Annotated in this window: 43 protein-coding genes, 3 tRNA genes and 2 pseudogenes (1 of these 48 running past the window's edge); 23 read left to right on the forward strand and 25 right to left on the reverse strand. The window is 63.2% G+C overall.

Annotated features, from left to right (window positions below; genetic code table 11):
• Positions 1 to 412, forward strand: the 3' portion of a protein-coding gene (locus AB0Y14_RS11675) for a pyridoxamine 5'-phosphate oxidase family protein (protein ID WP_436589435.1). The gene continues 71 nt to the left of window position 1, outside the view; only the last 412 of its 483 coding nucleotides appear in the window; its start codon lies off the left edge, out of view; it ends in the stop codon at positions 410 to 412.
• Positions 413 to 561: 149 nt separating this feature from the next.
• On the opposite strand, the gene AB0Y14_RS11680 is transcribed toward AB0Y14_RS11675, so the two are convergent.
• The 3 genes from AB0Y14_RS11680 to AB0Y14_RS11690 all read right to left on the reverse strand — a co-directional run bounded on the left by AB0Y14_RS11680 (position 562) and on the right by AB0Y14_RS11690 (position 2,655).
• Positions 562 to 1,407, reverse strand: coding sequence for an SDR family oxidoreductase (locus tag AB0Y14_RS11680; RefSeq protein WP_436589436.1), 846 nt, complete (start codon positions 1,405 to 1,407; stop codon positions 562 to 564).
• Between the two features lie 115 nt (positions 1,408 to 1,522).
• Positions 1,523 to 2,239, reverse strand: coding sequence for an NUDIX hydrolase (locus AB0Y14_RS11685; RefSeq protein WP_436589477.1), 717 nt, complete (start codon positions 2,237 to 2,239; stop codon positions 1,523 to 1,525).
• A 92-nt stretch (positions 2,240 to 2,331) separates the two neighbouring features.
• A complete protein-coding gene (locus tag AB0Y14_RS11690) occupies positions 2,332 to 2,655 on the reverse strand; it encodes a putative quinol monooxygenase (protein ID WP_436589437.1) in 324 nt (107 codons plus the stop codon).
• Positions 2,656 to 2,729: 74 nt separating this feature from the next.
• Here AB0Y14_RS11690 and AB0Y14_RS11695 point away from each other — a divergent pair, with 74 nt between their 5' ends.
• Both AB0Y14_RS11695 and AB0Y14_RS11700 read left to right on the forward strand, forming a co-directional pair.
• Positions 2,730 to 3,239 (forward strand): SRPBCC family protein, encoded by a 510-nt coding sequence (locus AB0Y14_RS11695; RefSeq protein ID WP_436589438.1) that lies wholly within the window; start codon positions 2,730 to 2,732, stop codon positions 3,237 to 3,239.
• A 53-nt stretch (positions 3,240 to 3,292) separates the two neighbouring features.
• A complete protein-coding gene (locus AB0Y14_RS11700) occupies positions 3,293 to 4,243 on the forward strand; it encodes a phosphoglycerate dehydrogenase (protein WP_436589440.1) in 951 nt (316 codons plus the stop codon).
• Between the two features lie 397 nt (positions 4,244 to 4,640).
• Here the strand turns inward: AB0Y14_RS11700 and AB0Y14_RS11705 are convergent, their stop codons facing one another.
• The gene (locus AB0Y14_RS11705) at positions 4,641 to 5,882 is read right to left on the reverse strand and encodes an MFS transporter (RefSeq protein WP_436589441.1); all 1,242 of its coding nucleotides are present in this window, start codon (positions 5,880 to 5,882) and stop codon (positions 4,641 to 4,643) included.
• 51 nt (positions 5,883 to 5,933) lie between these two features.
• A complete protein-coding gene (locus AB0Y14_RS11710) occupies positions 5,934 to 6,626 on the reverse strand; it encodes a GntR family transcriptional regulator (RefSeq protein ID WP_436589442.1) in 693 nt (230 codons plus the stop codon).
• 431 nt (positions 6,627 to 7,057) lie between these two features.
• On the opposite strand from AB0Y14_RS11710, the gene AB0Y14_RS11715 reads away from it, so the two are divergent.
• The 3 genes from AB0Y14_RS11715 to crcB are packed head-to-tail and all read left to right on the forward strand — an operon-like array spanning position 7,058 to position 8,060.
• The gene (locus AB0Y14_RS11715; protein ID WP_436589443.1) at positions 7,058 to 7,216 is read left to right on the forward strand and encodes a hypothetical protein; all 159 of its coding nucleotides are present in this window, start codon (positions 7,058 to 7,060) and stop codon (positions 7,214 to 7,216) included.
• Positions 7,213 to 7,683, forward strand: coding sequence for a fluoride efflux transporter FluC (locus AB0Y14_RS11720; protein ID WP_436589444.1), 471 nt, complete (start codon positions 7,213 to 7,215; stop codon positions 7,681 to 7,683). Before AB0Y14_RS11715 ends, AB0Y14_RS11720 begins: the two co-directional genes overlap by 4 nt.
• Positions 7,680 to 8,060: a fluoride efflux transporter CrcB gene (gene crcB / locus AB0Y14_RS11725; protein ID WP_436589445.1), complete on the forward strand. Its 381-nt coding sequence runs from the start codon at positions 7,680 to 7,682 to the stop codon at positions 8,058 to 8,060. The genes AB0Y14_RS11720 and crcB overlap by 4 nt, the downstream gene beginning before the upstream one ends.
• A 464-nt stretch (positions 8,061 to 8,524) precedes the next feature.
• On the opposite strand, the gene AB0Y14_RS11730 is transcribed toward crcB, so the two are convergent.
• The 4 genes from AB0Y14_RS11730 to AB0Y14_RS11745 form a co-directional block, all read right to left on the reverse strand.
• Positions 8,525 to 9,445, reverse strand: a complete 921-nt coding sequence (locus AB0Y14_RS11730; RefSeq protein ID WP_436589447.1) for an AEC family transporter — start codon at positions 9,443 to 9,445, stop codon at positions 8,525 to 8,527.
• A 91-nt stretch (positions 9,446 to 9,536) separates the two neighbouring features.
• Positions 9,537 to 10,124 (reverse strand): hypothetical protein, encoded by a 588-nt coding sequence (locus tag AB0Y14_RS11735; protein WP_436589448.1) that lies wholly within the window; start codon positions 10,122 to 10,124, stop codon positions 9,537 to 9,539.
• A gap of 140 nt (positions 10,125 to 10,264) precedes the next feature.
• Complete coding sequence (locus AB0Y14_RS11740; protein ID WP_436589449.1) at positions 10,265 to 11,920, reverse strand: thiamine pyrophosphate-binding protein; 1,656 nt, start codon at positions 11,918 to 11,920, stop codon at positions 10,265 to 10,267.
• Positions 11,921 to 12,122: 202 nt separating this feature from the next.
• Entirely contained in the window at positions 12,123 to 13,586 is a 1,464-nt protein-coding gene (locus AB0Y14_RS11745) for a sodium:solute symporter (RefSeq protein WP_436589450.1), read from the reverse strand.
• 81 nt (positions 13,587 to 13,667) lie between these two features.
• Here AB0Y14_RS11745 and AB0Y14_RS11750 point away from each other — a divergent pair, with 81 nt between their 5' ends.
• Positions 13,668 to 14,231, forward strand: a complete 564-nt coding sequence (locus AB0Y14_RS11750) for a helix-turn-helix domain-containing protein (RefSeq protein WP_436589451.1) — start codon at positions 13,668 to 13,670, stop codon at positions 14,229 to 14,231.
• 118 nt (positions 14,232 to 14,349) lie between these two features.
• Here AB0Y14_RS11750 and AB0Y14_RS11755 read toward each other — a convergent pair whose 3' ends face one another.
• Together AB0Y14_RS11755 and AB0Y14_RS11760 are read right to left on the reverse strand one after the other, a co-directional pair.
• Positions 14,350 to 15,096: a S1 family peptidase gene (locus AB0Y14_RS11755; RefSeq protein WP_436589452.1), complete on the reverse strand. Its 747-nt coding sequence runs from the start codon at positions 15,094 to 15,096 to the stop codon at positions 14,350 to 14,352.
• Positions 15,097 to 15,250: 154 nt separating this feature from the next.
• The gene (locus AB0Y14_RS11760; protein WP_436589453.1) at positions 15,251 to 16,117 is read right to left on the reverse strand and encodes a glycerophosphodiester phosphodiesterase family protein; all 867 of its coding nucleotides are present in this window, start codon (positions 16,115 to 16,117) and stop codon (positions 15,251 to 15,253) included.
• A gap of 140 nt (positions 16,118 to 16,257) precedes the next feature.
• Between AB0Y14_RS11760 and AB0Y14_RS11765 the strand changes: the two genes are divergently transcribed.
• The 3 genes from AB0Y14_RS11765 (at position 16,258) to AB0Y14_RS11775 (ending at position 19,548) form a co-directional block, all read left to right on the forward strand.
• Positions 16,258 to 16,956: a fructosamine kinase family protein gene (locus tag AB0Y14_RS11765; RefSeq protein WP_436589454.1), complete on the forward strand. Its 699-nt coding sequence runs from the start codon at positions 16,258 to 16,260 to the stop codon at positions 16,954 to 16,956.
• A 240-nt stretch (positions 16,957 to 17,196) separates the two neighbouring features.
• Positions 17,197 to 18,213, forward strand: coding sequence for an agmatinase (speB, locus tag AB0Y14_RS11770; protein WP_436589478.1), 1,017 nt, complete (start codon positions 17,197 to 17,199; stop codon positions 18,211 to 18,213).
• A gap of 63 nt (positions 18,214 to 18,276) precedes the next feature.
• Entirely contained in the window at positions 18,277 to 19,548 is a 1,272-nt protein-coding gene (locus AB0Y14_RS11775; RefSeq protein ID WP_436589455.1) for a PLP-dependent aminotransferase family protein, read from the forward strand.
• Between the two features lie 100 nt (positions 19,549 to 19,648).
• Here AB0Y14_RS11775 and AB0Y14_RS11780 read toward each other — a convergent pair whose 3' ends face one another.
• The 3 genes from AB0Y14_RS11780 to AB0Y14_RS11790 form a co-directional block, all read right to left on the reverse strand.
• The gene (locus tag AB0Y14_RS11780) at positions 19,649 to 20,578 is read right to left on the reverse strand and encodes a sulfurtransferase (RefSeq protein WP_436589456.1); all 930 of its coding nucleotides are present in this window, start codon (positions 20,576 to 20,578) and stop codon (positions 19,649 to 19,651) included.
• 91 nt (positions 20,579 to 20,669) lie between these two features.
• The gene (locus AB0Y14_RS11785) at positions 20,670 to 21,302 is read right to left on the reverse strand and encodes a transglycosylase SLT domain-containing protein (RefSeq protein ID WP_436589457.1); all 633 of its coding nucleotides are present in this window, start codon (positions 21,300 to 21,302) and stop codon (positions 20,670 to 20,672) included.
• A gap of 69 nt (positions 21,303 to 21,371) precedes the next feature.
• Positions 21,372 to 22,967 carry a succinic semialdehyde dehydrogenase gene (locus tag AB0Y14_RS11790; protein WP_436589458.1) on the reverse strand — a complete coding sequence of 532 codons (1,596 nt, stop codon included), beginning with the start codon at positions 22,965 to 22,967 and terminating at the stop codon, positions 21,372 to 21,374.
• 66 nt (positions 22,968 to 23,033) lie between these two features.
• On the opposite strand from AB0Y14_RS11790, the gene AB0Y14_RS11795 reads away from it, so the two are divergent.
• From AB0Y14_RS11795 to AB0Y14_RS11810, 4 genes are all read left to right on the forward strand, one after another.
• Positions 23,034 to 24,245 carry an alanine racemase gene (locus AB0Y14_RS11795; protein ID WP_436589459.1) on the forward strand — a complete coding sequence of 404 codons (1,212 nt, stop codon included), beginning with the start codon at positions 23,034 to 23,036 and terminating at the stop codon, positions 24,243 to 24,245.
• Positions 24,245 to 25,573 carry a D-arabinono-1,4-lactone oxidase gene (locus tag AB0Y14_RS11800; RefSeq protein WP_436589460.1) on the forward strand — a complete coding sequence of 443 codons (1,329 nt, stop codon included), beginning with the start codon at positions 24,245 to 24,247 and terminating at the stop codon, positions 25,571 to 25,573. The genes AB0Y14_RS11795 and AB0Y14_RS11800 overlap by 1 nt, the downstream gene beginning before the upstream one ends.
• Before the next feature lie 334 nt (positions 25,574 to 25,907).
• Entirely contained in the window at positions 25,908 to 26,453 is a 546-nt protein-coding gene (locus AB0Y14_RS11805; RefSeq protein ID WP_436589461.1) for a hypothetical protein, read from the forward strand.
• Positions 26,454 to 26,512: 59 nt separating this feature from the next.
• Positions 26,513 to 27,802 carry a glycosyltransferase 87 family protein gene (locus AB0Y14_RS11810; RefSeq protein ID WP_436589462.1) on the forward strand — a complete coding sequence of 430 codons (1,290 nt, stop codon included), beginning with the start codon at positions 26,513 to 26,515 and terminating at the stop codon, positions 27,800 to 27,802.
• 125 nt (positions 27,803 to 27,927) lie between these two features.
• On the opposite strand, the gene AB0Y14_RS11815 is transcribed toward AB0Y14_RS11810, so the two are convergent.
• Genes AB0Y14_RS11815 through AB0Y14_RS11825 form a run of 3 tightly spaced genes read right to left on the reverse strand, consistent with a single transcriptional unit; the run spans position 27,928 to position 31,669 of the window.
• Entirely contained in the window at positions 27,928 to 28,683 is a 756-nt protein-coding gene (locus AB0Y14_RS11815) for a LamB/YcsF family protein (protein WP_436589463.1), read from the reverse strand.
• A complete protein-coding gene (locus AB0Y14_RS11820; RefSeq protein WP_436589464.1) occupies positions 28,680 to 29,762 on the reverse strand; it encodes a ribokinase in 1,083 nt (360 codons plus the stop codon). Before AB0Y14_RS11820 ends, AB0Y14_RS11815 begins: the two co-directional genes overlap by 4 nt.
• Complete coding sequence (locus tag AB0Y14_RS11825; protein ID WP_436589479.1) at positions 29,726 to 31,669, reverse strand: M13 family metallopeptidase; 1,944 nt, start codon at positions 31,667 to 31,669, stop codon at positions 29,726 to 29,728. The genes AB0Y14_RS11820 and AB0Y14_RS11825 overlap by 37 nt, the downstream gene beginning before the upstream one ends.
• A gap of 1,036 nt (positions 31,670 to 32,705) precedes the next feature.
• Here AB0Y14_RS11825 and AB0Y14_RS11830 point away from each other — a divergent pair.
• The 5 genes from AB0Y14_RS11830 (at position 32,706) to AB0Y14_RS11850 (ending at position 35,851) form a co-directional block, all read left to right on the forward strand.
• Entirely contained in the window at positions 32,706 to 34,127 is a 1,422-nt protein-coding gene (locus AB0Y14_RS11830) for an FAD-dependent oxidoreductase (RefSeq protein WP_436589465.1), read from the forward strand.
• A 182-nt stretch (positions 34,128 to 34,309) separates the two neighbouring features.
• On the forward strand, positions 34,310 to 35,335 hold the full coding sequence (locus AB0Y14_RS11835; RefSeq protein ID WP_436589466.1) for a universal stress protein: 1,026 nt from the start codon (positions 34,310 to 34,312) through the stop codon (positions 35,333 to 35,335).
• A gap of 156 nt (positions 35,336 to 35,491) precedes the next feature.
• Positions 35,492 to 35,564: transfer RNA gene (locus AB0Y14_RS11840), tRNA-Glu, on the forward strand.
• 69 nt (positions 35,565 to 35,633) lie between these two features.
• Positions 35,634 to 35,707, forward strand: a tRNA-Asp gene (locus AB0Y14_RS11845).
• Between the two features lie 71 nt (positions 35,708 to 35,778).
• Positions 35,779 to 35,851 (forward strand) — tRNA-Phe (locus tag AB0Y14_RS11850).
• A gap of 79 nt (positions 35,852 to 35,930) precedes the next feature.
• Here the strand turns inward: AB0Y14_RS11850 and AB0Y14_RS11855 are convergent.
• A pseudogene (locus AB0Y14_RS11855) lies at positions 35,931 to 36,158 on the reverse strand (tyrosine-type recombinase/integrase); the annotation flags it as partial.
• 675 nt (positions 36,159 to 36,833) lie between these two features.
• Here AB0Y14_RS11855 and AB0Y14_RS11860 point away from each other — a divergent pair.
• The 3 genes and pseudogenes from AB0Y14_RS11860 (at position 36,834) to AB0Y14_RS11870 (ending at position 39,054) form a co-directional block, all read left to right on the forward strand.
• Positions 36,834 to 37,118: a hypothetical protein gene (locus tag AB0Y14_RS11860; RefSeq protein WP_436589467.1), complete on the forward strand. Its 285-nt coding sequence runs from the start codon at positions 36,834 to 36,836 to the stop codon at positions 37,116 to 37,118.
• A 94-nt stretch (positions 37,119 to 37,212) separates the two neighbouring features.
• A pseudogene (locus tag AB0Y14_RS11865) lies at positions 37,213 to 38,568 on the forward strand (zinc-ribbon domain-containing protein); the annotation flags it as partial.
• 156 nt (positions 38,569 to 38,724) lie between these two features.
• Positions 38,725 to 39,054 carry a hypothetical protein gene (locus AB0Y14_RS11870; RefSeq protein WP_436589480.1) on the forward strand — a complete coding sequence of 110 codons (330 nt, stop codon included), beginning with the start codon at positions 38,725 to 38,727 and terminating at the stop codon, positions 39,052 to 39,054.
• Positions 39,055 to 39,252: 198 nt separating this feature from the next.
• Here the strand turns inward: AB0Y14_RS11870 and AB0Y14_RS11875 are convergent, their stop codons facing one another.
• From AB0Y14_RS11875 to AB0Y14_RS11905, 7 genes are all read right to left on the reverse strand, one after another.
• Positions 39,253 to 41,016 (reverse strand): ABC transporter ATP-binding protein, encoded by a 1,764-nt coding sequence (locus AB0Y14_RS11875; protein WP_436589468.1) that lies wholly within the window; start codon positions 41,014 to 41,016, stop codon positions 39,253 to 39,255.
• A gap of 1 nt (position 41,017) precedes the next feature.
• A complete protein-coding gene (locus AB0Y14_RS11880) occupies positions 41,018 to 41,491 on the reverse strand; it encodes a hypothetical protein (protein WP_436589469.1) in 474 nt (157 codons plus the stop codon).
• Between the two features lie 9 nt (positions 41,492 to 41,500).
• Positions 41,501 to 42,289, reverse strand: a complete 789-nt coding sequence (locus AB0Y14_RS11885) for a class I SAM-dependent methyltransferase (RefSeq protein WP_436589470.1) — start codon at positions 42,287 to 42,289, stop codon at positions 41,501 to 41,503.
• On the reverse strand, positions 42,286 to 42,597 hold the full coding sequence (locus AB0Y14_RS11890; RefSeq protein WP_436589471.1) for a hypothetical protein: 312 nt from the start codon (positions 42,595 to 42,597) through the stop codon (positions 42,286 to 42,288). The genes AB0Y14_RS11885 and AB0Y14_RS11890 overlap by 4 nt, the downstream gene beginning before the upstream one ends.
• A gap of 220 nt (positions 42,598 to 42,817) precedes the next feature.
• Entirely contained in the window at positions 42,818 to 44,335 is a 1,518-nt protein-coding gene (locus tag AB0Y14_RS11895; RefSeq protein WP_436589472.1) for an alpha/beta fold hydrolase, read from the reverse strand.
• Between the two features lie 376 nt (positions 44,336 to 44,711).
• Positions 44,712 to 44,984, reverse strand: coding sequence for a hypothetical protein (locus AB0Y14_RS11900; RefSeq protein WP_436589473.1), 273 nt, complete (start codon positions 44,982 to 44,984; stop codon positions 44,712 to 44,714).
• Between the two features lie 275 nt (positions 44,985 to 45,259).
• Positions 45,260 to 45,481, reverse strand: coding sequence for a hypothetical protein (locus tag AB0Y14_RS11905; RefSeq protein ID WP_436589474.1), 222 nt, complete (start codon positions 45,479 to 45,481; stop codon positions 45,260 to 45,262).
• A gap of 91 nt (positions 45,482 to 45,572) precedes the next feature.
• On the opposite strand from AB0Y14_RS11905, the gene AB0Y14_RS11910 reads away from it, so the two are divergent.
• Positions 45,573 to 46,997: a phytoene desaturase family protein gene (locus tag AB0Y14_RS11910; RefSeq protein WP_436589475.1), complete on the forward strand. Its 1,425-nt coding sequence runs from the start codon at positions 45,573 to 45,575 to the stop codon at positions 46,995 to 46,997.
• Positions 46,998 to 47,161 lie beyond the last annotated feature (164 nt).

Consider the following 47,161-nt stretch of genomic DNA (forward strand, 5'->3'; position numbering starts at 1 on the left):
CTCCAAGAACGACGGAAGGCTACACTCGCACCCCATGACCCCGCAGAAGGTCACGGACGACGCCGAGGCCTGGTTCTTCATCGGTCTCCAGGGCGAACTCGCCGAGGACCTGATGGAGACATCCGAGGTGAATCTGGCCTTTGCCGAGGTTGGATCCTGGTTGTCGGTGTCGGGGCATGTCGAGTTCGAGAATGCGAACCGGGAGAAGATCGACGAATTGTGGAACGACGGCGTCGCCGCCTGGTTCGAGGGAGGCAAGGAGGACCCGAATCTGGGTCTGATGCGTTTCGTCGGGGAGTCGGCCCAGTTCTGGGGGCAGCCCGGCGGCAAGGTCGCTTCCCTGGCCCAGATCGTCAAGTCAAAGTTCACGGGAGACCGGCCTTCGGGCTCCAGCGACACCGTGGACCTCTGAATGATGGTTTCCGGACCGAGCTGATCGCCTGGGACGGGTGACGGGCCACGGTCCGGTCTTCCCACGTCGCGACGACGGCCCCGATCGACACTGGTCGGTCGGGGCCGTCCTCCGAGATTCTCAGAACGTGCCGCAGATAGTTCGTGTCCTCAACTGAATTGGATGCCCCCGTCCACGAGCATCGTCTGCCCGGTGATGTAGTCGGAGTCCTCTCCGGCCAAGTATGAGACGAGGCGGGCGATGTCGTCCGGAACGGACACGCGGCCCAACTGGATCGATTGCGCGTTCTCGGCCAGGGCCTCACCCCGCTGCTGACCGTGCTTGGCCGCGAGCTTTTCGTCGATCAGGTCCCACATGTTCGTGCCGACGATGCCGGGCCCGTACGCGTTGACCGTGATTCCGTATTCGGACCATTCCATCGCTGCGGCCTGGGTGAGTCCGCGGACTGCCCATTTGGTCAGCGAATACGGTCCAAGGAACGCGAAGGGCCGGAAGGCGACGATCGAGGCCGCACCGATGATCTTGCCCCCGTGTCCCTGGTCGACCATTTGGCGCGCGGCCAGGCGGTATGAATTGAAGACACCCTTGATGTTGACGTCAACGATCTTCTGGAAGTCATCGGAATCGTAGTCGAGCAACTCCTGCACCTGGGCGATCCCGGCGTTCGCGACGAAGACATCCAAATGCCCTCCCGCTTTGACCGCCGTGGACACGAGGGCCGCGACCGAGTCCTCGTCCGAGACATCGACGGTCGTGCCCGTCGCGGTGCCGCCCGCCGAAGTGATCGCCTCTACCGTTGAGTCGATGCCCTCCTGCATGGAGGGCAGGTCGGCCACGATGACGTGCAGGCCGTCCCGGCCCAACCTCTGCGCGATACCTTCGCCGATTCCTCGCGCGGATCCCGTGACCACGGCGACGCGTTGTCCCTCGGGCGCTTTGCGGCGGGCGGCTTCGACGGTAGAGAGATCCACTGACGTGGTGTCCTGAGTGCTCATGACTACTCCTCATTGAATATCGATAACGCGATCCATGACCTAGATCACATTCGCAGTCAATCAGGGCGCGTCCTCGGCACGGAATACGCCTTATCGCAGAGTGAAAATTGAATTCTTACGGATTCTCATCGTGACGCATGGCCGCGTCGTGCGCGGCCGCGCGGTACATGCCCAGGGGACCTTGGTCCGCGAAAGCCTGCGTGTGGTCGTAGCGGAACAGGCGCGGGGGCCGGTGCCTGGTTCCTTCCACGCGCTTGCCGGTGTCGATGATGGATTTCGACGCCGCGATCTGGCGCCGGAAATTCGCGGGATCCAGCGGCCGCTGAAGGATTGCTTCGTAGACCTCGCGCAATTCGGCCAGGGTGAATTCCTCTCCGAGGAAGGAATGCGCGATGCGTGAGTACTCGACCTTGTTCTTCAGGCGGTACAGGGCATAGTCGACGATCTCATTGTGGTCGAAGGCCAAACGCGGCAGGTCATCGGCTCGCATCCACCGGATATTCTCATGGACACGGGTGTTCGCGACGTCGGTCGCCGGAATCGACGCCCAGTAGACCACCGAGACCACCCGCTCGCTGGGCGGGGCGACCTCGTCGTACTCGTCCTCGGGTCCGGGGAGCCGGTGGACACGACCGAACGCGTACAACTGCTCGAGGTACCCGGGAACGAGGCCCGTTGCCCGTTCGAGAGTCGATGCGGCGGACATCTCGAGGGACAGCTCGGGGGAGAGCGGTCCGCCCGGGAGGGCGAACATCCCCTTGAAGGGTTCCCGGAGGCGCCTGACGAGGGGCAACCACAGAGAATGCGGTTCGTCCTTCTCTTCGCGCCTCATCGCAAGGATCACGGTCGACACGGCAAGTTGCACCGCGGCGTGGGCATGACTGGAGTCTTCGGGGACCGCGCCTGCAGGGGGCAGGGGGTCGCTCACTGGTCGATCTGGAGTTCGCCCATGCGATCCCAGTCGTCTCCCTCGACCTGGCGGGAGAGGATCTTCGGGGTCTCGACCAGGTGCGGGCGCATGCTTTCCAGACCGTTGGCGAAGTGCTCGCTGTTCACGTGGTCCGCGGCGGCGTCGTCGTCGAACGCTTCGAGGAGCACGTACTCATTCGGGTTCTCAACGCTTCGCGACCACTCGAACCACTTGTTGCCGGGTTCGGCGCGTGTGGCCTTCGTGAATTCGCGGGTGACCTCGGGGAACGAATCGGCCGACTCCGGCTTGACCTTGAACTTGACGATGATCGAAATCAACAGGAAACCTCCATGACGATGGATTGCTTGCACTCCCCATGGTGACACACGCGGCGGCTGCAAGAATGGGGTTCATGTGCATTCCTTTTGTTCGGTTCCTGGAAGTGCCCCGGAACGTCATCTCGGCCGAGACTGTTCTCGAGGCCTCCGACCCGCAGTCCGTGTACGACCTGGTCTCGGACGTGAGCCGTCATTCTCGCTTGGATGGTTCGGGCACGGTGCAACGCCGGGTTGCGGGGCCGGAACGGGCCGACGTCGGGGACAGGGTTACCCAGTCCATGAGGCTGTACGGGATCCCGTACCGCATCTCCTTCACCGTGACCCGCGCCGAGCCCGGGCGCGCCTTCGCCTGGCGCATGCCCACGGGCCACACCTGGACGTGGGAGGTCGAACCGACCGAGGGCGGCGGCGTCCTGGTTCGCGAAACCTTCGATGCGAGACCGGCTCGGCTCCTGGGGCTTCCCCTGGCCGGCATCTTCCGTCTCAATGGGTCCTTCGTGCGCAATCGGAAAGGTATTGCGACGTCGCTCGCTCGCCTGCACCGAACCGTGCCGCGGGGCCGTGGGTTAAGCCACGGGAGTTAATAGTCGGTGCATCCTCGTAGGCTAGGAACCAGGCCCGGACCAAGGAGGAACCATTGAAGATTCTGTTGCCGTCCTCGATCGAGATCGATCAGGGCAAACTGCGGCTGCACGACGGCGACACCGCGGTCGTCTACGACCCCACGTCTCCCGTCCCGGAAGAGCACGTGGACGCCGAGGTGCTGGTGGTCTGGGCGAATACGCCTGAACAGCTTGCCGACAGTGCCCGCCGTCTGACCGGTCTGCGCCTCATCCAGGCATTGCTCGCGGGGCCTGACCCGATTGTGAAGGCGGGGTTCTCGGAGGACATCGTGGTGTGTTCCGGAATCGGGCTGCATGACAAGCCGGTGGCCGAACATGCTCTCGCGCTGACGCTGGCGCTGGTGCGTTCGCTTCCCGAGCTCGGCACGGCGCACCGCGAGCATCGGTGGGCCTCCGAGCTGGGTGGCCCGCAGAAGCTGCACCCGGAGGGGCGTGTCGCCACACTGCTCGATGCTCAGGTCACGATCTGGGGATTCGGGTCGATCGCGTCGACGCTGGCGCCCCTGTACTCGGCTCTCGGAGCGCATGTCTCCGGCATCGCGCGGTCGACGGGCGTGAGGGACGGATACAACGTCGTCGCGACGGAGGAGAAGGACGAGCTGCTGGCCAGGACCGATGTCCTGGTCATGATCCTGCCCAGTGTGGAGGCCACGGAGAAGGCCCTCGATGCGGAGGTGCTGAGAACCCTTCCCGAGCGCGCCTACGTGGTCAACGTGGGTCGTGGTTCGACGGTGGACGAGGACGCCCTCATCCAGGCCCTCGAGGACCACGAGATCGCGGGCGCGGCGATCGACGTCGCCTCCCAAGAACCGCTGGGCTCGGACAGCCCCTTGTGGGACGCGCCCAACCTCATCATCACCCCGCACTCTGCGGGCGGCCGACCGGTCGACTCGGAGGACTTGATCGAACACAATCTGCGGGCCCTCCGCGGCGAGGGCGAGTACCGCAACGCGATGAACGCTTAGGCGGGGGCGCTCCCGCTCGTTCTCCTTCCCCGCCGGCGCCGAGGTGGCAGCCACGTGCGCCTCCCCGTCGCGAGGTGGCAGCCACGTGCGTTTTTGAGGAGTAAATCCGCACAAATGTGCCGCCTCGTCGCGGGATCCCGGCCTCTGGCTCCTGCGCATGGCGCCTGCACTGGCCCTTTGCGCGGGGTTTACCGGAATGCGAGGCGTTTACCCTCGTTAGGTGGCGGCGCAACCCCCACCTAACAGGGGTAAACGGCGCTGAATCGGGTAACCGCCACCCAACCCGCGCTGCCTGGACCGAGAGTCATGCTTTCCGACCAGCCCCGACGCCGCGCCCGCGCCCGCGCCCGCGCCCTACCCGACGCCGCGCCCGACTCCGCCGCCCCAGCCCCGGATGTCAGGCCCGTGCGGCCTCGGCACCGTTCGTCGGATCGGCGCCCGGAAGGTGCTTGCGGTAGAAGCTCGCGACCAGGGCGAGGCAGAGCAGGGCCACCGCGCCGCCCCCGACGAACATGACCTGGTAGGTGATCCAGGAGTTGAGCACTGCGAGGGCCGCGGGTATGAAGAAGCCCAAGTAGGTCAGGGAGTAATAGACGGCGGTCAGGCCGGCCAGGTCCTTGGGACCGGCGATGCGCTGAACTTCCTGCAACCCGGAGACCAGCAGCAGCCCGTACGAACTGCCGAGCATGGCCGCGGCCAGGGTCGCGAGCCAGGGATTCAGGGTGTACGAGGCCCATGCGGCGCAGACCATTGCGGGGACGGTGCAGGCCAGGGCGACGACGACGGCGCGCGCCGAGCGGACGTCGTCGAACCTCTTGCCGAGTTGCTGCAATATGAAACCGCACCCCAGCCCGACCAGGCACAACAATCCGGAGAATCCGATGTCGAGCCCTTGGGTCCGGGCGCTCACCACGGCGGGAAGAACCGCGTAGGCGCTGCCCGCGCACCCGAAGACCCAGGGGGCCATGGGGACCACGACCCAGAGGAATCTGCGGTGTTTCGCGGTGGGAATCCGGAGGTCGTCGACCAACCGGGCCGGCTCGGCCTGGCGACCATGCGTCTCAGGAGCCATCAGCGCGGCCGCGAGGCCGACAAGGGCCACGATCATGTGCACCACATACGGCGTCGCCGCTTGCCAGGGACCGAACTGCGCGAGCCCGGCGGCCACCGCGGCACCGAGGGCGAATCCTGCGGTCAAGGACATCGAGGCACGCCGGGCCCCGGCGGCGTCGTCGGCGGAGGGATCATAGGGCGCCATGGAGAGCTCTTTGATCCAGGAGCCGCCGACCACCATGCCCAGCCCCAAGCCAAGGCCCGAGAAGATCCTGCCGATGAACAGGACCGTGGGCGAGGCCGCACCGACGGCCAAGAGAACCGAGGCGATCAGAGCGAACGCGGGCCCCGGAATCATGAGCGGTCTTCTCCCCCAACGGTCGGAGAGCGGCCCGCCGACCAGAAGCGCCGGAACGATGCCCAGCACGTACGCGCCGAGGAGGACGTCCACCGCGCCGGTGCTCAGGTCGTCGAGATCCTTGTACATCACGAGAAGCGGGGTGAACTGGTTGCCGCCCCATGCGACGGAGAAGAGGGACGTGGCGGCGAGAAGCCACAGGGGGAGGCGGCGCTTCTGAGGAAGCAAGAGGGGGTCCTTTCGGGGGATTTGTGACTGGGGGTCGAGTGGCGACCGGTCTCAGGGGAGGAGGCGGTGGTGCACTTCGTTGAGGTGGGTGCCGAGTCGTTGCTTGAACCCGGCGGCGTCGCCCGCGGCAATGAGGTCGGCGAGTTCGCGGTGGTGGGCCAGAACGGCCTCGGCTTTTTCGTTGGATTTCCAGACGGCGCGCGCCGACATCCGGCGTTGCCGGTCCTTGAGGTTGTCGAAGAAGTCGATGAACAGCCCGTTTCCTGCGCGCAGGACGATGTGCTGGTGGAAATCTGCGTCGATCTTGGCGAAGTCGTCGTCGTTGCCTGCGTCGAGTGCCTCCGACTGGGTGCGGATCAGCTCGTTCAGCTCGTCCGCGACCTCCTGGCCGTGGCCCGACGTCGTGATGGCCTCGACCGCGTGGGACTCGACGACGATCCGCGCCTCGACCACGTCCCGCGCTTCGTTGGGACCGGCCTGCCGGATCAGGGCACCGCGCTTGGGGTACAGCGTCATCCAGCCCTCGGCCTGCAACCTCACGAACCCCTCGCGTACCGGCGTCCGACTGACCTGGAGCTCGGCGGCGATGTCTCCCTCGCTGATCAGGGCGCCTCCTTCGAGCCTGTGGTCGAGGATGCGGGCCTTGACCTCTCGGTACACGAGGTCGCCCGCGGGGGCGGGCTGGCGCTCCTGGGTGGCGGCGGAATCGGCTTCGGGGCGAGGCCTGGCGGATTTCTGGGGCACGGTCCGTTCCTTCGAGAATTCGCGTTCCTGGGGTTGAACGCAACATAGATACAAGTTGTACATTAGGACTCTCGGCTACTGACCGCAAGGGGTGGTGGCCGAAATGGGCGGCTTCCGGAAGCCGCGGTGTCCGCCATGTCGGGCGGTGGACACGTTGACTTCTCGGGGCACCCGCAATACGTTGAACTCATTGGACGGACATGCTCCGTCTTGGACGGGCACGCTCCGTCGCGGCGGTGGGGCTCGCCGTAACCCAACCTCGTTGTCCGCGGAACACTCCATGCGGAGTCTGGTGGAAAACGACAACAGTCCCTGCCTGTGCCATGTGGCGCGCCGTGAAACGGTGCGTCCGCGTCGGAAGGTAGGAGACCCATGAAACCCCGTACGCCGCGTACCCGCGCACTGACCCGCGCCCCGGGTGGTGAGGCGCGATGAACTCACACGGCGGAGTTGTCGCCGTCGGCATCGACCCACGGCAGCTCGAACCCATTCTCTCGACGGCCGGCTGGTTCGCTATCTCGACCGGCTCTCGCCCCGCGTGCTGTCTGGGCGACGTCGAAAAGCCGCACGGAACGAGCGGGGCGGAATGATGCGGAATCACGACCAGCCGCCCGCCCCGACCCCCCGTCCCGTGCACCTCCGTCCGGCCTATCTCGGTCTCGCATTTCTCGGCGGGACCCTCGGTACCGGAATCCGGTACGCGCTGACCCTCGTCTTCCCCGGGTCCGGTCATGCCATGGGCGCGATCCTCGCGATCAACCTGGTGGGGGCGTTGTGCCTCGGTTACCTTCTGGAGTCTGTCGGCCGCCGCGGGGACGACGTCGGTACCCGCCGGACGGTCCGCGTGCTCGTGGGGACCGGCGTCCTGGGCGGGTTCACGACCTACAGCACGCTCGCGACGAACATCGTCGAACTCCTGGGGTCCGGCCGAATCTGGACGGGGATCGGCTACGCCCTTCTGACCGTGGTTGCCGGAGTCATTGCCTCCGGCGCGGGGATCCTGGTGGCCGTGCGAACGACGACGTCGGTCCGCAACGACGAACGGAGCGCCACATGATCGATTGGCTCTTTCTCGGCGTCGCGCTCGCGGGTGGCGCTGGCGCGGCGGTGCGCATGCTTCTGGACGGTGTTATCAAACAGGCCCTGGGCAACTCGATGCCATGGGCGACCAATATCATCAACATCTCCGGCTCGTTCCTGCTCGGAGGCCTGACCGGCCTGCTCACCGCGCACGCCGTGGCGCCGGAGCTCCAGACGGTCCTGGGCGTCGGATTCATGGGAGGCTATACGACGTTCTCGACCGCAAGCGTGGAAACGTTCCGGCTGATGCAGGAGCGACGCTGGAACGCCTCGTGGGTCAACGCCCTCGGACTGCTCGTGTTCTCGACCGCGGCGGCCGCGGTGGGCCTGGGGCTCGGCAGCCTTCTCGGCTAGGGGCCCGGGGCGGTCTTCGGGTCGGTTTTCGGGTCTGCCTGTGGGTCGGTTTTCCGGTCTGGCTCGCGAGGTGGCAATTTTGTGCGGGTCGATCCCGCGAGGTTGCAGTTTTGTGCTGCTTTCGGGCCCGAAACCGCTCAAGACTGCCACCTCGGGACGTGGGACGCACACGACTGCCGCCTCGAGGGGGTTCCCGACGACGCCGGCCGCCCGGACTGGCCTCGCCCGCGTGGCGGTTGCCCGAATGAGAGCCGTTTGCCCTCGTTAGGTGATGCTCTAACCGCCACCTAACGAAGGTGAACGGCACCGAATCAGGTAACCGCCACTCAATGCGGCCACCCCCCGGCCCTCGGCCACCCCCGACCTGGGGCCGACCCCCGACCTGCGGCCGACCTCGGCCCGGAGCGGCTAACCTCCGACCCAAAACAAGCCTCACCCCACCTCGCCCGCGACACCACCAGCGGCTAGGCCATGATCGCTGCGATCACGAAGAGCGCCGGTATCGCGGCGATTGTCGAGAGGAGGACGATGTCCCTGGCCAGCGAGACATTCTGGTTGTAGCGCGAGGAGAAACTGAAGAGGTTCTGCGCCGTCGGCAGTCCCGCCAGGGCCGTGGCCGCGAAGAGGTCGTGCGGGGCCAGTCCGAAGACGTAGTTGCCCAGAAGGAACGCGGCTACCGGCATAGCCACGACCTTCAGGCCCACCGAGAGGAGGGTTTCGACCTTTTGGCCCTCGACCGTGAGCGGACGGTTTCCTCGCAGTGACATACCGAAGGCCACCAGGATCAGCGGGATCCCTGCCCCACCGATCAGGGTCAATGGCTGGTCGATGACTTCCGGGACCGGGACCCCTAGGGCGTTGACCAGTACACCGAGCACCGAACCGATGATGATCGGGTTGCGGAAGGGCTGGCTGATCACGTCCCGAGCAGACAACCTGCCTTTGGCGACGACGTCGAAGATCGCCAGGCAGACGGGAGTGGCCAGAACCAGCTGGAACAGCAGGATCGGGGCCACCTGGGAGGGGTCACCGAAAATATAGGTGGCCACCGGCAGGCCCATGTTGTTCGAGTTCAGCAGGGCCGCCCCGACGGCCCCGACCGTCACCCGGCCGACTCCGCGCTTGAGGAAAACCCCGGCGATCAGCGTGTACAGGGCGGCCATGGCCACGAAGCTCAGCGCGGCGACCGGTAGCCGTGCGGAGAAGATGACTTGGAGGTCCGACGTCGCCAGGGTCGTGAACATCAGCGCCGGCAGGGCGACGAAGAATGCGAATCGATTGAGGGTCCAGCCGGCGTTCTTGCCGAGCACACCCATGCGCTCGACCACGTACCCGATACCGACAACGATCCCAATGATGGCGAAGCCCTCGAGTACCCCGAGCATGCCGATCCTTCCGCTCGTGCTGATGTGGCGGTTTCAGCTTCTCCCGACGACGCCGCAGGCGCAAACGACGTTCATGATGAGAAACAGCCAGTCAGAGCGAGGAGACGATCCACAGGTGGCCCGCGCCGAGCAGCACACCGATCAACGACCCGACCACGATCTCGGGGACGGTGTGCTTCTTCAGGTACCAGCGCGACCAGCACACCGAAGCATGGACCACCAGCGAGAGGAGGATCCACCACGGGCCGAAGAGACCCGGAATCACCATGCCGAAGATCGCACTCATTCCGGCGTGGGCGCTGGCCTTGAGCCGGAAATTGACGAGAGCGATGATCAGAATGGCCACTAGCATCACGATGATGATGCTCTTCGTGGCCGCGGCGGCGGGCGCAATGAGCAGGACCGCGGTTCCCACGGCGATCGAGATCAGGGAGATGCCGTAGAAGACGTACCGCTGTTTCCGGTGGTAGATGAAGCGATCGCTGACCCGCCCGGTGTGTGCCATGTAGAGGGACAGGCCCCACGGGATCACGACGACGGCCACCACGCCCACCACGGCCTGCCACACCCAACCGGGGCCCGTGCTCGCGGGCACCCCAATGAGCAAAGCGGTCGCGAGAATGAACGGGGAGAAGATTTCTGTGCCGGTGAATGCGGCGGCTCGTCGAAGACTGTGCACGGATCCACTCTAGGCAGAAACCGGCGGTCTCCTGGGACATGCGGCCGCCGGGCACGGCGCCGTGTGGCCAGACGGGGGCAGGCTATGTTTGTGACACACGGCGTCGTCCGAAGCCCGGAGGGCCGAACCTCAACGCGGTATTACAGGTCCCGGCCGATGGTGAGGTGGATGAGGGACGGGCCCTTGGTCTTCATCGCTTCTTGGACCTTCTGGGCCAAAGTGTCCATGGTGGCCGAGAATCCCGTGGCGCCGAAGCCTTCAGCAAGCGTGACCCAGTCGGGCTGCTTGAGATCCACCGCGATGGGCGCAATGTTCCGGCCCTCTTCGTTGGCACGGATTTCGCCGTAACCCCCGTTGTCCACGCAGACAATCGGCAAGTCCAGTTCTTGCTCGACCGCGGTCATGACTTCCTGGATGGCGAACATGAGCGCGCCGTCGCCGAGGAGGCAGATCACCGGACGGTCCGGGGCCGCTATCTTGGCCCCGATGGATGCGGGCAGGCCGTAACCGAGGGTCGCGTAGGTCCCCATGTACAACAGCGAGTTGGGTTTGGGGGCGCGGTAGAACGTCGTCGTGCCCATGTAGGTGACCTGCGAAGAGTCGCCACCGACGATCGCGTCCTCTGGCAACACGCTCATGATGATCTCGTTGATCTTGGCGAGCTCCGGTGCGATCGACCGGCCTTCCTCGTCGAGTTTTTCGAAGACCTCGGTCAGGTCGCGCGCCGGACGCGAGCCAGGTTCCACGCCTTCTGCCTTGAGAGCGGACAAGAGCTGGGGAACAACGGCCACCGAATTGCCCGGGAGCTCGAGATCCGGGGTGATGTTGGTCAGCATCTGTTGGCGCTCGATGTCCACGCGGATGATCGGGCCGTCCGGGCGGATGTCGCCGCCCCACAGTTCGGCCTCACCGATCTTGGAACCGATGATCAGCATCGCGTCGGCGTCCCGGCAGAACTCGTGGGCGGTGCTCAGGCGCAGGTCCGCGCCGAGGGAAAGCCGGTGCCGCTCCGGGATCGCTCCCTTCCCGTTGGTCGAGGTGATCACCGGTGCCTCGAGCAACTCGGCGAGTTCGAGCACCGCTTCGTGGGCGGCGACCGAACCGCCACCGGCCACGATGACGGGCTTCTTGGAGGCGGCCAGCATGTTCGCGGCGCGGGCGACGTCGTGCGGTTGGGCGGGCTGGAAGGAACCGAGCGGTCGGGCGCGGAGCTCATCCTCGGTGAACCCTCCGGTCTCTTCGAGCACGTCGAGAGGGACCTCGATGTGAATCGGGCGCGGGCGGTCGTGCTTGAAGGAGACGAACGCGTTGTGGATCATCTCGACCGCTTCGGAGGCCGAGCTGACTCGACGAGAAAGGCCGATGATCGAGTCCACGGCTCCGGTTGGGTTCTTGGTCTCGTGCAGGGAGCCGATGTCGCGGAACTCGGTGCCGCGGGGGCGGCCTGGGGAGAGGAGGATCATGGGTCGGGACTCCGCGTACGCCGTTGCGGCTCCCGAGAGCGAATTGAGCAGGCCCGGGCCGGAGGTCGTGATGACCACGCCCGGAAGGCCCTTCGTCAGGGACCAGCCGTCCGCGCCGTAGGAGGCGCCTTGCTCGTGGCGCGTGGTCACCGGTTTGATGTCGAGTTCGTCGAGATGGCGGTAGAACTCGAGGTTGTGGGTCCCCGGGATGCCGAACACGGTGTCGATGCCATAGTTCCTCAGGGTGGCCAGGATCGCATACCCCGCGTTGTGGCGTTGTTCGGTGTGCACGGGGGCGGTCTCCGCGGTATTTTCTGCGGTCTGGTCGCTCATGATGCTTCTCCTTCTCGCCGCGGCCCTGCGGCGAACGGGGTGGTGACAAGGCGGTCTCGCCGAGACTCCGCAATGTGTCCTGTTGTGCAACCAGAATATACATATACGAAACTCTTGGGGAGAGCGCGCCGTCCTGCGGCGGCCGATGCCGACGGACGACAGCGTGACGCGGCCTTGCGAGTCACAGACTTCGGTCGCTCCGCTACCGCCTTGACCCCTCGACGCGGTCCTGCCAAGCGGTCAGCGTCGCGCCGTCCGTTCGGGGCGTCAGCAGCGAGACAGCCAGGTAGACGATGAGGGACAGGACCAGACCCACGTAAATCGGTTCGTTCGCGTCCACGCCGAAGAAGACCATGGAAACCAGCACCCCCAGCGCCCCGACCAGCATCGAGCTGGCCGCCCCGGCGCCCGTCCCGCGTTTCCAGAAGAGACCGCCGAGGATCGCGACCAGAAGCCCGCCGACCAGGATGTCGTAAGCGATGGTCAGCGCCGTGACCACACTCGGGACGATCATCGCGATGACCGTGACGATCACACCGATGCCCAACACGTACAGCCGGTCCAGTCTCATGCTCGAGTCAGATTCCGTGGATTCCTGGCTCCCGTCCGCATGGTCGGCGGCGTCGCCCGCCCGACGGCCCACGAGGCGCGCGATCAGGGGCACGACGTCGACCCTTGCGACCGTCGCGGAGGCGATCAGTGCGCCCGAGGCCGTGGACATCATGGCCGCGACACCCGCCGCGAGTACGACGCCGCCCAGTCCCTGAGGGAGGTAGTCCTGCGCGAGTGCGGCGAAGGCGTCGTCGGGGACCTCGAGGTTCGGCATGACGGCGGCCGCGCCCATGCCGATCACGGCACCGACGATTCCGTAGAGGAGGGTGTAGACCCCGGCCGCGAAACCTCCCCACCGAGCAACGCGCGGGGTCTTCGAGGTGAACACCCGTTGCCAGATGTCCTGCCCGACCAGCAGGCCCAGCGTGTAGACCACGAACATCGTGATGATGGACTGTGCACCCATGGCACCGGGGTCGAAGAATTCGGTGTCCAGCCGCTCGTGGAGGCCGGACCATCCTCCCGCCGCGTGCAGCGAGAATGGCAACAGGAGAAGGAACATGCCGATCGTCATGATGAGGAACTGCATGAGGTCAGTCAGCGTGATCGACCACATCCCTCCGAGGATCGAGTACGCGATGACCACCGCGGAACCGATGACAATGCCCCACGGGCGGTCGAGGTCGAACAAGACCTTGAAGATGGAGGCATACGCCGACGTCGACGTCACCACGAGCATTGCCGTGTATCCGAGCATGACCACCGAAGACGCATTGACCGCTTGCCCGCCGTAGCGCAACTGGAGCATCTGGGAGACCGTGTAGACGCCCAGTCGCTGGAGCCTGCCGGCGAAAGCGAGGGACAGGACCATGACGCCGATGGCGATGGCCGTGACCATCCACATCCCCGAAATTCCGTAGGTGTACCCGAGGCCGACGCCGCCGATCGTTGCGGCCCCTCCCAGGACGACGGCGGACATGGTGCCCGTAAAAAAGAGGTAACCCAGGCGTCGTCCCGCGACCCGGTAGTCCTCCGTGCTGTTGGCCCGGCGCTTGCCGTACCAGCCGAGGAGCACCATCGCGGCGAGGTAGAGAATAATAATAAGAAGGTTCACAGGGCGGACCAATCCTGACGCGGAGCAGAAATCATGACCTCTATCGATACCATGCATAGAGGCCAAGGAAAGGATCCAGCCATGAAGGCGTTGCCCGTACAGCAGTCGGAGAGGTCGCCCGAGCTCGGATCGCGCCTTCGCAACCATCGGTTGCGCCAGCACATGACGATCGAACAGCTGGCCACGGCAACGGATCTGACCAAAGGTTTTATCAGCCGCGTCGAGCGCGAGCAGACCTCTCCATCCGTCGCGTCACTCGTGAAGCTGTGCCGGGCCCTGCGCGTGGATATCGGCGACCTGTTCGAGGAGCCGGATACGCACGTCATTCGCCTCGACGAGGCCCCTGAGGTGGACCTCGGCGGCGCGGGCATTCACGAGCGCCTCGTCTCCGGGGCGGATCTGGAAAAGGTCCAGGTTATTCGGGCCAGTATCGAGCCCGGGGGCAGGGGCGAGGAGAGCCTGTACACCGTCGAGTGCGAGACCGAGGTTCTGCATGTCATCTCCGGGGAGTTCGTTCTTCGCACGAGCGCCGGGGAATTCGAATTGTCCCCCGGGGACTCCGTGACCCTGAGCGGCCACGAGCCGCACTCATGGCGCAGTACCGGCGGTCCGGCCGAAGTCCTCTGGGTTCTGGTCAACAAGTAGGGGTCGCTCGGTCCGTTAACGCATTTCGCGCGGCGTCGACACCCCGCCGAAGCGGTGGTCGACGCCGCGCGAATCACCTCTCGGGAACGCGGTTGATGATCCGCGGTCACCGGTCGGTTCACACGCCGGTCTGTTGCGAGATCCAGTCGAGGTGGTCGTTGAGGTTGGCGTAGTTGCTTCCGGCCTGGGTATCGGAGCCCGGGTCTGCGGAATCGCCGGTCGAGCACACTCCGACGATCTTGCCGTTGATGACCAACGGTCCGCCGGAATCGCCGTGATTCGAGGCGCCGTCGTCGCCGCGGATATGGATCGCCTCGCCCTCGTAAGCATCCGTGGAGGTCCCGAGCACGTTCACCCCGGCCGTGTACAGCCAGTCGGGCTGACCCTGGTTGGCGCGCAGGCCGTAGCCGAAGATGTCTCCGTGGTCACCGGGGCTGGGCGTGTATCCGTCGCCCACCTGGGCGTAGGAGCTGACCTCGTGCGGAGTCTCGAGGTGGACCAGACCGACGTCACCGTTCGGTGAGTTGACCACACGATCGGAGGCCTCGGCCGGACCGGGGTTCGAGGTGTCGTTCGAGTAGTAGGCCTTCATGTCCTGCGAACCGTCGGTGCAGTGGCGAGCGGTCAGAATCCACTCGCTGTTGATGGCCTCACCGGTGCAGCCGAAAGTTCCCGATTCTCCCTCGGTCTGGAAGGAAAGCTGGACAATATTGGGGCTGTTGGTGGGTTGGCCGCCCACAATGTAGTTGACCGGGTCACCGTCCGTGGCGGCCAGGGCGGGGGTCCCCGAAACCCCCAGTGCTATCGACGCGCCGATGATTCCCAGCGCTGAAGCTGCTCTCTTAAGGTGCTGAGGCTTTTTCATTGACTGAACTCCATAGAGCCACGGCCCAAACTGTTTTCGAGCCTGGTCGACCCAATGTAAGTCACGTCTCATAATTCGGTCAATGAATATTCAAAAATGAATACCCGTGACGGATACTGAGATTCCCGCAGAGTATTTTGGTGAAAATTTTATTCTAATTGGAAAGTTTTGCCGTCCGGGTTGAACTTCCGGGGTCGTCGTCCGTCGTTGCGCTGTCGGGAGTGTGCCGCAGCGGCGCCGACCCATCCGACCGCAACGACAATGGCGCATCCTGGGGAGTCATGCCCTTGGGGCCGTCGGTGCATATTCCACCCACACCCCAGCGGGCGAGCCTGGCGGCGCGGCGCGGACTGTTGACCGTCCATGTGTTGACGCCGAATCCTTCTGCTCTGATCAATTTCACGATTTTTCGGGTGAGTTCACGGTGGTGCGGGTGGATGAATTCGGCGCCGGTCGCCCATGCGGCATTGCGCCATACGCTGTGGCGTTTCAAGGGGGCGAATCGGCTGCGTTCGAACAAGCACCCCAATCGCAGTTGGGGCGCGGCCAGGTGCAACGCGGCGAGAATCCGATGATTGAAGGAGGAAATGATCACCCGATTTTTCAGTGAATCTGGGTCGAGGCGATTCAATCCGCGGATCAGGGTGTCGATGTAATCGTCAATTCGCTCCGGCGTGGGATCGGAGAGTTTGAGTTCGACATTTGCGCTCAGTCCGGTCTGGTTCATCAGGTCGACGAGGTTGGCGAGCATGGGAACCCGGCTGTTCGCGTAGCGCGCGGAGAACCAGCGACCGACGTCGATTCCTGGAAGGTCTTCGGACTTGGACGTGCTCACGCGCGCCGACGTCCGACCGGTCCGACGGAAGGAGGCATCGTGCACCAGGACGACGGTGCCGTCTTCGAGCATGTCCGCGTCCGTCTCGATCCATGTGAATCCCGCATCCACGGCCGACTCGAAGGCCGCCATGGTGTTTTCGGGTGCTTTCGAGGAGTGGCCGCGATGGGCGATCAAGAAGCTCACCACTTCATCCTGGCAGAGATGTGTGGCGCGCCGGTAAACAATGGTCCTCTTTCGGGTGAGCTCACGGTGGGACATCATGAAGTATGGAGTTTTTCGCGAAGCACACGACGGGTCGGCCTGCTGATTGGGAAAAAGCCGGATTGGACTGGCTCACCGACGCCGAGGAGAGCGGCGGGGTCAGGATCTGCCGGGTGCTCGGCGTCGAGGAGGACGGACTTCGGCTCGAGATGATCCGTGAGTCGTCGCCGTCGAAAGCCTCGGCCCGGGCCTTCGGGCAGGGGCTGGCCATGATGCACGATGCCGGCGCTCCCGCCTGGGGCGCGGGCCCTCCCGGGTGGGAGGGGGACGGCTACCAGGGTCCGGCGGCTCAGCAGCTGCCGCTTCCTCTCGGAGAATTCGACGGGTGGGGAGAGATGTTCGCCAGGTTGCGGGTCGAGCCGCTGGTCCGGGAGACCGCGGGGTTCTCCGGTGAGGACCGCAAGCTCTTCGGTCGTCTGTGCGAGAGGCTCGCTGGCGGCGTGTTTGACGACGACGACTCGCCGTGTCGCCTGCACGGCGACCTGTGGGCCGGGAATGTCTTGTGGTCAGGAGACGAGGCGGTCCTGATCGATCCCACACCCTATGGCGGGCATCGGGAGGATGACCTGGCTGCGCTGGACATGTTCGGTGCCCCGCATCTGGGCGAGATCATCAAGGGTTACGACGAGGCCCGCCCGCTCGAGGCGGGATGGCAGGAGCGCGTGGATCTGCATCAGCTCCACCTGATCCTGTTGCACGCCGCACTGTTCGGTGGAGGATACGGGCGCCGAGCCGTCGAAGCCGCGCGTCGCTACGTGTAACCCCGCGTGATTCACTGCGGTTCTCTGCCCGAGGTGGCAATGGCGTGCAGAAAATGACGTGAAAACCGCATGGCGTTGCCACTTCGCGGTGGCCCGTGGTCACTTGGCGGGTGAGCCGTGCGTCGATACAACTTTTGTTGCACAATGGGAAACAAGCCCGACTGTTCCTCCGGAAGGATGCACGTGACCAGCGAAAACAAGCCCCAGGCCAAGCCCAGTTTCTCGGCTGACCCCGAACGCATTGTCGAGACCGATGCGAACGGTCGTTCGTTCGTGGGTCCCGTCAACGCCGCCCAGGTTCCGCGCTGGGCCGGTAACGGCACGTTTGCTCGGTTGCCGCGTCTGGACGAAGTGGGGGAGGCCGACGTCGTCGTCGCGGGCATGCCCTGGGACACGGGAGTCTCCTACCGGCCCGGGGCCCGGTTCGGCCCGAATCACGTGCGCGAATCATCGCGTCTGCTCCGTCCGTTCAATCCCGCGCAGAACGTGTCGCCCTTCAAGAACACGCAGGTGGCCGACGCGGGCGACATCATCGGAAACCCCTTCGACATCGAGGACGCGCTCGGAGCCATGGAGGCCGGGGCATGTGAGCTGACCCAGCACGGAACCAAGCTCATCACGATCGGTGGCGACCACACCGTTGCCTTGCCCAATCTGAGGAACATGCACCGGCAACACGGACCGGTCGCACTGTTGCACTTCGATGCCCACCTGGATACCTGGGACACCTATTTTGGGGCCGAGTACACCCATGGGACGCCGTTCCGCCGGGCTTTCGAGGAAAATCTGATCGACACGGATGCGCTGTGCCACGTCGGCACCCGCGGTCCGCTCTACGGGACGCAGGATCTGGACGACGACGCCCGGTTCGGATTCGGCATTGTGTCCTCCGCGGACATCTACCGCCTCGGCGTGGACAAGGTGGTCGACCTCCTGCGCCAGCGAGTGGGCGACCGTCCCCTGTACATTTCCCTCGACATCGATGTTCTGGACCCGGCCCACGCGCCCGGGACCGGAACCCCCGAGGCCGGCGGGGCGACGAGTCGGGAGATCCTCGAGATCATTCGCGGGTTGCGGGGGCTCGACGTCGTCGGCGGTGAGGTCGTCGAGGTCGCACCCGCCTACGACCACGCGGAACTCACGGGAATCGCGGCGGCACACATCGTCTACGAATTCATCAGCCTCATGGCCCTGGGCAAGAACGCTCCGGCCGATGGCCCCGCGTACGGCGAGGCCAAGAACACGTACGGCAAGTAGGTCGCCCGCGGGCGCTCCGTCCGCGCACCCAGGTCACCCCCACTCGATTCGAAGGAGATTTAAGTGGTCAGCATTCAGGAACTCATGTCCGGAGCAACCGGCGCGGATGCGCGCCTGATGCAAGGATTCGCGACCAGGGCAGCGGGCTTTCGTCCCTCGCCCGTGCGCGACGTCTTCGAGGTCTCGATGCGGCCCGGCATCATCTCCTTGGCCGGCGGCAATCCCGACCTGGAGCTTCTGCCGCTGGACCGGTTGGGCCAGATGGCGTCGGAGATCATCGCCAAGGAAGGGCTTGAGGTCCTGCAGTACGGCTCCGGCGCAGGGCTGGAAGAGCTGGCCGAGCTGGTGTGCGGGTTCATGGAATCGGAGGGGTCCCGTCCGAAACTGGACGAGATCCAGATGACCGCCGGCTCCCAGATGGGCCTGGACCTGGTGACCAAGCTGTTCACCGATCCGGGCGACGTCGTTCTCGCCGAAGGCCCCACGTACACGGGTGCCCTCGGCGTGTTCGAGGGCTACGAGGTCGAAGTCCAGCAGGTCGAGATGGACGAGCAGGGCCTCGTGCCGGACCAGGTGGAGGAGCGAATCAAGCAGCTTGCCGCCGAGGGCAAGAAGGTCAAGTTCCTCTATACGATCCCGAACTTCCAGAATCCGACCGGCGTGACCCTCGCCGATGAGCGACGTGCCGAGATCGTGCGGGTCTGCAGGGAGAACGACGTCCTGGTCGTCGAGGACAACCCCTACGGCCAGCTGGGCTTCGACGGCGAACGTCACCGTTCATTGCACTCCTACGATCCCGACGCCGTCATCTACCTCGGCAGCTTCTCGAAAGTTTTCTCTCCGGGGGTTCGCGTGGGGTGGATGGTCGCGCCGCCGCGCGTCCGGAAGTTCCTGCAGATCGCGGGCGAGGCCGTGACGATCTGCCCGTCAGTGCTCTCCCAGCGACTGGTGCTCGGTTTCATGAGCGAAGGCATGTGGGAGCCTCACACGCGCAAAACCTCGACCCTCTACCAGGAGCGGTGCGAAGCCGTACTGAGTGCGTGCGAGCAATACATGCCTGAAGGCACACAGTGGACCGTGCCCGAGGGCGGATTCTTCACGTGGCTGACGCTGCCGGAAGGCGGCGCGGCCAACGCGGAGCAGGCCCTGCCGCGCGCCATCGATGCCGGTGTGGTCTTCGTCCCCGGCACGGCGTTCTACGACGATGCCGCCGCACACCGCGCCGGCAATCCACCCGCCGTTCCCTCGGGCGCACGCAACCTGCGTCTCGCCTTTTCCTCGGTGTCTCCCGAACGGCTCTCCGAGGGCGTCGAGAGGCTCGCGAAGGTTCTGTAGCGCTTTGGCCCGCCCGGATGGGTGCACCGCCCTCGTCGGGTGCCGGACCTCGGTCACCACCGAATCCGTCGATCCGAAGAACCGTTGCCCGGTCGCTCCGCTACACGGTGTCCGGCCCCGACTCGTTGGCGGCGGATCCGGAGGTCGCGGACTCGGCGTCAGGAGCCGGGTGTAGGGCCGAATACTGGGACCATGACCCTGCGTACAGGCGTCCATGGAGCCCCGCCGCTTCCATGGCCACCAGGTTGTGGCATGCGGTGACGCCGGACCCGCAGTACACGATGGGTGAGGCGGTCCCGGTGTCGTCGGTAGATCCCATGACGCCTGCGTCCTCGAAGCGTTTCCGCAGCTGCGACGCCGAAAGGAACCGGCCGTCCGCGCCAATGTTCTTGGCGTGGAACACGTTCTCGGCGCCGGGAATGTGGCCGGCCCAGGCGTCCATGGGCTCGGTCTCGCCCCGATAGCGTTCGGGTGCTCTGGAATCGATGAGCGGCCGACCGCTCGTGCCCGCCGTTTCGGCCTCCTCCATCGATGCGGTCCATTCCGGATTCACGGGGGTTCGGGTGAAACTCCCCGGGTCGGCCGGGACCACATCTGCCGACCCCACGACCAGCGACTCCTGGCCGAATGCCTCGACCCAGGCCTGGATTCCGCCGTCGAGAACCATCGCCGCATGGCCAGTGGCGCGAAGCAGCCACACGAGGCGCGAGGCCGAGGCTCCGGAGGCATCGTCGTACGCGATGACGACGCTATCGTCGTCGATGCCGGCCGCTTCCATCCCTACCGCGAAGGTTTCAGCGTCGGGGAGTGGGTGGCGGCCGGTTTCTGCGGTGCCGGGCGCGGCGAGCACGGTGTCGAGGTCGACGAACGCCGCGCCCGGAACATGCCCCGAGCGGTATTCATCCAGTCCGGGGTGCCCGTTCAGGTACCAGCGGACGTCGGCGACCCGAACGGAGACATCCGGCCTCTCGATCAGCTCGGCGGCCTGGTCGACGGCGATGATCCACGGAAATTCTGAAGTTGATGCCATGGCACCAATCTAGTCCGACATCTCTCGTCCGATGTCGTCTCGCGTGCCGAGGCGGCATTTTCCTGCGAGAGCGGCCGGTTGTCCGGGCCGGCTAACAGGAGCTCTGGGCGTACTTGTCGTCGGAGAGCTTCATGATCTTGTCCACATACAGTTTGGTTTCCTGGATATCGGGGACGCCTTCCGCCTTCTTCATGGCGTTGGGTCCGGCGTTGTAGCCGGCCAGGGCGTACCGATTGACCTGGTCCTCGTTGTCGGCGTAGCCGCGGGCCTGTTCACGAAGAAATTTCATGTACCGCCCCTGAGCCGCGATCGCGTCCTTCTCGTTCATGGGGTCGCCCTCGCCCCAGGTTTCCCAGGTGTCATCCGTAAATTGGGCGATCCCCTTGGCGCCCGCTTTGGAATGGGCATCCGGGTTCCACGCGGATTCGGCCTCGATCTGGGCGGCCAGGACATTGGCCGGAAGGCCCGACTCGTCAGAGGCCTTGTCGACCTCGCCGGAGAGGTGATCGGGGATGGCGGACGAACCGTGGTTGGGGATTGTCGGGGTATCGATCAGCGCGCACTCGGTCTTGCCGTAGTCGCTCAGGAACAGACCCACGACCCCGGCAAGGAGCAGGGTCAGCGCCGTCACGACCTGCCAATCGCGCGCGAGGAATCCCGCAACGCCCTTGCCGTGCTCGGTGCGTGCGGTTCTTCCGCGGGAGTTCCTGTGCGAATGAGTCATCGGGTCAAGCCTACAGAGTGGATTGCTCGAGGTCGGCCCCTAGTTGTCCCAGATCACTCCCGCAACGGACTATTTCAGGCCGAGTGTCTTCATCGCACCGAGCGCCGAGGTCATGACCCTCTGGAACGTTGGTGGATCCAGGGGACCGGATGGTGCGATGGGCGTGAGGCTCTGGCGGGCGATCGTCCGTGACCTGGTGAATTCCAGGATTCCTTCCGGGCCGTGCCGGTGGCCGAGGCCGGAGGCCTTCCACCCGCCCGACGGCGCCGCTATGGACCCCCACGCGGCCGCGAAGGCCTCGTTGATGTTGACCATCCCCGAGTGCAGGCGGGAAGCGACCTCCAGGCCGTGGCTCCTGGATCCCGAATACACGCTCGCGTTGAGTCCGTAGGCGGTCCCGTTCGCGCGGGCGATCGCCTCGTCGTCCGACTCGACGCGCCACACGGCCACAACCGGTCCGAAAGTCTCCTCGGTCGCGATGGGGGCCTCGTGAGGCACGTCGGTCAGGACCGTCGGTTCGAAAAAGCACGGCCCCAGGTCGGGCCGCGTCGACCCGCCGGCGAGCACACGGACCCCAGATCGAGTCGCGTTCGCCACGGCGTCCCGGACCCGCTCGAGATGCGCCTCGGAGATCAGGCTGCCGACATCGTGGCGATGGTCGAACGAGAACCCCAGCCGGAGCGCGGCGGTGGCCTCCGCCAAGCGCTCGCAGAACTTCTCGTACAGGTCCCCGACCACGTAGATCCGTTCGAGGGACAGGCACAATTGCCCGGTCGAGGAAAAGGAGCCACGGACGGCGCCGTCCACGGCGGCTTCCAGTGATGCGTCGGAACAGACGATCATGGGGTTCTTGCCGCCGAGTTCGAGGGTGGTCGGCGTTAGTATGTGCCCGGTCTTTGACGCTATGCCGCGGCCGGCGGCGGTGGACCCCGTGAAGGACACGGCGTCGGCCGTCTCGATGAGGGTGTCGCCGACGTCGTCGACTGCTCCCGGAAACAGTTGCCACACGTCAGAGGGCAACCCGGCGGCGACCGCGAGGCGACGCATCAGGATTGCCGAGAGGATCGTCGCGGAGTCGGGCTTGTGCATGACGGCGTTGCCGGCGGCGACGGCGGAGAGGAGATCGGTTCCGCCCAGGGACACCGGGTAGTTCCATGGGGTGATGAAGCCAACGGTGCCGACCGGTGAGTGCTGGACGATCGTGCGCGTCAGGCCTGGGATGGCGCCCCGGCGCCGTTCCTCGCGAAGGACTCGGGGAGCCGCCCGGCCGACAAAACGGCACACGTTGTACGCGTCCATGATCTCGTCGTAAGCGTGGATGCGGGATTTGCCCGTCTCGGCCTGGATGGTGTCCAGGAGGAGGGCCTCATGCCGCCGGATCTCACCGTGAAGCCGGAGCAGCACGGCCGCGCGTGCCGCCGCGGGACGCTCCGACCAGGCGACTCGGGCCGCGCGGGTTCTCTCCGCGGCGCGACGGACGTCCTCCGCGGTCGCTCCGGGCACCGAGGCGATCGTTCGACCGAGCGCGGGTGGCGCGACATGGATCGGGGAGCCCGTGCCCACGACGTCGTCCTCCAGGTTCTCGGCCAGAAACCCGGCCAGGCGGCGCGGGGCCTGTGTCTCTGCCGCGTCCTCGGTGAGCGTGTCGCAACGTGATGTACTCATGAGTCCATGATGACAGAGACTGACGTAGGGTGTGATGCAAAGCACCACGTCAGCGAAGGGTTCTCCATGGTCTCTCTCTCCGTCCGCAAGGCTCTCCAGGGAATGGACGGTCCGATTGGGGTCATCGACAGGGATGCGTTGGATGCGAATATTGAGGCGCTGAGGGAGAGGGCGGGCGGACTGCCCATTCGTGTGGCCTCCAAATCACTGCGAATCCCGGGGGTCATGTCCTACGTCCTTGCCAGACCGGGGTTTCGGGGCATCATGGCTTTCTCCTTGGAAGAGGCCTTGGCCCTGGTGGAGAAAGGGTGCGACGACGTCCTCGTTGCTTACCCGACGACCAACCGTCCCGGGCTCCGGAGGCTTGCGGCAAACCGACGGGCGAGGGAGAGAATCACCCTCACGGTCGATTCCTCGGAGCATCTCGATTTCGTCGAGAAATACATACGCGAAGGAGAATCCGAGGGGTCGGCGTCGGCCTTGCCGCCCGTGAGGCTCTGTCTTGAGGTGGACGCATCGTTGCGGATCTGGGAAAAGGTCCTGGCGGACCGGGTCCACTTGGGGGCGCGACGATCGCCGGTGCGGACACCGGAGCAGGCACTCGACATCGTCCGCCAGATCTCTCGCCGACCCCACATAGCTCTGGTGGGGATTCTTTCTTACGAAGGGCAGATCGCAGGGCAGGCGAATGCGGGCAAAGGGCTCAAAGCCATGGTGACTCGCCGCATGCAGGGCATGTCCGTCGACGAGCTCACGGATCGCAGGACCCGGGTGATCGCCGCTGTTCGGGAGGAGCAGGACATCGAATTCGTCAACGGTGGCGGCACCGGATCCCTCGAGACGAGCACCAGCGAGGGCACACTCACCGAGTTGGGCGCCGGATCCGGTTTGCTCTCCCCGGGGCTCTTCGACGGCTACCAGCAGTTCCACCACCGGCCCGCAGCTTTCATCGCAACCCCCGTGGTGCGCCGCCCGGCGCCCGGCTGGGTCACGGTCTTCGAAGGCGGCTGGATCGCCTCCGGACCGCCCGGGGCGGACCGGGCCCCAACCATCGCCTGGCCGGAAGGTCTCAAATACTCTCCGACGGAAGGGCCGGGCGAGGTCCAGACTCCGTTGCGCGGCCCGGGCGCTGAAACGTTGGGCCTCGGGGACCTGGTGTACTTCCGCCACGCCAAGGCCGGTGAACTCGCGGAGCACCTGACCGAGTACCAGGTCGTGTCCGGCGGCCGGATTCTCGAGACATGGAAGACCTACCGAGGCGAAGGATGGGCGTTCTGATGCACACTGTCAGCAATTGGTCGGGAATCGAATCGGCCCGACCCCAGCACATGTGGAAGCCTCGTTCTGAGGCGCAAGCGGCCGACGTCGTGCGGCAGGCCGCGACCCGAGGCGAACGCGTCAGGGTCATTGGGGCCGGTCATTCCTTCACCCCTGTCGCAATGGGGGAAGACCACCTGGTGAGCCTGGACGAGATGAGCGGTCTGGTCGGCGTGGACGCAGAACGACGTCGCGCCCGGTTCCGTGCCGGAACGCGCCTCCGCGACATTCCGGCCATCCTGGAACCGTACGGCCTGGCGCTGACGAATCAGGGCGACGTCAACCCGCAGTCGATCGCCGGGGCGATCTCGACGGGAACCCACGGGACCGGACTGGGGTTCACCGGCTTCGGTGGGACCGTGACGGGGCTGAAATTGTTGACGGCCGACGGGTCGGTGCTGAACCTCTCCGAGACCGAGCATCCAGAGATCTTCTCGCTGGCCCGGATCTCGGTCGGTGTGCTCGGGTTGCTCCTGGAGGTCGAGCTGCAGTGCGTGGAGGCCTTCGACTTGATCGCCCAGGAGACCGGGGAGAACCTCGACGACCTCTTGGATGGTCTGGAACAACGGGCCCGAACCCACGACCATCTCGAGTTTTTCTGGTTCCCCCATACCGATCGCGCGGTGGCCAAGACCAATACTCGGGTTCGTAGGGGAGAACAGGCCCCCGGTGATCTCGTGGACGTGCGGCCGAGGAAGAAGTGGGCACAGGTTCTGAGTGAGGAAGTCGTGGACAACGGCGGATTGCGCGCGATGTGCGAGGTCGGATCCCGGTTTCCGGCCGCAATTCCGACCCTCTGCCGCGTCGCGGCCTGGGCGACGTCCAACCGCGCCTACAGGGCGTCCGCCGACGAGGTTTTCGTATCGCCGAGACGAGTGCGATTCAACGAGACCGAATGGGCCGTTCCGCTGGAGGAAGGCCCCGCCGCGGTCCGCGAGGTCCGTGACCTCATCGACCGCAAGAACTTGAAGATCTCCTTTCCCATCGAGGGCCGCGTGGCTGCCGCGGACGACGTCCCCCTGTCCACCGCGTACGGTCGAGAGACGATGTACATCGCGGCCCACCGGTTCTTCCGGGAGGACCCGACCGATTACCTCACCGGCGTCGAACGGGTCATGCGCGCTCACGGCGGCCGCCCTCACTGGGGCAAACGGCACACATTGGGGTGCGAGGAACTGGCGGGACTGTATCCGCGGTTCGAGGACTTCCGCGCGCTGCGGTCGCTCGTGGACGCCGACGCCGTGTTCGGCAACTCCCACACGGACCGCCTGTTCGGCGTCGATCGGTAGGGCGCTCGGATCGGGGGTCTGGCTGGGGCGGATGGCTTGGGTCGCTCGGCTGGGTGGCTCGGCTGGACTGGGTGGCCGAGTCGGGTGGTTGGGCTGTGCGCCTGAAGCAACTGGCCGAGTTGGGTGGCGGTTGCCCGATGTGGCGGCGTTTCCCGTCGTTAGGTGGGGCTGAACCGCCACCTAACGGCGGAAAACTCCTCTCCATCGGGTAACCCCCGCGTAACGGCACCAGGGTGGCGTGCGGGGCCGCACCGCATCGCCGCCTCGAGGCCGTGGAGCCCCCCGGTCAGGCGATATTTCGGCACAGATCCTCGCGGTCGGTAGAGTTGCGGCCATGAAATCTCTGCCTGCCTCCCTTGCGCTGGCCGCGGCCGCGGTCATCCAAGCGATGGGTCTCTACACCTGGAATCCGGATCCGATGGCCGTCTCCGGGCAGGTGTTCTTTCCTATTCTGTTCGGCCTCATGTCGATCTACCTGGCGTGGCGCACCAAGGATTCCGACCGCTTCTACGTCGCGCACATGATCATCATGGTCGTGGGCATTCTGGCTCTGGTCGCGACGCTGATCGGCGTCGTCGGAAGTGTCCTGGAGCTCTACCCCTCCTACATCGTGTATTTCGTGTGCCTGCTCGTGATCGTCATCGAGACGGCGTTGCGCATCGCGGCTTCACCGAAAAAGGCGAAGGCGCGCCGCGATGGAGACGACGACGCCGGTGCCTCGGCCCGCAAACCCAGGCGCCGTCGGAAGGTCGCCGGGGCAGGGCCGACCAATCTGGTGGCAAAACCGAAGAATCAGGCCAACGAGCAGTCATCGGGCGAGATGTCGAACGAGGCGTCCGACCGGGTTTCCGACAACGGTTCGGGTGATTCGCGCGGCTGACCCTCGGGCCGGTCGTCCGCGCAACCGCGACCACGGGACTGCCTGGGTAAACTGAAGCAATGACTTCCTCTTCCGCTGAACTTCGCGCGCCGTCCAGGCCCTGGCAAATCGGTGCGTGGATCGCCGTCGTCGTCGTTCTTGGCGGACAGTTCCTCTACGCCATGACCCAGGGTGGCCTGGACTTCACGGTGTATCGCGCCGGTGCCGCGACGATCTTCGGCAATGACGGCATCACCAAGGATCTGTACGACCTGCACCTGATCCCGCTGACGGAAACTTCCTTCCTGCCCTTCACGTATCCGCCGTTCGCGGCGTTGCTGTTCCTGCCCTTCGCGTTCCTCCCGGTCAAAGTGGGGACGGCGATCATGGTGATCTTCTCGATCGCCGTCGCATGGTGGTTCGCGGCGATCATCTACGACTACGTGAATCACCGGGGATACAAGATCCCCCTGCAGGACAAGCTCGGACGCACCACGACCATCGCACTGCTCGCGGCCCTCATCTGCTTGTCGGGCCCGTGGCGTCGCGGTCTCGGACTCGTGCAGATCAACCCGCTGATCATGCTCCTCATCCTCGCGGACCTGCTTCGCCCCGCGACCAAGGTTCCTCGGGGCCTGCTGATCGGCATCGCGGCGGGTATCAAGCTCACGCCCCTGGCCTTCGGCCTGGTCCTCCTGATGCGCAAGGACATCAAGGGGCTCGTGACTCTGGCGGCGTCGTTCGCGGGGACCATTCTGGTCGGCGTGATCTTGTTGCCGCACCAGGCCGCCGAGTTCTGGTTCGACGCGATCTCCGATCCGTCGCGCGTCGGCAACATCAATTACCTGGACAACATCTCGATCCAGGGCTGGCTCATGCACATCGGGCTGACCGGGCCGGTGCTGAAGATCGTGATGTACGTGCTGATCCTGGCCCTGATCGTGGGGGTTGCGGCGGTCATTCCCTCGCTGGACAAGCGAGGCATGAAACTCTCGATCGTCTCGCTGAACGCATTCGTGATGCTTTCGATCTCGCCGATCTCCTGGTCGCACCACAACACGTGGTTCCCGCTGATCATCGCGGCGATCTGTGTGGACGCCGTCCCGTGGCTCTTCTGGCGCAAGGGCCCGGAGCGCACCATCGCACTGGTCCTGGCCTGGGTCGCGGCGATCGGGCTCTACATCTCGCCCATGTGGATCGGCATCGCGTTGTACGGCTCATCGCAGTACCTCGACTACATCTCCACCTTCCCGCTGGTGGTATCCGCGATCCCGATCATCTGTCTGTTCGCTTTCTTCTGCATGTGGATCGTCGAGGCATGGCGGAACCGCAATGTCGACGATTCGCGGGTCCGCCCCGAAGTCGCCTGATCCCCACGGCCAAGGTGGCACCCTTGCGCGGACCGTTGGCCGAGGCGGCACCCTTGTGCGGATGTGGAACCGATTTCTGCACAAGGCTGCCACCTCGCGCGCGTGCATGCGCGGCGTCGACGCCGTCAGACGAAACTCTGGACCGAGATTCCGGCGTCGTCCAGGCCCCGACGGATCGTTCGCGCAATGTCGACCGCCCCGGGGGTGTCCCCGTGGACGCACACGCTCTCGGCCGAGACCCGGATGTCCGAACCGTCGACGGCGGTGACGAGGCCTTCCTCGACCATCCGGACCACGCGGTCGGCGATCTCTCTCGCGTCGTGCAGTACCGCGTCCTTCTCCCGCCGGGAGACCAGGGACCCGTCCGGGTTGTAGCCACGGTCTGCGAAGACTTCGGGAATGGCGCGCAATCCCGCAACCTGTGCCGCCTTCTGGATCTCCGAATCCGGGAGAACCAGGATCGGCAACTCCGTGCTCACCGAAGCGATGCCTTCCGCGACCGCCGCAGCCTGCGCGGCGTCGCGGGCGATGCGGTTGTAGAGAGCCCCGTGCGGCTTCACGTAGGTCACCAGGGTCCCGGAAGCTCGCGCGATCGCCTGGAGCGCGCCGATTTGGTAGATGGTCGCATTCACCAGCTCGTCGTGGGCCATGTCCATGACGCGGCGGCCGAAGCCCTGCAGATCGGGGTAGGAGACGTGGGCTCCGACGGCGACCCCGGCATCGGCGGCGGCCCGACAGGTCACGCGGGCGACGTCGGGGTCGCCCGCATGAAAACCGCAGGCCACGTTGAGCGAGGAGACGATTTGGGCCATCGCGGCGTCGTCGCCCATGGTCCACGAACCGAAGGATTCACCGGAATCGGAATTGAGATCAACGTTCATTGTTCCTCCACTGAGAATGATGAATAGGACGACGACGCCCCCGCCGCCACAACGACCTTCGCCGCCTCGCGTGAAGCAATCGCCGCGCACGAGGCCACGGTCTCCGCAGGAAGCGGGTCTCGCGAGCGGAAACCGGCGCCGCCGACGCCGCGAAGTCTCCGGGCGAGCGCAGCGGCGAAAACTCCCGCATAGGCGTCCCCCGCGCCCGTGGTGTCCACGACCGGCTCGACCCGTGCCGCCTCGATCCTTCTGATGATCGCGGGCCCCGTGGTCCTGTCTGCCCGCACCGCGACGATCGACCCCGAATCGCCCAAGGTCACGACGGCGCAGCGCACCATCTCGGTCAACCGCTCGGCCACGGACGCCCCGGCGGACTCGGGATCCTCAAGGGACTCGGGCGCCCCGGGTCCCGCCGCGCCTTCGCCGAAGGACGCCCGTCCCCCCACCGAGGACAGACCGTGCCTGCGCGTCACAGCCTCGGCCTCAGACTGGTTGACCATCAGCACGTCCGTCGCGGCGAGGCACTCCGTGGATACCTCGACCGCAGGCGCCAGATTCAGAACGAACCGGGCCTCGGACGCGGCCACGGCCCGGCCGAGCTCCTCAAGCGTCTCGACGGGGATCTCTCCCTGCGCGACCACCACGGATGCGCCGTCGAAGTTGCGGTCGCGCGCCCGGGCGACGACGTCCGGGGTCACGGACCGGTTCGCCGCGGGAACGATCGAGATCGAGTTCTCGCCGTCGGCGTCGACCGTGATGTGCGCCGAACCGGAGTCGCCAGGGACGGTGGCCGTGTGTTTCGTGATGACCCCGCGCTCGCGAAGCGTGGAAAGCAAACCACTACCCGCCTCGTCGGTCCCGACGCACCCGAGGAATGAGGTCGGGACCCCGGTCAACGAGGAGGCGACGGCCTGATTCGCGCCCTTTCCGCCGAGTCCGTAGGACACAGAATGCCCCACCACGGTTTCGCCGGGAGCGGGAAACCGGTCGACTGCCACGGTGACGTCCCGGCTCACCGACCCGACGACCAGAACCTCGGGCGTCACCAGATGCTCACCCGCTTCTCCGGGTCGAGCCACATCGGGTCCTGGGGCCGGACAGCGAATGCCTCATGGAATTCGTCCACGTTGCGCACGGTCCCGTTGCACCGGAACTCGGCGGGGGAGTGGGGGTCGATCGAAAGCAACATCCGGGCCGTTTCGGCCCGTGCCTTGGACCGCCAGATCTGGGCGAAGGAAATGATGAGGCGCTGGACAGCGGTGATGCCGCCCAGGTTTGGTGCGGTCTCCAGTGTCAGGCCTTGTTTCTCCAGGGCTTTGCGGTAGGCCCTGATCGCGATGGTCAGCCCGCCCAGGTCACCGATGTTCTCGCCCAGGGTCAGGTCGCCGTTGACGTGGTCCGTCTCCGGGTCCAGACCCTCGGGCGTGTATTCGTTGAACTGGGCGACCAGCGTGCTCGTGCGTCGCTCGAATTCCTCGAGGTCCGTCTCGGTCCACCAGTCGTTGAGGTTGCCGTCCCCGTCGTACTTCGCGCCCTGGTCGTCGAATCCGTGACCGATCTCGTGGCCGATCACGGCCCCGATGCCGCCGTAGTTTGCGGCGTCGTCGGCGTCCATCGAGAAGAATGGCGGTTGCAGGATCGCGGCGGGGAACACGATCTCGTTCAGGACCGGGTTGAAGTAGGCATTCACCGTCTGCGGCGTCATGTGCCATTCGTGACGGTTGATCGGCTGACCCAGTTTCCCGAGCTCGTAGTCGTGCTCGAACCGGTTCCCGGCCCGCACGTTGTTCATGAGGTTCTCGCCGATCTGCAAACCGGAGTAGTCGCGCCACTGGTCCGGGTAGCCGATCTTGGTGGTGAACTTGGACAGCTTCTCCAAGGCGCGCTCGCGGGTTTGCGGGGTCATCCACTCGAGAGAGGAGATCGAATCTCGGTACGCCTCGATCAGGTTGCCGACGAGTTCCTGCATCCGCGTCTTGTGCTCCGGCGGGAAGTGGCGGGCGACGTATTCCTTGCCCACTTCCTCGCCCAGGAGAGACTCGACCAGCCCGACGCCTCGCTTCCAGCGGTCCCGGATCTGTTCGGTGCCCATGAGCCGCTGGGAGTAGAAACGGAAGTTCTCCTGCACGGCGGCGTCGTGGAGAAACGCTGCACGCGCGTGGACGATGTGCCACACGGCCCAGAGCTTCCAAGAGTCCAGGGTCTCGGACTGCCACAGCTTCGCGAAGGCTTCCAGGTAGGAGGGTTGGGCGACGACGACGCGCGAGAAGCTCTCCTCGCTGCCGCCCAGGTCCTCGATCCAGCGGCCCCATGGGAACCCCGGGAATTCGTTGCGGAGCATGTCCGGGTCATAGGGGTTGTACGTCTTGTGCGCGTCCCGGCAGGTCACCTTGTCCCAATGGTGGGAGGCAAGCCGAGTCTCGAAATCGAAGACCTGCTGCGCCGCCGACTCCGGCGTTTCGCCGAGTTTCGCGGCGGTGCCGGTGATCTCGAACATGCGGGCGATGTGTTCGCGGTACGCCTCCCGGATTTCGGCGTACTTCTCTTCCCGGTAGTACTCCTCGTCCGGGAGTCCGAGACCGGACTGCACGATGTAGGGGACGTACTGGGTCGCGTTCTTGGCGTCGTTGTTGACGTAGACGCCCACCGGGCTTCCCACGCCGCTGGCGTCCAGCGTTGCCAGAGCGTCGACCAGCCCGTCCTTGTCCTCTGCCGCATCCAGGACGGCCAAATCCTCGTCGAGCGGTGTGTTGCCCGCGGTCTCGACGGCGTCCTCGTTCATGAACGAGTTGTACAGGGCGCCGACCTTCGAATCAGGGTCGGCCTCGCCGGCGGAGACGATGATCTCCCGGGTCCGTTCCTCGGAGAGATCCCTGAGGGCGTAGAACGCGCCGTCGATACCGCGGTCCGCGGGGATCTCATGGGTGTCGATCCACGGACCGTTGGCGTAGCGGAAGAGGTTTTCCCGCGGGGCCTCTCGACCCATGCCGTCGGGATCGATGCCGGTGTCCCGCTCCTCGGGGCGCTGATCCGGATCCTTGGGCCGCGTCTCGATGTCGTCGGAGGAATGGGGTGAAGAAGGACGAATGCTCATGTCCCATACCTTATGACCTATGGCGGCCTCGCAGGGCTGAGGCACCGAGGTTTCGCTACCGGCCCGAGAGGGCGGCGGACCGCTGGGCGGCTGGGCGGCGGGTCGCGACGGGTGGCGGGTCGCTGGGTGGCGGATTGCGGCGCAGTGGCCCGAGGAGGGGGTGCGACGGGTGGTTGGGTGGCTGCCCGTGCGCCATGGACCTGCCGTTGCGTGGTGGTTACCCGATTCGGCGGCGGCTTCCGCCTGCATTCCGACGTCGTCGTGGTCCCGCCCGGAGCTCTTGCGTGGCGGTTGCCCGTTTGAGTGGCGGTTCCCGGCCGTATGCGGGTCTTTTCGTGAGCGCGTCGAGCTCTGTTGGGTGGCGGTTACCTGCTTGTGTGGCGTTTGCCTTCGTTAGGAGGCGGTCTAACCACCACCTAACGAAGGCAAACGCCTCCAGATCGGGTAACCGCCACCCAGGAGGGGATCACCGAAACCCGCTGGGCGCCGCCTCATCCCGCTGGGCGCTGCCGAGCACTGCTCAGCCTCGCCGAGAACCGCCCGAAGCCACCGAACAGCCCACCCGAAAAACCCATGGCGCGGCCCCCGATTCACCAGCCCGTATCCCCGCCCCCCGACGCCCGGAGCGTTTCGTCGCCCGTTCCTGCCTCACCCCGCGCCGCCCGCTCCTGCCTCACCCCGCGCCGCCCGCTCCTGCCCGTGCCGCCCCGCCCGCCCCGCGCCGCCCGACGCGCTCCCGCCCGACCAGCGGGAGCCCGAAAGGTTCTGATCCTCCGCACCTTTCGACGGCGGGCGCGACTGTGGGTCCGGAGATGAAGTTCCACGAAGAATTACTAAGGTCACCCTGACCTGTTCGACGTCATCTCGTTAGACTGAAAGACAGTGCCTCCGTACTGCACCGTGCCCGGGCCCAGCCCCGAAATCGGCAATGAAAGGAATATCTGTGTCTGAAAACCCCGCTCGTCCGCTGCGCGTCGCCGTGATCGGATCGGGTCCCGCCGGCGTGTACGCCTCGGACCTGCTGACCAAGTCCGACGCCGTCGCCGACGGCGAGGTGGATGTCAGCATCGACATCTTCGATCGCTACCCTGCTCCGTTCGGCCTGATCCGCTACGGTGTCGCCCCCGACCATCCGCGCATCAAGGGCATCATCACCTCGTTGCACAAGATCATGGAGAACCCGAAGCTGCGGTTCTTCGGCAATGTCGAATACGGCACGGACGTGACTCTGTCCGAGTTGCGTGAGCATTACGACGCCGTTATCTTCGCTACGGGTGCGTACTACGATGCGTCCCTGCACATTCCGGGCATCGACCTCGAGGGCTCCTACGGTGCCGCCGACTTCGTGGCTTGGTACGACGGCCACCCGGACGTGTCCCGCGAATGGACCCTCGACGCGAAGGAGATCGCGGTTCTCGGGAACGGCAACGTCGCGCTCGACGTCGCCCGTGTCCTCTCCAAGCACGCCGAGGACCTCCTGGTGACCGAGATTCCCGACAACGTGTACGAGGGGCTCAAGAAGTCTCCGGTGACCGACGTCCACATTTTCGGTCGTCGTGGTCCGGCGCAGATGAAGTTCACCCCGCTCGAGCTCCGGGAACTGGCCAAGTCCCGCGACGTCGACATCGTGCTCCACGAGGAGGAGTTCCAGTACGACGAGGCCTCCGAGGCCGCGATCGAGTCCAACAACCAGATCAAGGCCCTCATCAAGACGCTGGACAAGTGGCGGGAGGAGCAGAAGGAGAACCCGGGAACCGCTTCCCGCAGGCTCCACCTGCACTTCCTGCAGTCCCCGGCGGAGATCGTGGGCGATGAGAACGGCAAGGTCCGCGCGATCCGCATGGAGCGTAACGAACTCGACGGTGCCGGCGGCATCCGACCCACGGGCGAGACGGTCGAGTACCCGGTCCAGGCCGTGTATCGCGCGATCGGTTACCACGGTTCGGAGCTCCCGGAGATCGGCTACGACGTCACCCGCGGCGTCATTCCCAATGAGGAAGGCCGAGTTCTCGACGAGAGCGAGTCCCCGATTCCTGGCCTGTACGCGACCGGCTGGATCAAGCGCGGCCCCGTGGGCCTGATCGGCTCGACCAAGTCCGATGCGCTCGAGACCATCACGCACCTCTTGGAGGATCGCGAATTCACTGCGACTGAGGCCGACGCCGAAAGCATCACCGAGTTCCTCGATTCCAAGGGCATCGAGTACACGACTTGGGAAGGTTGGCACGCCCTTGACGAACACGAACAGTCACTCGGGCAGGACGCGACCGACGCCGAGGGCAACCCCCGCAAGCGCGTCAAGGTCGTGCCCCGTGAAGACATGGTGCAGATTTCCCGCAGCGGACAGTAACGGCCGACGTCGCCCGGCTCCGGGGCCCGGGCCTCTCGGGTCCTGGAGCTTGCGGCGGCAGGGAATCCAGGTCGGTCGCGCTCGATTGGTCGCCAGACTTGCCGCGTAATTGACCTCTGGCCAGGGACAAAGTGTGAGGGACGTCCTAGAATGAGGGTAGGTACTACCCGAGGAGGGACGCCATGTCAGACACGAATGGTTCGAATTCCAACAGTACGTTCGGAGCCCGCGCCGTTGCGGAAGGCTCCGGTCATCAGGACCTGGGGCACATACACGGCGAGGTCGTCGTCGGGATCGACGGTTCCGACCAGAGCTATGGCGCCCTGACCTGGGCGGTCGCCGAAGCGAAGCGGCGGAAAGTGCCGGTACGGCTCGTCACCGCATACTCCCTGCCGGTGTTTACGGGGACGGGCTTCGACTCCGGCTATTCGGTCATCGATGACAAAGCCCTCGAGGACGGCGTCACCCAGATTCTCGATGAGGCCCGCCGCCGTGTCGAGGACGACGACGTCGAGCTGCGCGCCACCGTGGAGACGGGCGACGCATCGGGCATCCTGCTCGAACTGTCCAAGCGGGCCGAGCTGATCGTGGTCGGGTCCCGGTCTGCCAGAGGGTTCCTCGGACGGCTGCTCGGTACGGTTTCGACGGCGCTGCCCGCCAAGTCGCACTGCCCGGTCGTTGTTGTTCCCCTCAACTGGGCCAAGAGGCACGCGGAGGATGCCACGATCCTGCAACCGAGTCACGGCGTCGCCGTCGGTTCGGACGGATCCGACCAGGCTCGTATTGCGATCCTCAAGGCCGCGGAACAGGCGGAGCGCATGGGTGTGGGGCTGAAGCTGGTGAACGCTCTCGCGCCCTTCACCGGCGCGGTGAACTGGGTTCCGGCGGCGGTCGACTTCGAGGCCATGTACCGCGAGGTCGAGGATCTGCAGAATCAAGCCAAGGAGTGGATCAGCGGCTTCTATCCCAAGCTCGAGGTCAGTGCCGAGCTCATTGACGGTTCCCCGGTTAAGGTTTTGATCGAGGCGGGCCAGGAGTCCGACATGATCGTGGTCGGCACTCGTGGTCGCGGTGGTCTGACCGGGATGATTCTCGGTTCGACCTCGCAGGGTGTGTTGCACAGCTCGGACAACCCGGTCATGATCGTTCCCGAGCTCGAGGACGAACGCATCGATTCCGCCCCGAGGCCGGGGGTCGTCTGGGGCTGACCGGTTCGAGACACGTCATGGCGGTCGGTTCGGAAGCCCCCGGATCGGCCGTCGGTTGTGATTCGGGACGCTTTTCGCCGATTCGATTTGTGCTCAGGCTCCGAAGGCGATTATGCTTATGGAGGTCCAAGCGAGGAAGCTCCCGAGCTGGCCTAAGCCCCCATCGTCTAGCGGCCTAGGACACCGCCCTTTCACGGCGGCGGCACGGGTTCGAATCCCGTTGGGGGTACTGCAAATCACCGATTTGCACACCTGAGTTTGTTCCAATAAGGTTTTAGCTCGTTGGAAAAAACTTCTAGGCCCTGTAGCGCAGTTGGTTAGCGCGCCGCCCTGTCACGGCGGAGGTCGCGGGTTCAAGTCCCGTCAGGGTCGCTCTGGCGGCGTATTTCTTCTGATGAAAGTCAGGCGAGACGCCGTCGTGGCATATCTGCAGGATATGTGCTGGCTCTGTAGCTCAGTTGGTAGAGCGTACGACTGAAAATCGTAAGGTCACCGGATCGACGCCGGTCGGAGCCACTGAAAACCGCCCCGTAGGCTTCTATGCGGGGCGGTTTTCTTTGTTAACAGTCAGCGACCCCGCACAAACCCCGCATTTTCAGATGAGCCCCTCCAACTGGTGCTGCATCACGTTGCCTGCCTTTGTCTCGCCCTTCAAGGTGTTTAGGTAGACATCTTGAGTCATGGACGGATTCTCGTGTCCGAGATATGCTGCGATCTCTGTGGCGGACATGCCGGCCCGATCGAGCATGGTGGCCGCCGTCTTGCGGAAGGAGTGGGTCGATAGGTCGGGGTATCCGATGTCCTGTCGAACGTCGCGTAATTGACGTTGCGTGTTGGATGGATCCCGTTGAGGAAGGCCTGGAGGCGATCAGGTTTGCCTTGACGACGGTGAGGTCACCCATCTTGGGGACGATGCGAGCGTTGATGGCATATCCGTATGATTCCGAGATTCCTTCCGAACGCCCTAGATTCGCGCTTGCGTGCCAGAAACTTCTGTCCGAGAACCCGTAGGGGCGTCGTCGGATTCAACGTGCCCCTCGGCTGACTTCAGCGGTCAGTGGCGTCTGCTTGAGGGCAGTTTCGGCTCGAACCTGCGGGGGGGGGGGGGGGTCGATTCCGAGTCGTTTTGTAGCGCGGCGTTCGGCGAGGCTGGGAGGAAGCGTGTCGGATACGATCCTCTTCATACGCCCTCAACACCCCGACTCTTCCGGGAAGAATGGGCACAGTGTCCTCCCCGAAGCGAGGCCACGCACCGCCGATCTCCTCTTTGCCGAACAACAAAGTCAGCACGTTGCCGCAATCATCAATGTCATCGAGACCTTCAGGAGCATGCGCAATGATTGACACAACAACAAGCTCCATCGTGTCGCCCCCCCCTGATGCTCTGATTGCTGCCACGTCCCAGGACCACTGCATGTGACATGCCATGACATGAAATGCCATCACATGATGTCAGAGCAGTACGCGCACGCCCGTCCTCACCCAAGGAGCAGCAAAAGTGAACGAACAAACACGGTCCGAGTCGTTGTATGAGGTCTTCGCGCATCGTGAGGTCACGGCCGAGACCGATTTCTGGGTCTTCAGAATCCCCAAACTGGGGGAGCCGTCACCAACCACCGGGGTTGCGATCATGCCGGTCGGTCAGGCGACCTCCCTCAGCGAGATCGAAGAGGAGGCGCGTGGTCTAATCGCGGCGTGGCTCGATGATGACTCCGTTGCGGAGGAGATCCAAATGATTATCCGCTTGGTGGCTGGAGACGAAGACGACGCTTGTCAGGGTTAGGACAACCGAACTCTCTCGCTGGCCCGAAGGCCTTAAGTTGTCAGTCGGTTGCACCATGCTCGAGATACGATCCGATACCGAGAGGGAACCCGTCATGACAGCCGCGCCGAGACGACCGAAGTCATACAGGACCAGCCTTGCTGCCCTCCGTCCCGATATCGCGGCCCAATGGGACTATGAAGCTAATGCCCCACTGACCCCGGTCGACGTATCTTATTCATCCAATTTCACGTTTAGCTGGGTCCACCCCGTAGCCGAGGGAGGCTGTGGACACCGGTGGCAAGCGATTGCAAACAACCGGAAGCGTCAGAAGATCGCCAAATGTCCTCGCCAAAAGCACGGGCCGGATCAACCCTGCGCGCAGGACATTGTTGCTACCAATGCCGCCGCCTTCATGCTCTGGCACCCGGAGAAGAATGCAGGCAAAGACCCGGCAACATACCTGGAATGCTCAAACGAGCACGTGTGGTTCCTTGGCCCTTGCGGGCACAGCTGGAAGGCCGCTGTCTCCGAGATTACCCGTGGACAGAGGTGCGCCGTCTGCCATGGGAAACAGATTGAAATCGGTGCCAACGACCTGGCGACAACGGAACCAGAGCTGTGCTTTGAGTGGGATTACGAGAAGAATTTTCTCTCGCCCAAGGAAGTCACGCGGGGCAGTCAGAAGAAAGCTCATTGGACCTGTCTCGACTTCGGGCATCGCTGGGAAGCTTCTATCGCCTCCAGAACACGGGGTAGCGGCTGTCCGTACTGCTCCGGAAAGCGTGTCCTGGCAGGCTTCAACGACCTGGCTACGATCAGACCGGAGGTGGCTAAGAGTTGGGATTATGCCCGTAACTCAGGCGGACCGGAGAATGTGACTCCCGGCTCGAGCAGCAGAATCTATCACTGGGTCTGTCCCGAATGTACAGGACCTTGGGCCGCCAGTGTGGCCAACCGATGCCAGACTCCGATGTGCTGGACCTGCGGTCACCGTCAGACTGGGTGGAAACGAAGCCGACCGGAACCCGGACAAGACCTGGCTGCCCTGCGGCCCGATCTAGCAGCAGAGTGGGACCTCGAGAAAAACCAGCACCTAGCCAGTCACTACCGCCCCGGAAGCGACTACAAAGCGGCCTGGATCTGCTCAGTTCCCGGATGCGGCTACCAGTGGAATAGCACAATCAGTTCGCGCACCAACCAGAGCCGTGCGGCCGAAGGACTTTATGGGTGTCTGGCATGCCGGAACCGGCGTACCTCCGAACGTATCTCCACTCCGCTTCCCGGCCGCTCGTTCGCAGACGAAGCCCCACAGCGGATCCTGGACGAATGGGATCCCTGCAACCCTTCTCCGCCTACTGCCTATAAGCTGAAATCCGGTAGTACCGTCTGGTGGGTTTGCTCCGACCCGGAATGCGGAACCCGGTACCAGACGCCGATCTATTGGCGTACCGCCTGTGGTGTGGGTTGCCCAGCATGCTCAGTCCCGTGCTCGTCCCAGGTTGAACGTGACATCTCTGAAGCACTGAGTCACCGCCTCGTAGAACGTCTGGAACCGTTGACACTGACCAATAGCTACTTCGTACAACGAAATGGGAAGACCACCAGGCGCAAGCCGCAATGGGATATGGGTTCCAAGTCCATGGGGCTACTTCTGGACTACGACGGTTTTCATTACCACTCTGGGCAGGATGGGGGCGGTCGCGACTACCGGAAAACCATGGCTGCCCTGGACGATGGCTGGGCTGTCGTGCGCATCCGTGAAACACCGCTGAACTCTCTGGATATCAACCATCCACGATATGCGGAGGTCCCCTTCTGCTTCCAGGGTCCGACCCCACTGAGGCAGGACCTCAAGCGTCTGGTTGCCGTAGTAGAAGCCGATGTTCAGCAAGTGCTATCTATGCCGATATCTTCAGGTGTTTCTTCCGGAGCCCGACGCAACAAGGGTGAGTGACAGATGACCAGACCGACTTCCGGACACCAGGTGTAGCACAATTCATCAACTAGCGGTAAACTTGCACATATTGAACATGCACCGAATTATGCACGGAATGCGGCGAATGACGATCCGCGGAAACCCGGTCTTCGTGCAGCAAGATCCCTCATAAGCCGGGAACTGGTGCAGGATCGACCGATTTCTGACCACCAGAATTCATCCAGCTTGAGAGATAAACCGTTTATAGAGTGAATCGGAACGCATCATCGTTGCATGAGTACCCGTACCTCGAACGGTACCGCCATCGAGCATGACGATTTTGTCTGCCTGGGAGAACAGCGCAATTTGGTGAGAAACAACGACCACTGCACAAGTTCGCGATACTTCTCGTATCATGTGTGTCACGGACTGTTCCGTGTCCCTGTCGAGATGCGCAGTCACCTCATCCAACACAAGCACTTCAGGTCTTTTCAGCAGGGCTCGAGCGAGTGCGATCCGCTGACGTTCGCCACCGGAGAGGCCAGAACCTTCTTCGTCCAAGTGCGAGTCCAAGCCGTCGGGAAGCCCGTCCAGCACTGGGGTCAGTCCTAGAAGGTCAAGGACCCGTAATACGTCGGTCTCCGGTATGGAGGACTTCTCGTACACCAGGTTTTCCCGGAGCGTTCCCGCGAGGACAGGGCAGTCCTGTTCAACGTATCCTAGACGGCGACGCAAGGAAGGCAGGGGAATCTGGGTGATGTCGTTTCCTGCAAGTAGAATCTTTCCTGAAGACGGCTCGTAGAAGCGTTCTGCCAGCTTGAGTACAGTGGTCTTTCCCGCTCCTGATAAGCCTGCGATCGCAGTGATTCCTCGGGCAGGTACTTGGAATGACACGTTACGCAGTACAGCCTGGGTGTCATCGTAGGAAAATTCGACATCGTCGAACTCCAAAATGGGAAGTTCATTGTCGTGGTGGGGAATTGTTGTAGGAAGTTGGTCGTCCGCGAATATGCTGTCGTTATGTGCAGGATCGGTATCCTCTTGAGGCAGGTTCATGAGTTCCGTAACGCGGTCCATGGAAGCGCGCCCCTGCTGGATCTGTCCGAAAGCCGAGAATAGGGTGACAAGCGGTGCGACTAGATAGAACAGGTACATGATAAAGGCTGTCAGCTGAGCCATTGATATATGGCCCTCGTGGAGACGGACCACGCCCACGATGATAGCTCCAGCAAGAGCAAGCTGTGTCCCCACATTCATGGTCGGCTGCAGGAGCGCGCTGAAAGTCGACACCCGGACCCCGCTCCTACGAGCACGCAGAGCAACACTGCTCATATTATTGACTTCGTGCTTTTCCCTGACGGATGCCTTGATCGTCGTCAGCCCTGACAATATGCGATTCAGTTGGGTTCCGAACGCGCCCACATTGCGCCTGTTGGTCATGGCTGAGGAGCGCACCAACCGGGCGAAGAATAGCGACAGAAGGCTAGCACCCCCCAACAAGGCCAGTGCAGTTGCTGCCATAGGGGCATCGATAATGGTCATCAGAACGACGCCGCCAGCAACTAGAAAAGCTGAGGTGATCAGTTGCGTGGTAGCTTGAGAGACCACAAGACAGGCGATGGAAGTGTCGCTGACAATCCGCGTGAATGTATCGCCCCTGTCAAGGTGGTGGTAGGCAAGCATGCGCATGCGGACTACCTTCTCTATGACGATCATTCTGAGCCGATAGACGATTCGTTGGGCGACCACTCCCAGACCGTATGAGTACACGCCAGTGATGATGGCATCCGCGACAAAGAAGATGCAGACAAGGAGCACGGCACCGGTCACAGGTCCTTGGTCGGAGAGCGCGGCAACCAAATTTCCAGTCAGCCACGGTTGAAAGAGGGTCGCCCCCGCCTGAGCTAGGCCTAGCAACAGCACAAGGGCTAACATCCACCGTTCCTGCAGGATCAGCGCACTAACGACACCACGGGAAGCATGCCACGCTGAGCTGACCACCTCAGTTCACCACTGCCACGCCGGCTGCAGCAAGCCCGGCGAACAGGGCCCCCCACAGAATGATGGACAGCCCTTGCCAAGCAATGATTTTGTTCTTGTCCGCTCCCAACGTCGCCATGAGCCCCGATGTGATTTGACTCGGAAGGACCGTTTGTCCCAAAAGGGAAACACCTGGCACGCCGTACTTGTCGAAGAGACGGTAGAACCGAGCGACACTGCGGGACCTATCCTCAGGGTTACGGCCCTTGGTGCGCCACAGATGAAACTGTTGGCCGCCATATACTAAAAGCACCATAGATACGAAGTTGCCAAGAGAAGCTACAGCGACTGCCACTGCGGGATGCAATCCGCCCAGAACCCCCAGAGCCGATCCGAAGTACGATTCGACGAACGGTATGGCGCTGATGGCGAATATGATGACCACCCTCAACGACAGCGAGGTTTCGGCGAGCAGAGTCTGAATTCCTTCGAGCATGTGGTCCTTCTATGGTTGATGGTCGGCAACTGTTCCGGACATGGACGCATGTATCGGATCCATTGTGACAAGGACGTCTGAAGAGCCGAAGATTTGAGGATCCAACATGCCTAGCTCGGACAGTGAGCTGTGTGCGAGCCCGGCGTCTTTCAGCGCGGGGGCATAATCCTCTGGGTCGGTGAGCAACACCTGGTCCTCTGCAGTCTTCCTTACACCTGAATCAGTCCACGAATAAGTCATCTGCCACCAGTTTCCGGTTCGATGGCCTGCAGCTCGGATCAATCCGCCGTGACGACGAGGGAACTGAAACTCCGCCTGTTGGGGGAAGCCCTGCTCGAAGAGGCTCCTGCGGGCGAACTGAAAGATCAGCCTTCCGCCAGGCTTGAGATGCTGATGAGCCTGGCCAATAACTCGCTGCTGGGTGTCCAGATCCAGTAGCGACATCGTCAGGCCCCACACCAAAATCACGTCGAAGGACTCGTTGTCGAGGTACGTATCGGATATATCGGCCACGACGGCCGTCTCGAACGCTGGGTTCGAACCGTGTTTGTCCTTCAGGGACGCGACCATCTCCGAACTGAGGTCAATACCAGTGTAGGAGAATCCGTAAGACATCAGATATCCAGCTAAACGGCCGTTACCTGAACCTAGGTCGAGAGCAGTGGGGCACTTCGGCATCTGGTTACTGCTCAAGTTGAGAGCCTGACGGATGACGTCGAATTCGCCCTCGTCTTCCGCGAACAGGTCGTCATATATATCTACGAAGTCGCGGCCATAGCTTTTCCAGGGTGTGGTCATTGGTCTAGCTGGTGGTAGTCGATTCCGGGCGAGACATAGTACTCGTGCAGGTCCTCTTGCGTGTCGTAACCGGAGTCGGCGGCCAGGAGGAATTGGAACTTTTCAGCCTTGTCCCCGGAGACTTGACGCACGTGCTTGCGAGCCCGTGCGACCAGCAATTTGTAGTCCGGGGAAGCTGACAGACTCTCCGGATGACGAGCCAGCTGTTCGAGAACTCGACCGCTGATGTCTGATAGCGACTTTTCTATACGGCGGTGCGGGTAGTAGATCATGTGGCTTATGCGACGGTCGGTGTAGGTATTGATCATTTCCCAGTCGCTGGAATCGGTTTCGCCGATCAGGCGGTAGCGTACGCCAAAGATGAAATCGTGACTAGCTGGGTTCGGTGCGAAGAAACGCCAGTTAGGTATCGTAATTGTGTACCGGTCCAGGGCCCTCAACCGATCAAAGGACCGATTTGGGTGCTGCGTGAAGGTAGTCACGGTCAACCACGCAGTAGCACCCACTAGAAAAAGACTTTCAAACGCTCTACGATTCATGGGATTTCCCAAGTTGCGGTTCGACTTCTTTAAGGAAATTAACGATTTGATCAGCGGCATTCCGGGCATGATCGGTCGTGGACAACAAGCCATCGTGTGTCGCCCCCTCGACAGTTACGAGTCTCGACGGCCCTGGGGCACTGTCGATGATGCCTCTATAGGTGTCCAGGTATGAAGAGTTCCGTTGTTTCGTTTGCCCGGCAACGATGATGAGCACCGGGTAGTGGCTTTTGCGCCTGACCCCGTTGCGCACCTCTCTGAGGTACTCCGACCACTCGGCCCGGGAAGCGCGCCAAATAGCTGGTTGCCTGTATAGCCGACCTAGATACCTTGCCCTGGCCGTGCTGCTAACGGCGTTCTGCCACAATGCCGGGTCGAGCATCCACCCAAGCCCTATATAAGTGTTTGAGCTCATACTCCTAAGGCTGCGATCGAACCCATCGTCTTTTGCCTCATCGCCTTCATGCTGTTCGCGATACGCCTCGGGGCTCGCTGGATCCAAGAGGATAGTCGCCCGCAGTGGTTGCTTCAGCGTTCTGAAACCCCTGGTATCTATAAGGTGCCCTCCCAGGGAGTGTCCGCACAGGACAACATCTTGTTCCGGAGGGGTCGTGGCTTCAATGAGGGCTTGAAGGTTGGCCTCGTAGTCCTGCCAAGAGCCCAGTTGTGCTGACGACATTGAATAGCCAAACCCCGGTCTGTCGTAGATGACGCAGTTATGCTCTCGAGAGACCTCCTCGACGATCTTTAGCCAGTACTCCTTGGATGCCGACAATCCGTTTTCAAAATAGATAGTTTTTGTATGTTCTCCGACAGTTCGTGCCTCGAAGTGCTCGTAGTTAATTTTGGCGCCGGACGCTGTATAAAGTACCTTGCCAAAGATTGGTGCTGACTTCATCATGTGCCGATCGCACAGGCGCACAGTCGCGCCAGCCCCCAGAACTGCCGCGACGGTGGCAAGATACATTTTGGGCAACGGCGATTCGTTTCTTGAATTGCGATCCGCGCAGAACATCACGGCTGGCTGCAAAGACAGGAAAGCCGGAATGAACCTATTGAGGCCCATAAAATAGCCGATGGAAAGATGCATGCCAGAAACTCCAACCACCAACAAGTTCGTGAGTGACTTGTTGCCCACAAATGCTAGCGGATAGGACACTTCCAGACCTATGGTCGATATCTCTAAGAATCTGGAAACCTGAGGGTGTTTCCGAATCATTTCCCACATGCGCTTGTGGCCGTACGCTCGGGTTCGCATAACCCCTAGAAGGGCTTGGTTGCTTCGCCAGTCCGAACCGCTGATTTTGGTGGCCCCCGAAACAAAATACGACAAACCGGCCTGCAATGCCACAGCCCAAATCGCGGCTCGCCGTATTTTTTCGGAATCAGCGACCCTATGCACTCCAATCAAGGTGTTGACTAGGAATCGGACTTGGTCCGAACCGTCGCCGCCGACGTTACTTTTGGGCGCAGTAACCAATTGGATCGCCGCCAGGGACAGGGCCACGGAACCGCGAAGCTTGGCCCCACCTGCTCCACTGAGTTGAAATGCACCTAGTCCTGTCGTCAGACCGTGTATGACGTCATCGAAATGTGGCCTGCTATACAAAAAGTTTCGCACTCTGATGAGGAGTTTATGTGGCCTTTTTGCTGAGTTTCGACACGTGTTACGGCTACTCCAGTGCCCCAGGCCCCCCTCATCTCGATGTTCGCGAAGTACAAGATTTTCCATCCCGGACTGCAATGTCCCCAGGGACGATATCCGTTCGGTAGCTAGTACAACGGCGTTTTCGGAGGGGGGCCGGGTTAATATCAGGCGGAGAGAGTTAGCTAGACGCATTGTATGCGGATGCATTCAGTGAAGTTAATCTGACGTAGGAATTTCACAGGAGGAAACCACTGAACTCTTGAATTTTGGAATTATCCAGTTCAACAGTTACGTCCACGTCCCCGAAGCCACCTTGCGCGATATCAACTGACAGGTGTTTCCCGTCCACCGTAGCGGACAGCTGGAACTCGCCGGTCAGATTCTTGGTGTCCGCGGACTCACCGTCGATCAGAACCGACCATTTGGGATGCACGGCTTTGGTTTCACCGAGAACTTCCACCCAGTGGGAACCAACCATAAACCCATATTTTTTTTGCGTAAGACTCATCGAGACTCTCTCGCTCCTTTGAAACCTAGTATCGGCTAGTCAGTTGCTTCGCCAATGGCTGCGCCACCGGCCGCGGCACCGGCCAGGCCAGCTGTAGCAGCCACCCCACCTGCGAAGGCAGCCGGTGTTGCTGCGAGAGTGCCGCCTTCTGCGACTTCGGTGCCAGTCGGTGAGTCAATAGAGATATTTTCAAGAGCTGAAGAAGTTCTAATCGTGTTCATGAAGATTTCTCCTATCGCATGTGGTTCTAGATGTTGTGTTGCGAAGAAGACAGCTTACTTGTCCGCTGCTTCTTCTGCTGCATATCCTCCGGCAAATGCGCCACCTGCTAGGGCGGCTCCTGCGGTGGCAGCGATTGCGGGAGTGGCGGCGAGCGGTTCACCTGAAGTCAGACTCGTGTGATCTTGAGTGTCCATGTCGACGTGATTTGCCTGTGCCGCACCCTTGATGGTCTGGATTGTCATATCAAATACCCCCGTCTGTGGCTCGCGATACATGACGGTTTGATAATAACATTGGACAGAAGCGATGCAAGAGGCATTCGAATATTGAATGACTCTGGTTGGGTCTTGGCAGGAGAGGGCGACGATGTTGAGAGTTGCAGTTGTGGGGTCGGGGCCTAACGGGTTGACGGCCGCAGCTCGCCTGGCAGCTGCGGGTCAGCGCGTTGTGGTGTTCGAGGGGCAGGAAGATCCAGGCGGTTCCGCCCGGTCGATGCCGCTCTTGGGAGACGGTTCCGTGGTTGACGTCGGAGCGGCGGCGCACCCGTTTGGCATCCGCAGTCCGGCGTTCGAGCAGCTGAAACTCGAACATTGGGGCATCGAGTGGGTTCATCCTGACTACCCGCTGGCGCACCCCTTCCAAGACAGTGAGGCGGCTCTGTTACGTGACTCGTTATTCCAGACCAGCGAAGCATTGGGAGTGGACGCTGGAATGTGGGGCCGTGTCCATCGCGGCGTATATGATCAGATCGATAACGTCATTGCGGATGTTCTGACACCGATGACGAGGCCTCCTCGCCATCCCCTGTCCTTGTTCCAGCTCGGAAAGTATGGGTTCCTCAGTACTAGTTTTCTCGCGCGACGACTGTTCAAGACTGATGAAGCTCGGGCCCTTTTTGCAGGATCAGCTCTGCATTCAATGTTGCCGCTTGACAGTCCCCTAAGCGGTGCATTCGGGATCTTGTTTGGTGCCCTAGGGATGAGCAGTGGCTGGCCGATGGCTCGAGGCGGAAGCCAGAGCATCGTAAATGCCCTGATTCGGCGTTTCGAGTCAGACGGAGGGGAAGTGGTCTGCAACCGCCCCATCCACGACATGCGGGGGCTCTCTGATTTCGATGCGGTGATTTTCGATGTGATGCCACGCGACTTGCTGCGGATCGCAGGAAACTGCATTACCCCTCGCTACGCGAAACCACTTTCACGGTGGAAACACGGTATCGGGGTAAGCAAAGTTGATTTTCTGCTGGATGGACCCATCCATTGGTCAGACCCGCAAGTCTGCCGAGCTGGCACGGTGCATATCGGAGGCGACTTGCGGGAGCTGGAGAAAGCTGAAAGCGATGTTCACCAGGGCGTGATGCCCTCGCATCCATTCGTGATGGTATGCCAACAACACCAAGCTGATCCCACTCGGCTCGAGGGAGAGTCCGGCAATATCGTGTGGTCCTACGCGCATGTTCCCTTTGGGTACAACGGGGACGTGAAGAGGGTGATTGAAAACCAGATTGAGAGATTCGCCCCCGGTTTCAAGAAGCAGGTTGTCAAGACTGCCGTCACCAAGCCTCAAACGCTGTCAAGCATGAATCCGAACTTGTATGGCGGGGACATCGCTGGTGGGTCGCTCGGTGGACTTCAACAGATATTCCGTCCCAGGTTCGGGCTCCATCCCTATCGTTGTTCCAAGCGCGAAATCTATCTGTGTTCGTCTGCCACACCGCCTGGAGCTGGAGTTCATGGCATGAACGGCTGGAATGCTGCGGGACAACTCCTAACCGATTTCCGAGCGAGGTGAGGGGCACCTGATTGGGTGGGTGCATGCAGATGGGAAAGCGCTCAAAGCGTCAATAAACGGGCACCCGTATGAGGGTCCCTCACTGGGACACCTGACGGCGCCTCCGATCCAGGTCGAGTGATCGCTAGTTTGTGACTTCCACGTTTAAATGGCGGGGGTTCTTC

The sequence above is a fragment of the Rothia sp. HC945 genome (assembly GCF_051370785.1).
GTDB lineage: Bacteria > Actinomycetota > Actinomycetes > Actinomycetales > Micrococcaceae > Rothia.

Excerpts from the sequence above, each read along its gene's own strand:
- AB0Y14_RS11680 (WP_436589436.1), bottom strand. The coding sequence starts at position 1,407 with ATGAGCACTCAGGACACCACGTCAGTGGATCTCTCTACCGTCGAAGCC.
- AB0Y14_RS11685 (WP_436589477.1), bottom strand. The coding sequence starts at position 2,239 with ATGAGGCGCGAAGAGAAGGACGAACCGCATTCTCTGTGGTTGCCCCTC.
- AB0Y14_RS11695 (WP_436589438.1), top strand. The coding sequence starts at position 2,730 with ATGTGCATTCCTTTTGTTCGGTTCCTGGAAGTGCCCCGGAACGTCATC.
- AB0Y14_RS11715 (WP_436589443.1), top strand. The coding sequence starts at position 7,058 with ATGAACTCACACGGCGGAGTTGTCGCCGTCGGCATCGACCCACGGCAG.
- AB0Y14_RS11720 (WP_436589444.1), top strand. The coding sequence starts at position 7,213 with ATGATGCGGAATCACGACCAGCCGCCCGCCCCGACCCCCCGTCCCGTG.
- crcB (WP_436589445.1), top strand. The coding sequence starts at position 7,680 with ATGATCGATTGGCTCTTTCTCGGCGTCGCGCTCGCGGGTGGCGCTGGC.
- AB0Y14_RS11730 (WP_436589447.1), bottom strand. The coding sequence starts at position 9,445 with ATGCTCGGGGTACTCGAGGGCTTCGCCATCATTGGGATCGTTGTCGGT.
- AB0Y14_RS11740 (WP_436589449.1), bottom strand. The coding sequence starts at position 11,920 with ATGAGCGACCAGACCGCAGAAAATACCGCGGAGACCGCCCCCGTGCAC.
- AB0Y14_RS11750 (WP_436589451.1), top strand. The coding sequence starts at position 13,668 with ATGAAGGCGTTGCCCGTACAGCAGTCGGAGAGGTCGCCCGAGCTCGGA.
- AB0Y14_RS11755 (WP_436589452.1), bottom strand. The coding sequence starts at position 15,096 with ATGAAAAAGCCTCAGCACCTTAAGAGAGCAGCTTCAGCGCTGGGAATC.
- AB0Y14_RS11780 (WP_436589456.1), bottom strand. The coding sequence starts at position 20,578 with ATGGCATCAACTTCAGAATTTCCGTGGATCATCGCCGTCGACCAGGCC.
- AB0Y14_RS11785 (WP_436589457.1), bottom strand. The coding sequence starts at position 21,302 with ATGACTCATTCGCACAGGAACTCCCGCGGAAGAACCGCACGCACCGAG.
- AB0Y14_RS11790 (WP_436589458.1), bottom strand. The coding sequence starts at position 22,967 with ATGAGTACATCACGTTGCGACACGCTCACCGAGGACGCGGCAGAGACA.
- AB0Y14_RS11795 (WP_436589459.1), top strand. The coding sequence starts at position 23,034 with ATGGTCTCTCTCTCCGTCCGCAAGGCTCTCCAGGGAATGGACGGTCCG.
- AB0Y14_RS11800 (WP_436589460.1), top strand. The coding sequence starts at position 24,245 with ATGCACACTGTCAGCAATTGGTCGGGAATCGAATCGGCCCGACCCCAG.
- AB0Y14_RS11805 (WP_436589461.1), top strand. The coding sequence starts at position 25,908 with ATGAAATCTCTGCCTGCCTCCCTTGCGCTGGCCGCGGCCGCGGTCATC.
- AB0Y14_RS11810 (WP_436589462.1), top strand. The coding sequence starts at position 26,513 with ATGACTTCCTCTTCCGCTGAACTTCGCGCGCCGTCCAGGCCCTGGCAA.
- AB0Y14_RS11815 (WP_436589463.1), bottom strand. The coding sequence starts at position 28,683 with ATGAACGTTGATCTCAATTCCGATTCCGGTGAATCCTTCGGTTCGTGG.
- AB0Y14_RS11825 (WP_436589479.1), bottom strand. The coding sequence starts at position 31,669 with ATGGGTCGAGAGGCCCCGCGGGAAAACCTCTTCCGCTACGCCAACGGT.
- AB0Y14_RS11830 (WP_436589465.1), top strand. The coding sequence starts at position 32,706 with ATGAAAGGAATATCTGTGTCTGAAAACCCCGCTCGTCCGCTGCGCGTC.
- AB0Y14_RS11835 (WP_436589466.1), top strand. The coding sequence starts at position 34,310 with ATGTCAGACACGAATGGTTCGAATTCCAACAGTACGTTCGGAGCCCGC.
- AB0Y14_RS11870 (WP_436589480.1), top strand. The coding sequence starts at position 38,725 with ATGGGTTCCAAGTCCATGGGGCTACTTCTGGACTACGACGGTTTTCAT.
- AB0Y14_RS11880 (WP_436589469.1), bottom strand. The coding sequence starts at position 41,491 with ATGCTCGAAGGAATTCAGACTCTGCTCGCCGAAACCTCGCTGTCGTTG.
- AB0Y14_RS11885 (WP_436589470.1), bottom strand. The coding sequence starts at position 42,289 with ATGACCACACCCTGGAAAAGCTATGGCCGCGACTTCGTAGATATATAT.
- AB0Y14_RS11890 (WP_436589471.1), bottom strand. The coding sequence starts at position 42,597 with ATGATCAATACCTACACCGACCGTCGCATAAGCCACATGATCTACTAC.
- AB0Y14_RS11900 (WP_436589473.1), bottom strand. The coding sequence starts at position 44,984 with ATGAGTCTTACGCAAAAAAAATATGGGTTTATGGTTGGTTCCCACTGG.
- AB0Y14_RS11905 (WP_436589474.1), bottom strand. The coding sequence starts at position 45,481 with ATGTATCGCGAGCCACAGACGGGGGTATTTGATATGACAATCCAGACC.
- AB0Y14_RS11910 (WP_436589475.1), top strand. The coding sequence starts at position 45,573 with ATGTTGAGAGTTGCAGTTGTGGGGTCGGGGCCTAACGGGTTGACGGCC.